This window comes from Bacillus sp. DB-2 (assembly GCF_003315125.1).
Classification (GTDB): domain Bacteria; phylum Bacillota; class Bacilli; order Bacillales; family Bacillaceae_G; genus Bacillus_A; species Bacillus_A mycoides.
Genome location: NZ_QNRN01000022.1, coordinates 1 through 56216, shown reverse-complemented (window position 1 = coordinate 56216; position 56216 = coordinate 1). Strand labels below are relative to the sequence as shown.

Annotated in this window: 72 protein-coding genes and 2 other annotated features (1 of these 74 running past the window's edge); of the genes, 70 read left to right on the top strand and 2 right to left on the bottom strand. The window is 39.1% G+C overall.

The annotated features are described in order from the left end of the window. The 68 genes from mcsB to DET63_RS27635 all read left to right on the top strand — a co-directional run. Window positions 1-338 carry the 3' end of a protein-arginine kinase McsB gene (gene mcsB, locus DET63_RS27970; protein ID WP_113938452.1) on the top strand. It extends 727 nt beyond the left edge of the window, so 338 of the gene's 1065 nt are visible here — the last part of the coding sequence; the start codon falls outside the window, past its left edge; the stop codon is at window positions 336-338. Between the two features lie 22 nt (window positions 339-360). Further along, window positions 361-2796 (top strand): ATP-dependent protease ATP-binding subunit ClpC, encoded by a 2436-nt coding sequence (gene clpC / locus DET63_RS27965; protein ID WP_002063405.1) that lies wholly within the window; start codon window positions 361-363, stop codon window positions 2794-2796. Window positions 2797-2890: 94 nt separating this feature from the next. Next, the gene (radA, locus tag DET63_RS27960; RefSeq protein WP_002009817.1) at window positions 2891-4267 is read left to right on the top strand and encodes a DNA repair protein RadA; all 1377 of its coding nucleotides are present in this window, start codon (window positions 2891-2893) and stop codon (window positions 4265-4267) included. Window positions 4268-4270: 3 nt separating this feature from the next. Next, complete coding sequence (disA, locus tag DET63_RS27955) at window positions 4271-5344, top strand: DNA integrity scanning diadenylate cyclase DisA (protein WP_000392162.1); 1074 nt, start codon at window positions 4271-4273, stop codon at window positions 5342-5344. 160 nt (window positions 5345-5504) lie between these two features. Continuing rightward, the gene (locus DET63_RS27950; protein ID WP_002063406.1) at window positions 5505-6608 is read left to right on the top strand and encodes a PIN/TRAM domain-containing protein; all 1104 of its coding nucleotides are present in this window, start codon (window positions 5505-5507) and stop codon (window positions 6606-6608) included. 16 nt (window positions 6609-6624) lie between these two features. Beyond that, window positions 6625-7305, top strand: a complete 681-nt coding sequence (gene ispD, locus DET63_RS27945) for a 2-C-methyl-D-erythritol 4-phosphate cytidylyltransferase (RefSeq protein ID WP_113938451.1) — start codon at window positions 6625-6627, stop codon at window positions 7303-7305. Window positions 7306-7418: 113 nt separating this feature from the next. Further along, window positions 7419-7895, top strand: coding sequence for a 2-C-methyl-D-erythritol 2,4-cyclodiphosphate synthase (gene ispF, locus DET63_RS27940; RefSeq protein ID WP_113938450.1), 477 nt, complete (start codon window positions 7419-7421; stop codon window positions 7893-7895). An 89-nt stretch (window positions 7896-7984) separates the two neighbouring features. Further along, window positions 7985-9442: a glutamate--tRNA ligase gene (gltX, locus tag DET63_RS27935; protein WP_002091496.1), complete on the top strand. Its 1458-nt coding sequence runs from the start codon at window positions 7985-7987 to the stop codon at window positions 9440-9442. Window positions 9443-9489: 47 nt separating this feature from the next. Then, window positions 9490-9735 (top strand) — a binding site (T-box leader). A gap of 137 nt (window positions 9736-9872) precedes the next feature. Then, window positions 9873-10538, top strand: a complete 666-nt coding sequence (cysE, locus tag DET63_RS27930; RefSeq protein WP_002091498.1) for a serine O-acetyltransferase — start codon at window positions 9873-9875, stop codon at window positions 10536-10538. Further along, window positions 10519-11916: a cysteine--tRNA ligase gene (gene cysS, locus DET63_RS27925; protein WP_002191705.1), complete on the top strand. Its 1398-nt coding sequence runs from the start codon at window positions 10519-10521 to the stop codon at window positions 11914-11916. The genes cysE and cysS overlap by 20 nt, the downstream gene beginning before the upstream one ends. 2 nt (window positions 11917-11918) lie before the next feature. Further along, window positions 11919-12326 (top strand): Mini-ribonuclease 3, encoded by a 408-nt coding sequence (locus DET63_RS27920; RefSeq protein WP_002204579.1) that lies wholly within the window; start codon window positions 11919-11921, stop codon window positions 12324-12326. Then, complete coding sequence (gene rlmB / locus DET63_RS27915) at window positions 12323-13066, top strand: 23S rRNA (guanosine(2251)-2'-O)-methyltransferase RlmB (RefSeq protein ID WP_002091503.1); 744 nt, start codon at window positions 12323-12325, stop codon at window positions 13064-13066. The genes DET63_RS27920 and rlmB overlap by 4 nt, the downstream gene beginning before the upstream one ends. 3 nt (window positions 13067-13069) lie before the next feature. After that, complete coding sequence (locus DET63_RS27910; protein WP_002009801.1) at window positions 13070-13582, top strand: NYN domain-containing protein; 513 nt, start codon at window positions 13070-13072, stop codon at window positions 13580-13582. A 67-nt stretch (window positions 13583-13649) separates the two neighbouring features. Next, the gene (locus DET63_RS27905; protein WP_002009799.1) at window positions 13650-14309 is read left to right on the top strand and encodes an RNA polymerase factor sigma-70; all 660 of its coding nucleotides are present in this window, start codon (window positions 13650-13652) and stop codon (window positions 14307-14309) included. A 128-nt stretch (window positions 14310-14437) separates the two neighbouring features. Next, complete coding sequence (gene rpmG, locus DET63_RS27900) at window positions 14438-14584, top strand: 50S ribosomal protein L33 (RefSeq protein ID WP_012260172.1); 147 nt, start codon at window positions 14438-14440, stop codon at window positions 14582-14584. A 32-nt stretch (window positions 14585-14616) separates the two neighbouring features. Continuing rightward, window positions 14617-14796: a preprotein translocase subunit SecE gene (gene secE / locus DET63_RS27895; RefSeq protein ID WP_002009797.1), complete on the top strand. Its 180-nt coding sequence runs from the start codon at window positions 14617-14619 to the stop codon at window positions 14794-14796. A 131-nt stretch (window positions 14797-14927) separates the two neighbouring features. Beyond that, complete coding sequence (gene nusG / locus DET63_RS27890; protein WP_002009795.1) at window positions 14928-15461, top strand: transcription termination/antitermination protein NusG; 534 nt, start codon at window positions 14928-14930, stop codon at window positions 15459-15461. Between the two features lie 168 nt (window positions 15462-15629). Then, a complete protein-coding gene (gene rplK / locus DET63_RS27885) occupies window positions 15630-16055 on the top strand; it encodes a 50S ribosomal protein L11 (protein WP_001085872.1) in 426 nt (141 codons plus the stop codon). A gap of 180 nt (window positions 16056-16235) precedes the next feature. Further along, window positions 16236-16928: a 50S ribosomal protein L1 gene (gene rplA / locus DET63_RS27880; RefSeq protein WP_002009792.1), complete on the top strand. Its 693-nt coding sequence runs from the start codon at window positions 16236-16238 to the stop codon at window positions 16926-16928. Between the two features lie 49 nt (window positions 16929-16977). Next, window positions 16978-17123, top strand: a sequence feature (ribosomal protein L10 leader region). A gap of 39 nt (window positions 17124-17162) precedes the next feature. Then, window positions 17163-17663, top strand: coding sequence for a 50S ribosomal protein L10 (rplJ, locus tag DET63_RS27875; protein ID WP_002009790.1), 501 nt, complete (start codon window positions 17163-17165; stop codon window positions 17661-17663). Window positions 17664-17730: 67 nt separating this feature from the next. Then, window positions 17731-18090 (top strand): 50S ribosomal protein L7/L12, encoded by a 360-nt coding sequence (rplL, locus tag DET63_RS27870; RefSeq protein ID WP_002009788.1) that lies wholly within the window; start codon window positions 17731-17733, stop codon window positions 18088-18090. 76 nt (window positions 18091-18166) lie between these two features. Then, window positions 18167-18766, top strand: a complete 600-nt coding sequence (locus tag DET63_RS27865; RefSeq protein ID WP_002124684.1) for a class I SAM-dependent methyltransferase — start codon at window positions 18167-18169, stop codon at window positions 18764-18766. 291 nt (window positions 18767-19057) lie between these two features. Then, complete coding sequence (gene rpoB, locus DET63_RS27860; RefSeq protein ID WP_002113316.1) at window positions 19058-22591, top strand: DNA-directed RNA polymerase subunit beta; 3534 nt, start codon at window positions 19058-19060, stop codon at window positions 22589-22591. A gap of 37 nt (window positions 22592-22628) precedes the next feature. Further along, window positions 22629-26240, top strand: a complete 3612-nt coding sequence (gene rpoC, locus DET63_RS27855; protein ID WP_002009783.1) for a DNA-directed RNA polymerase subunit beta' — start codon at window positions 22629-22631, stop codon at window positions 26238-26240. Between the two features lie 113 nt (window positions 26241-26353). Next, a complete protein-coding gene (locus tag DET63_RS27850; protein ID WP_000121833.1) occupies window positions 26354-26602 on the top strand; it encodes a 50S ribosomal protein L7ae-like protein in 249 nt (82 codons plus the stop codon). Window positions 26603-26716: 114 nt separating this feature from the next. After that, the gene (gene rpsL, locus DET63_RS27845; protein WP_001142341.1) at window positions 26717-27139 is read left to right on the top strand and encodes a 30S ribosomal protein S12; all 423 of its coding nucleotides are present in this window, start codon (window positions 26717-26719) and stop codon (window positions 27137-27139) included. 29 nt (window positions 27140-27168) lie between these two features. Then, window positions 27169-27639, top strand: a complete 471-nt coding sequence (gene rpsG / locus DET63_RS27840) for a 30S ribosomal protein S7 (RefSeq protein ID WP_001137492.1) — start codon at window positions 27169-27171, stop codon at window positions 27637-27639. A 207-nt stretch (window positions 27640-27846) separates the two neighbouring features. Next, complete coding sequence (gene fusA / locus DET63_RS27835) at window positions 27847-29925, top strand: elongation factor G (RefSeq protein ID WP_113938449.1); 2079 nt, start codon at window positions 27847-27849, stop codon at window positions 29923-29925. 117 nt (window positions 29926-30042) lie between these two features. After that, complete coding sequence (gene tuf / locus DET63_RS27830; RefSeq protein ID WP_002009778.1) at window positions 30043-31233, top strand: elongation factor Tu; 1191 nt, start codon at window positions 30043-30045, stop codon at window positions 31231-31233. Window positions 31234-31633: 400 nt separating this feature from the next. Next, a complete protein-coding gene (rpsJ, locus tag DET63_RS27825) occupies window positions 31634-31942 on the top strand; it encodes a 30S ribosomal protein S10 (protein WP_001040595.1) in 309 nt (102 codons plus the stop codon). Between the two features lie 34 nt (window positions 31943-31976). Beyond that, entirely contained in the window at window positions 31977-32609 is a 633-nt protein-coding gene (gene rplC / locus DET63_RS27820; protein WP_000160209.1) for a 50S ribosomal protein L3, read from the top strand. 25 nt (window positions 32610-32634) lie between these two features. Continuing rightward, window positions 32635-33258: a 50S ribosomal protein L4 gene (gene rplD / locus DET63_RS27815; RefSeq protein WP_001127261.1), complete on the top strand. Its 624-nt coding sequence runs from the start codon at window positions 32635-32637 to the stop codon at window positions 33256-33258. Beyond that, window positions 33258-33548 carry a 50S ribosomal protein L23 gene (gene rplW, locus DET63_RS27810; protein ID WP_001205557.1) on the top strand — a complete coding sequence of 97 codons (291 nt, stop codon included), beginning with the start codon at window positions 33258-33260 and terminating at the stop codon, window positions 33546-33548. Before rplD ends, rplW begins: the two co-directional genes overlap by 1 nt. Window positions 33549-33576: 28 nt before the next feature. Then, window positions 33577-34407: a 50S ribosomal protein L2 gene (gene rplB / locus DET63_RS27805; RefSeq protein WP_000511584.1), complete on the top strand. Its 831-nt coding sequence runs from the start codon at window positions 33577-33579 to the stop codon at window positions 34405-34407. 60 nt (window positions 34408-34467) lie between these two features. Beyond that, entirely contained in the window at window positions 34468-34746 is a 279-nt protein-coding gene (gene rpsS, locus DET63_RS27800) for a 30S ribosomal protein S19 (RefSeq protein WP_000124452.1), read from the top strand. A gap of 17 nt (window positions 34747-34763) precedes the next feature. Next, a complete protein-coding gene (gene rplV / locus DET63_RS27795) occupies window positions 34764-35105 on the top strand; it encodes a 50S ribosomal protein L22 (RefSeq protein ID WP_002009773.1) in 342 nt (113 codons plus the stop codon). Between the two features lie 3 nt (window positions 35106-35108). Then, entirely contained in the window at window positions 35109-35768 is a 660-nt protein-coding gene (gene rpsC / locus DET63_RS27790; RefSeq protein ID WP_002009771.1) for a 30S ribosomal protein S3, read from the top strand. Between the two features lies 1 nt (window position 35769). Next, window positions 35770-36204, top strand: a complete 435-nt coding sequence (rplP, locus tag DET63_RS27785) for a 50S ribosomal protein L16 (RefSeq protein WP_002063419.1) — start codon at window positions 35770-35772, stop codon at window positions 36202-36204. Continuing rightward, the gene (rpmC, locus tag DET63_RS27780; RefSeq protein ID WP_002091523.1) at window positions 36194-36394 is read left to right on the top strand and encodes a 50S ribosomal protein L29; all 201 of its coding nucleotides are present in this window, start codon (window positions 36194-36196) and stop codon (window positions 36392-36394) included. Before rplP ends, rpmC begins: the two co-directional genes overlap by 11 nt. A gap of 20 nt (window positions 36395-36414) precedes the next feature. Continuing rightward, window positions 36415-36678, top strand: a complete 264-nt coding sequence (gene rpsQ / locus DET63_RS27775) for a 30S ribosomal protein S17 (protein WP_002091526.1) — start codon at window positions 36415-36417, stop codon at window positions 36676-36678. 43 nt (window positions 36679-36721) lie between these two features. Then, complete coding sequence (gene rplN / locus DET63_RS27770; RefSeq protein ID WP_002063420.1) at window positions 36722-37090, top strand: 50S ribosomal protein L14; 369 nt, start codon at window positions 36722-36724, stop codon at window positions 37088-37090. 38 nt (window positions 37091-37128) lie between these two features. Beyond that, window positions 37129-37440, top strand: a complete 312-nt coding sequence (rplX, locus tag DET63_RS27765) for a 50S ribosomal protein L24 (protein ID WP_000558201.1) — start codon at window positions 37129-37131, stop codon at window positions 37438-37440. Between the two features lie 26 nt (window positions 37441-37466). Continuing rightward, entirely contained in the window at window positions 37467-38006 is a 540-nt protein-coding gene (gene rplE, locus DET63_RS27760; RefSeq protein ID WP_002091528.1) for a 50S ribosomal protein L5, read from the top strand. Between the two features lie 33 nt (window positions 38007-38039). Then, complete coding sequence (rpsN, locus tag DET63_RS27755; RefSeq protein WP_001085700.1) at window positions 38040-38225, top strand: 30S ribosomal protein S14; 186 nt, start codon at window positions 38040-38042, stop codon at window positions 38223-38225. 29 nt (window positions 38226-38254) lie between these two features. Further along, entirely contained in the window at window positions 38255-38653 is a 399-nt protein-coding gene (gene rpsH, locus DET63_RS27750; RefSeq protein WP_002091529.1) for a 30S ribosomal protein S8, read from the top strand. A gap of 32 nt (window positions 38654-38685) precedes the next feature. After that, entirely contained in the window at window positions 38686-39225 is a 540-nt protein-coding gene (gene rplF, locus DET63_RS27745; protein ID WP_002063425.1) for a 50S ribosomal protein L6, read from the top strand. Between the two features lie 31 nt (window positions 39226-39256). Continuing rightward, window positions 39257-39619 (top strand): 50S ribosomal protein L18, encoded by a 363-nt coding sequence (gene rplR, locus DET63_RS27740; protein WP_002009761.1) that lies wholly within the window; start codon window positions 39257-39259, stop codon window positions 39617-39619. A 21-nt stretch (window positions 39620-39640) separates the two neighbouring features. Continuing rightward, entirely contained in the window at window positions 39641-40141 is a 501-nt protein-coding gene (gene rpsE, locus DET63_RS27735; RefSeq protein ID WP_002063426.1) for a 30S ribosomal protein S5, read from the top strand. Between the two features lie 13 nt (window positions 40142-40154). Next, window positions 40155-40337: a 50S ribosomal protein L30 gene (gene rpmD, locus DET63_RS27730; RefSeq protein ID WP_001085231.1), complete on the top strand. Its 183-nt coding sequence runs from the start codon at window positions 40155-40157 to the stop codon at window positions 40335-40337. Window positions 40338-40370: 33 nt separating this feature from the next. Beyond that, window positions 40371-40811 carry a 50S ribosomal protein L15 gene (gene rplO, locus DET63_RS27725; protein ID WP_002009754.1) on the top strand — a complete coding sequence of 147 codons (441 nt, stop codon included), beginning with the start codon at window positions 40371-40373 and terminating at the stop codon, window positions 40809-40811. Further along, window positions 40811-42112, top strand: a complete 1302-nt coding sequence (gene secY, locus DET63_RS27720; protein ID WP_002124688.1) for a preprotein translocase subunit SecY — start codon at window positions 40811-40813, stop codon at window positions 42110-42112. The genes rplO and secY overlap by 1 nt, the downstream gene beginning before the upstream one ends. 54 nt (window positions 42113-42166) lie before the next feature. Continuing rightward, window positions 42167-42817 (top strand): adenylate kinase, encoded by a 651-nt coding sequence (locus tag DET63_RS27715; protein ID WP_113938448.1) that lies wholly within the window; start codon window positions 42167-42169, stop codon window positions 42815-42817. Continuing rightward, window positions 42817-43563, top strand: a complete 747-nt coding sequence (gene map, locus DET63_RS27710; RefSeq protein WP_113938447.1) for a type I methionyl aminopeptidase — start codon at window positions 42817-42819, stop codon at window positions 43561-43563. The genes DET63_RS27715 and map overlap by 1 nt, the downstream gene beginning before the upstream one ends. 68 nt (window positions 43564-43631) lie before the next feature. Continuing rightward, complete coding sequence (gene infA / locus DET63_RS27705) at window positions 43632-43850, top strand: translation initiation factor IF-1 (protein ID WP_001029884.1); 219 nt, start codon at window positions 43632-43634, stop codon at window positions 43848-43850. A gap of 35 nt (window positions 43851-43885) precedes the next feature. Further along, the gene (gene rpmJ / locus DET63_RS27700) at window positions 43886-43999 is read left to right on the top strand and encodes a 50S ribosomal protein L36 (RefSeq protein ID WP_000868344.1); all 114 of its coding nucleotides are present in this window, start codon (window positions 43886-43888) and stop codon (window positions 43997-43999) included. A 21-nt stretch (window positions 44000-44020) separates the two neighbouring features. Further along, complete coding sequence (gene rpsM, locus DET63_RS27695) at window positions 44021-44386, top strand: 30S ribosomal protein S13 (protein WP_002063431.1); 366 nt, start codon at window positions 44021-44023, stop codon at window positions 44384-44386. A 24-nt stretch (window positions 44387-44410) separates the two neighbouring features. Then, entirely contained in the window at window positions 44411-44800 is a 390-nt protein-coding gene (gene rpsK, locus DET63_RS27690) for a 30S ribosomal protein S11 (RefSeq protein WP_002009745.1), read from the top strand. Between the two features lie 180 nt (window positions 44801-44980). After that, complete coding sequence (locus DET63_RS27685) at window positions 44981-45925, top strand: DNA-directed RNA polymerase subunit alpha (RefSeq protein ID WP_002009743.1); 945 nt, start codon at window positions 44981-44983, stop codon at window positions 45923-45925. 35 nt (window positions 45926-45960) lie between these two features. Further along, window positions 45961-46323, top strand: coding sequence for a 50S ribosomal protein L17 (gene rplQ / locus DET63_RS27680; protein WP_000331490.1), 363 nt, complete (start codon window positions 45961-45963; stop codon window positions 46321-46323). Between the two features lie 104 nt (window positions 46324-46427). Beyond that, the gene (locus tag DET63_RS27675; RefSeq protein WP_002009740.1) at window positions 46428-47270 is read left to right on the top strand and encodes an energy-coupling factor ABC transporter ATP-binding protein; all 843 of its coding nucleotides are present in this window, start codon (window positions 46428-46430) and stop codon (window positions 47268-47270) included. Next, window positions 47246-48127, top strand: coding sequence for an energy-coupling factor ABC transporter ATP-binding protein (locus DET63_RS27670; RefSeq protein ID WP_002124690.1), 882 nt, complete (start codon window positions 47246-47248; stop codon window positions 48125-48127). Before DET63_RS27675 ends, DET63_RS27670 begins: the two co-directional genes overlap by 25 nt. Next, complete coding sequence (locus DET63_RS27665; RefSeq protein ID WP_113938446.1) at window positions 48115-48909, top strand: energy-coupling factor transporter transmembrane component T family protein; 795 nt, start codon at window positions 48115-48117, stop codon at window positions 48907-48909. The genes DET63_RS27670 and DET63_RS27665 overlap by 13 nt, the downstream gene beginning before the upstream one ends. A 14-nt stretch (window positions 48910-48923) precedes the next feature. Then, a complete protein-coding gene (truA, locus tag DET63_RS27660) occupies window positions 48924-49667 on the top strand; it encodes a tRNA pseudouridine(38-40) synthase TruA (protein WP_002124694.1) in 744 nt (247 codons plus the stop codon). Between the two features lie 152 nt (window positions 49668-49819). Next, window positions 49820-50257, top strand: a complete 438-nt coding sequence (rplM, locus tag DET63_RS27655; RefSeq protein ID WP_002029337.1) for a 50S ribosomal protein L13 — start codon at window positions 49820-49822, stop codon at window positions 50255-50257. Between the two features lie 21 nt (window positions 50258-50278). Continuing rightward, window positions 50279-50671, top strand: a complete 393-nt coding sequence (rpsI, locus tag DET63_RS27650) for a 30S ribosomal protein S9 (protein ID WP_002009728.1) — start codon at window positions 50279-50281, stop codon at window positions 50669-50671. Between the two features lie 162 nt (window positions 50672-50833). Then, complete coding sequence (locus DET63_RS27645; protein WP_002029335.1) at window positions 50834-51262, top strand: DUF2521 family protein; 429 nt, start codon at window positions 50834-50836, stop codon at window positions 51260-51262. Between the two features lie 66 nt (window positions 51263-51328). Beyond that, complete coding sequence (gene cwlD, locus DET63_RS27640; RefSeq protein ID WP_002009721.1) at window positions 51329-52042, top strand: N-acetylmuramoyl-L-alanine amidase CwlD; 714 nt, start codon at window positions 51329-51331, stop codon at window positions 52040-52042. A gap of 144 nt (window positions 52043-52186) precedes the next feature. Further along, complete coding sequence (locus DET63_RS27635) at window positions 52187-53254, top strand: Mrp/NBP35 family ATP-binding protein (RefSeq protein ID WP_113938445.1); 1068 nt, start codon at window positions 52187-52189, stop codon at window positions 53252-53254. A 53-nt stretch (window positions 53255-53307) separates the two neighbouring features. On the opposite strand, the gene gerD is transcribed toward DET63_RS27635, so the two are convergent. After that, a complete protein-coding gene (gerD, locus tag DET63_RS27630; protein WP_002009716.1) occupies window positions 53308-53922 on the bottom strand; it encodes a spore germination lipoprotein GerD in 615 nt (204 codons plus the stop codon). A gap of 139 nt (window positions 53923-54061) precedes the next feature. Between gerD and kbaA the strand changes: the two genes are divergently transcribed. Next, window positions 54062-54673: a KinB signaling pathway activation protein KbaA gene (kbaA, locus tag DET63_RS27625; protein ID WP_002167158.1), complete on the top strand. Its 612-nt coding sequence runs from the start codon at window positions 54062-54064 to the stop codon at window positions 54671-54673. Window positions 54674-54797: 124 nt separating this feature from the next. Here the strand turns inward: kbaA and pdaB are convergent, their stop codons facing one another. Continuing rightward, window positions 54798-55562 carry a polysaccharide deacetylase family sporulation protein PdaB gene (pdaB, locus tag DET63_RS27620; protein WP_113938444.1) on the bottom strand — a complete coding sequence of 255 codons (765 nt, stop codon included), beginning with the start codon at window positions 55560-55562 and terminating at the stop codon, window positions 54798-54800. A 193-nt stretch (window positions 55563-55755) separates the two neighbouring features. Here pdaB and DET63_RS27615 point away from each other — a divergent pair, with 193 nt between their 5' ends. Then, window positions 55756-55974, top strand: coding sequence for a hypothetical protein (locus tag DET63_RS27615; RefSeq protein WP_002139933.1), 219 nt, complete (start codon window positions 55756-55758; stop codon window positions 55972-55974). The last annotated feature ends 242 nt before the right edge of the window (window positions 55975-56216 follow it).

The following is a 56216-nucleotide window of genomic DNA, read 5'->3' as shown; positions in this document are numbered from 1 at the left end:
TCATTCAACAAATCATCCATCAAGAAAAAATGGCTAGAGAATTAATTGTACAAAATTCAAGTATCGAGCTTGAAGATAAAGTATATCGTTCTTACGGAATACTAGCTAACAGTCGTTTAATTCAATCTGCAGAAGCAGCCACTTGTTTATCAGATGTACGGCTTGGTATTGACTTAGGATATATACAAGGTATATCGAGAAATATTTTAACTGAGTTAATGGTTCTTACTCAGCCAGGCATTTTGCAACAATATGCAGGAGGACCTTTAGGACCAGAAGAAAGAGATTATCGAAGAGCAACCTTAATCCGTGAGCGATTACGAATTAAACAAAATTAAGCGCAAGTAGGAGGCGATTTCTATGATGTTTGGAAGATTTACAGAACGAGCACAGAAAGTATTAGCTTTATCTCAAGAGGAAGCAATTCGCATTGGGCATAATAATATTGGAACAGAACATATTTTACTTGGGCTTGTACGCGAAGGTGAAGGAATTGCAGCAAAAGCGTTAATTGCTCTTGGATTAAGTCCAGAGAAAGTTCAAAAAGAGGTAGAAGCATTAATTGGACGTGGAACGGAAGCTTCTCAAACAGTACATTACACACCTCGTGCTAAAAAAGTTATTGAGTTGTCTATGGATGAAGCTCGTAAGCTAGGCCATTCCTACGTTGGAACAGAACATATTTTACTTGGTTTAATCCGTGAAGGTGAAGGTGTAGCAGCACGCGTTTTAAATAATTTAGGTGTAAGCCTAAATAAAGCAAGACAACAAGTGTTACAACTTCTTGGAAGTAATGAAGCTAGTTCAGGTCACCAGGGTGGTTCATCAACAAATGCGAATACACCTACACTTGACAGTCTAGCACGTGATTTAACAGTTGTTGCACGTGAAAATCGTTTAGATCCTGTTATTGGACGTAGTAAAGAAATTCAACGTGTAATTGAAGTGTTAAGCCGTAGAACAAAAAACAATCCAGTATTAATTGGAGAACCTGGTGTAGGTAAGACAGCAATTGCGGAAGGATTAGCACAGCAAATTGTAAATAATGAAGTTCCTGAAACTTTAAGAGATAAGCGTGTTATGACATTAGATATGGGTACAGTTGTTGCTGGAACAAAATATCGTGGTGAGTTTGAGGATCGTTTAAAGAAAGTGATGGATGAGATTCGCCAAGCTGGTAACATCATCCTATTTATTGATGAGCTTCATACGTTAATTGGTGCAGGAGGGGCGGAAGGTGCAATTGATGCATCGAATATTTTAAAACCATCTTTAGCACGTGGTGAATTACAATGTATTGGTGCAACAACTTTAGACGAATATCGTAAATATATTGAAAAGGATGCGGCATTAGAAAGACGTTTCCAACCAATTCATGTTGATGAACCAAACTTAGAAGAATCAGTTCAAATTTTAAAAGGTTTACGTGACCGTTATGAGGCGCATCACCGCGTATCTATTACAGATGATGCAATCGATGCGGCTGTAAAACTTTCAGATCGTTACATTACAGACCGTTTTTTACCTGATAAAGCAATCGATTTAATTGACGAGGCTGCATCAAAAGTGCGCTTACGTTCGTATACAACACCGCCAAACTTAAAAGAGCTTGAAGTGAAGCTTGAGGAAATTAGAAAAGAAAAAGATGCAGCTGTACAAAGCCAAGAATTTGAAAAGGCTGCTTCCTTACGTGATATGGAACAACGTTTACGTGAAAAGTTAGAAGATACAAAGCGTCAGTGGAAAGAGAAACAAGGACAAGAAAACTCAGAAGTAACAGTAGAAGATATTGCAAATGTCGTTTCCACATGGACACGTATTCCAGTTTCTAAACTTGCACAAACAGAGACAGATAAATTATTAAACTTGGAATCAATTTTACATGATCGTTTAATTGGGCAGGATGAAGCAGTTGTAGCTGTGGCAAAAGCTGTTCGTCGTGCGAGAGCGGGATTAAAAGATCCGAAACGTCCAATTGGCTCATTTATTTTCCTAGGACCTACTGGTGTAGGTAAAACAGAACTAGCAAGGGCATTAGCGGAATCTATGTTCGGTGATGAGGATGCAATGATCCGCATCGATATGTCTGAGTACATGGAAAAGCATTCTACTTCTCGTTTAGTTGGATCTCCTCCAGGATATGTTGGATATGAAGAAGGTGGACAATTAACAGAGAAAGTTCGTCGTAAGCCATATTCAGTTGTCTTATTAGATGAAGTAGAGAAAGCTCATCCTGATGTGTTTAATATTTTACTACAAGTATTAGAAGATGGCCGTTTAACAGATTCTAAAGGACGTACAGTTGATTTCCGTAATACAATTGTTATTATGACATCTAATGTTGGTGCAGACGCATTAAAACGTAATAAACATCTTGGATTTAACGTACAAGATGAGAGCCGCGATTATTCAGATATGAAAGGTAAAGTAATGGATGAATTGAAAAAAGCATTTCGTCCAGAATTCTTAAACCGTATTGATGAAATTATCGTGTTCCATATGCTTGAGAAAAAACATATTCAAGAAATTGTAACTCTTATGGTGAATCAGTTAGTGAATCGCTTAAAAGAACAAGAGATTGAATTGCATTTAACAGAAGGAGCAATTTCAGCAATTGCTGATAAAGGATTTGATCGAGAGTACGGTGCTCGTCCGCTTCGTAGAGCAATTCAAAAACATGTAGAAGATAGACTATCAGAAGAACTGTTAAAAGGTGCTATTGAGAAAGGACAAAAAGTTATCTTTGATATAGAAGGAGAATCATTTGTCATTCATAGTGCGGAAAAGGTAAAATAAGTATAGACAAACAAAGAGGGCTACGCGATAGCCCTCTTTCTTGTACGAGAAGGATAAACGTTTGTAGATGAAAGTGAAGTGAACTATAAAAGATATGGCTAAAAAGAAAACAAAATTTACATGTCAAGAATGTGGTTATCAGTCGCCAAAATATATGGGGAAATGTCCTGGATGTGGTCAATGGAATACGCTTGTTGAAGAGATGGAACCAGTTGTATCATCAAGACGCCTTAATTATGCCAATGCAATTCAATCAGAAGTAACAAAACCAAGACGCTTAACAGAGGTAGAAACAAAGTCTGAGGCGCGTATTGAAACAAAATTTCAAGAGTTTAACCGTGTACTTGGTGGCGGGATTGTAGATGGATCTTTAGTACTTATTGGTGGAGACCCTGGGATTGGGAAATCAACATTGTTATTACAAATTTCATCGCAATTAGCAGATTCTTCATATGATGTACTATACATATCAGGTGAGGAGTCAGCAAAGCAGATCAAACTTCGTGCAGATCGTTTGCATGTAAAGGGTAGTAATCTATTTGTTGTAGCAGAGACTGATTTACAGAGAATTGCAGCGCACATTGAAGAGATGAATCCAGCTTTTGTTGTTATTGACTCCATTCAGACGATACATTTACCTGAAGTGACGTCAGCCCCAGGGAGTGTAACGCAAGTACGTGAATGTACAGCGGAATTAATGAAACTTGCAAAGACGAAAGGGATTCCTATTTTTATCGTCGGACATGTGACAAAAGAAGGGGCAATTGCAGGACCACGTATGCTAGAACATATGGTTGATGCAGTTCTTTACTTTGAAGGAGATCGTCACCATACATATCGTATTTTGCGAGCTGTGAAGAACCGTTTTGGTTCCACAAATGAAATGGGTATCTTTGAAATGAAGGAACTAGGTCTTGCAGAAGTACTAAATCCTTCTGAAATTTTCCTTGAGGAACGTCCAGTTGGAGTTGCAGGATCCACAGTGGTTGCTTCAATGGAAGGAACAAGACCGGTTTTAGTAGAAATACAAGCATTAATCTCCCCTACTAGTTTTGGAAATCCTCGAAGAATGGCGACGGGAATTGATCATAACCGCGTTTCACTTATTATGGCAGTGCTAGAAAAAAGAACAGGTTTATTGTTGCAAAATCAAGACGCATATTTAAAAGTTGCGGGTGGCTTGAAATTAGATGAACCAGCAATCGATTTAGCTGTCGCCTTAAGTATTGCTTCAAGTTTCAGAGATAAAGCTACTGCACCAGCCGATGCGGTAATAGGAGAAGTAGGCCTAACTGGAGAAATAAGAAGAGTATCAAGAATTGAACAACGTGTACAAGAAGCAGCGAAATTAGGATTTCAACGTGCTATTATTCCTAGAAAAAATTTGGGAGGATGGACAATTCCAGATGGGATTGAGGTAGTAGGTGTTTCTAATTTAGGAGAAGCGCTTCGTTTGACATTAGGAGGCTAGGCTATGGAGGAAAACAAGCAACGTGTCAAAAGTATGATTAATATTCTACAGCTTGTTGCCCCAGGAACACCACTACGCGAGGGGATAGATAACGTACTTCGTGCGCAAACTGGAGGGCTAATTGTTCTTGGGTATAATGAGCAGATTAAAAGTATTGTTGATGGAGGATTTCACATTAATTGTGCATTCTCACCGGCTAGTTTATATGAATTAGCAAAAATGGATGGGGCACTTATTTTAAATGAAACTGGGAGCAAAATTTTAATTGCAAATGCACAATTAGTTCCAGATCCATCCATTGATTCTATTGAAACAGGTATGCGTCACCGAACGGCAGAGCGTGTAGCAAAGCAGACGGCTAGCCTTGTTGTGGCTATTTCACAAAGACGTAACGTAATTACACTATATCAAGGGAACTTACGTTATACACTAAAAGATATAGGTGTAATTTTAACAAAGGCAAACCAAGCTATTCAAACGTTAGAAAAATATAAAGCTGTATGGAATGATGGGATTACGAATTTGGGCATTCTAGAATTTGAAGAGGTCGTTACAATGTCCGAGGTAGTTCACGTTTTACATAGTGTTGAAATGGTACTGCGTATTAAAAATGAAATAGTGAGCTACATTCATGAGTTAGGAACGGAAGGAAGGTTAATTCGTTTACAACTTACAGAATTACTAGCCGACTTAGAAGCAGAGGCAGCGTTATTAATTAAGGATTATTATCAAGAAAAAACGCAGGATCACCATCAAATTTTGAAAAAGTTACAAGATCTTGCAAATACACAGCTTTTAGAGGATAGCGATTTAGTTAAATTGCTCGGCTATCCAGGGCAAATGAGCTTAGAAGAAAGCGTGACACCGAGGGGATACCGAATCGCAAGCAAAATTTCTCGTGTTCCACCACTTATCATTGAAAATTTAATTAATCGATTTAAAACATTGCAAGGTGTTTGTCGTGCAACTATTAATGAATTGGATGATGTGGAAGGAATTGGGGAAGTTAGGGCGAAGAAAATACGAGAGGGCCTAAAAAGAATTCAAGAGCATCTCTATATGAGTAGACACAATTAAGAATATTACATTGATTCCATAATATAACGACACTAGAACATTTTTGTTATATGATATGGTATATTGGTAAATAAAACTATTTACAAAAAAACACGTCCGCTTTTGCATTCGGCGTTTTGATTAGCAAAACAATGGTTAATAATGAGTAGGAGGTGGTTGGATGTTAAAAAGAATCGTACAGCTCTTCTTTTTAGTAATCGGGGGAGCGTTAGGGATTTTTCTAATCCCAAAAGTTATTAATGTATTGGACGTCGGTGCTGTTCCTTTGCTTGAGGGATCGTACGTTCGTGCAATTATTGGTGCAATTATTTTATTTTTAACAACATTTTGGCTTGTGGATTATATTGTTCAACTTATTAAACATATCGAAGAAGCCCTTGTAAAGGCACCGGTAGCGGATGTTTTATTTGGTACATTAGGGTTGATCTCTGGTCTTATTGTTGCATATTTAATTTTGATACCAATTCGTGAATTCACGATTCCAGTCATTAGTACAGTATTACAAGTGTTCTTTACTCTTTTACTTGGTTATTTAGGATTCCAAGTAGGATTTAAAAAGAGAAATGAATTGCTAGGATTATTTACATTACCCCAGCGTGGAGGTAAGAAGAAAAACAATAGCGAGAACGAAGAGGTAGAGGTAGAAAAATCTACAACTCATTGGAAAATTCTCGATACAAGTGTAATTATTGATGGACGTATTGCGGATATTTGCCAAACGAAGTTTTTAGAAGGAACAATTGTGATTCCACAATTCGTATTAGAAGAGCTTCAGCATATTGCCGATTCTTCTGATGCTTTAAAGCGTAATCGTGGTCGCAGAGGATTAGACATTTTAAATCGTATTCAAAAAGAGCTACCAATTCCGGTGGAAATTTATGAAGGCGATTTTGAGGATATCCAAGAGGTGGATAGCAAGCTTGTAAAGTTAGCTAAAATCACTGGTGGAACTGTTGTAACAAATGATTTCAACTTAAACAAAGTTTCTGAACTACAAGGAGTAACAGTGTTAAACATTAACGATTTAGCAAATGCAATTAAACCAGTCGTACTCCCTGGTGAAGAATTAAGTGTTTATGTTGTGAAAGATGGTAAAGAACAAAATCAAGGTGTTGCATACTTAGATGATGGCACGATGATTGTAGTAGAAGATGGTAGAGAATATGTCGGTTCGCAACTTAATGTACTAGTTACAAGTGTGTTGCAAACATCGGCTGGTCGTATGATTTTCGCAAAACGTAAATTATTAGAAAAAGCATTATAAGTAGAGGATTATTAATATGTATACGTTAATTATTCCGGCAGCTGGTCAAGGGAAACGGATGGGTGCTGGCAAAAATAAGTTGTTCTTACTTATAAATGGAGTACCTATCATTGTGCATACATTACGTGCTTTTGAAAAAGATAAAGCATGTAAACGTATTATCATGGCGATTAACGAAGAGGAACGCCCTTATTTTGAGGAGTTAATGCAGAAGTACCCGGTTGAAAAGCAGGTGCAATTTATTCAAGGCGGGGCCGAAAGACAAGATAGTGTGTATAATGCGCTTCAGTATGTGAGTGGTGTTGAATATGTTCTCGTACACGATGGTGCGCGCCCGTTCGTAACGAATAAGATGATGCAAGATGTATTAACTGCAGCAGAGAAATATGGTGCTTCCATTTGTGCGGTGCCAGTGAAGGATACCATTAAGAAAGTAGAACAGGGTGTTGTTGTTGAAACGGTAGAACGTTCTCAGCTTAAAGCGGTTCAAACACCACAAGGATTTTCTGTTCCTCTTTTATTAGAAGCTCATAGAAGTGCAAAGCAAAATTGTTTTCTTGGTACAGATGATGCAAGTCTCGTAGAACGTGTAGGGAAGAAAGTAGGCGTAGTAGAGGGGAGTTACTATAATATTAAAGTGACGACTCCAGAGGATTTACTAATTGCTGAAAGTTTCCTTCATGTTCAGAAGAAATAGAAGTGATGGTATTATAGTAAAGAAAAGCTCGGCAGTTGCCGGGCTTTTCTTTATAGAGATAGCAATATAATATAGAATTCATAAAGTAGTTTAGATTGAGGAGGATGTAAAGAATGTTTCGAATTGGACAAGGTTTTGATGTACATGAATTTGCGGAAGGTAGACCGTTAATTATCGGTGGAATTACAATTCCTCATGAAAAAGGATTAATCGGTCACTCGGATGCGGATGTATTGTTACATACGATTGCTGACGCATGTCTAGGAGCAATTGCAGCAGGAGATATTGGAAAACATTTTCCTGATACAGATCCTGCCTTTAAAGATGCGGATTCAGCCGTATTGTTACAAAAGGTTTGGAAATTTGTGCGTGAACAAGGTTATGAGCTAGGGAACCTAGATTGTACAATTATTGCCCAAAAGCCAAAAATGGCACCGCATATTGAAAGTATGCGTAAACGCATTAGTGAACTATTAGAAACGTCTATTGATAATATTAATGTAAAGGCAACAACAACAGAAAAATTAGGATTTACAGGTAGAGAAGAAGGGATTGCTTCTCAAGCGGTTGTTTTATTACAGAAAAAATAGTGGTTTTTAATTCGTAAGATGGATAATCACGTTTTTTTGGTGTACAATTATAGAATGTGTTGACATTAAGATTGGAAGGTGTACCAACTATGGAAAAGCAAGTGAGAGTGCGCTATGCGCCAAGTCCAACAGGACACTTACATATCGGAAATGCGCGTACGGCATTATTTAATTATTTATTTGCTCGTCATCAAGATGGTAAGTTTATTATTCGTATTGAAGATACTGATGTGAAACGTAATGTTGCTGGTGGAGAAGAAAGCCAATTAAAATACTTGAAATGGCTCGGTATGGACTGGGATGAAGGTGTTGATGTTGGTGGTGAATTTGGACCATATCGTCAAACAGAGCGTTTAGATATTTATAAAAAATTATATAAAGATTTATTAGAGCGTGATTTAGCTTACAAATGTTATATGACAGAGGAAGAGCTAGAAGCAGAGCGTGAAGGTCAAATCGCTCGTGGTGAAACACCGCGTTATGCAGGAAACCACCGTGACTTAACTGAGGAGCAAATTAAAGGATTTGAGGCTGAAGGCCGTATTCCAAGTATTCGCTTCCGTGTGCCGGCTGATAGCGACTACACGTTTAAAGATCTCGTAAAAGATGAAGTTGCATTCCATTCAAATGATTTTGGTGATTTCGTTATCGTGAAAAAAGATGGAATTCCAACTTATAACTTTGCGGTAGCGGTAGATGATCACTTAATGGAGATTACACACGTACTTCGTGGTGATGATCATATTTCAAACACGCCAAAACAAATGATGATTTATGAAGCTTTCGGTTGGGATATCCCGAAGTTCGGTCATATGACTTTAATTGTAAACGAAAGCCGTAAAAAGCTAAGTAAGCGTGACGAATCTATTATTCAATTTATTGAGCAATATAAAGAGCTTGGATATCTTCCAGAAGCAATCTTTAACTTTATTGCATTACTAGGTTGGTCACCAGTAGGTGAAGAAGAAGTCTTCTCTCAAGATGAGTTTATCAAAATGTTTGATGCAGCTCGTTTATCAAAATCACCTGCATTATTTGATTCCCAAAAACTAAAATGGATGAACAACCAATATATGAAAAAACAAGATTTAGATACGGTTGTTGAACTAAGCTTACCGCATTTAGTGAAAGCGGGTCGCGTAGGTGAAAACTTAAGCGAACAAGAACAAGCGTGGGTTCGTGATGTAATTGCTTTATATCATGACCAAATGAGCTTTGGAGCTGAAATTGTAGAGCTTTCTGAAATGTTCTTTAAAGATCATGTTGATCATGAAGAAGAGGGACAAGAAGTATTGAAAGGTGAACAAGTACCTGAAGTACTTCGTGCATTTGCCGATCAATTAGAAGCTTTAGAAGCAATGGAGCCAGCGGCAGTTAAGGCGGCTATTAAAGCAGTTCAAAAAGAAACAGGACATAAAGGTAAAAACCTATTTATGCCAATCCGTGTTGCTACTACTGGACAAACACATGGTCCAGAGCTTCCTAACGCTATTGCTCTTCTTGGAAAAGAAAAAGTTTTAAATCGTATTCAAAAAGTAATTGGTTAACATTTTCTAGGTTTAGCAATATAATAAGTATATCTAAAATCTAATAAGGAAAAGCGACGAGAAGGAGAAGTAGAAAATCAGGCTTTTTACAGAGAGAACCACCCTTAGGCTGGAAGTGGTTTATAAGCGGATTTTTGAAATGCCCCTTCGAGTCTTCTGTTGAACAGCGAAGTATTTCGCGGAACGTCTTAGGGCGCAAAGTAAACAGAAGCGGTGTAAACCGTTATCATGGATGAGTTTGAGGCTTCTTTAGCCTAAACAGAGTGGAACCGCGCTTAAAAGGCGTCTCTGTCTATATGACAGAGGCGTCTTTTTTTTATACCATGTAAATGGTGTGAGTATAAGTTTTATCCCCTTGTATAAAGATTTAGGGGGAAGTGGGGAGTTAGTTCACTCGAAAAAAGCAGCCCATAAAGGGGAGGGAACATCGATGTTTAAGAGGCTTCGGGAAGATATTGAAGTCGTTTTTGAACAGGATCCAGCGGCAAGAAGTTATTTCGAAGTCATTTTAACTTACTCTGGATTACATGCAGTTTGGGCCCATCGAATTGCACATGCTTTTTATAAAAGGAATTTTTTCTTTATGGCACGTTGGATTTCGCAAGTTAGTCGTTTTTTTACTGGCATTGAGATTCATCCAGGAGCAACTATTGGTCGTCGTTTTTTCATTGATCATGGAATGGGGGTTGTAATTGGAGAAACGTGTGAAATTGGCGAAAACGTAACAATTTATCAAGGTGTCACATTAGGTGGTACAGGTAAAGAAAAAGGAAAGAGGCACCCTACAATTCAGGATAATGTATTAATTGCAACAGGTGCTAAAGTACTAGGTTCTATTACTATTGGAGAGAATTCTAAAATTGGAGCAGGATCTGTCGTGTTAAAGGAAGTTCCTGCGCATTCTACAGTTGTAGGTATACCTGGCCGAGTCGTTATTCAAAATGGAGTAAAGATTGGTCAAGAATTAAATCATTCTGATCTTCCGGATCCGATTTTTGATAAATTAAAGGTTATGGAAGTAGAACTTGATAAATTGAGAAAGCAACTCGAAGTAAAGGTAGGAAGGAAGGATAAAAATGACTATTCACATTTATAATACGTTAACGCGTCAAAAAGAAGAGTTTATGCCATTAGAAGAAAATAAGGTAAAGATGTATGTGTGCGGACCTACAGTGTATAACTACATTCACATTGGGAATGCAAGACCACCTATGGTGTTTGATACAGTACGCCGTTACTTAGAATATAAAGGATATGATGTGCAGTATGTATCTAACTTTACTGACGTGGATGATAAATTAATTAAGGCGGCAAATGAATTAGGTGAAGATGTGCCAACAATTGCAGATCGTTTTGTTGAAGCTTACTTTGAAGATGTAACGGCACTAGGTTGCAAACATGCAACGGTTCATCCACGTGTAACGGAAAATATGGATATCATTATTGAATTTATTCAAGAACTTGTGAATAAAGGGTATGCATATGAATCAGAAGGTGATGTGTACTTTAAAACGAAAGAATTCGAAGGTTACGGTAAATTATCACATCAACCGATTGCAGACTTACGTCACGGTGCACGTATTGAAGTAGGAGAAAAGAAACAAGACCCTCTTGACTTTGCTTTATGGAAAGCTGCGAAAGAAGGAGAAATCTTCTGGGAAAGCCCTTGGGGGAAAGGACGCCCAGGGTGGCATATTGAATGCTCAGCAATGGCGCGTAAATATTTAGGGGATACAATTGATATTCATGCTGGTGGTCAAGATTTGGCATTTCCTCATCATGAAAATGAAATTGCGCAGTCTGAGGCGTTGACAGGAAAAACATTTGCACGTTATTGGATGCATAACGGATATATTAATATTAATAACGAGAAGATGTCTAAGTCGCTTGGAAACTTCATTTTAGTTCACGATATCATTAAACAATATGATCCACAGTTAATCAGGTTCTTTATGCTATCGGTACATTACCGTCACCCAATTAACTTTAGCGAGGATTTATTGCAAAGTACTAATAATGGACTAGAAAGAATTAAAACAGCTTACGGTAACTTAAAGCATCGTATGGAAAGTAGTACGGATTTAACGGACCATAATGAAAAATGGTTAGCTGAAATGGAAAAGTTCCAGGTTGCATTCGAAGAAGCGATGGATGATGATTTCAATACGGCTAATGCGATTACTGAATTATATAACGTAGCAAATTACGCAAATCAATATTTGTTAGAAGAACATACTTCTAAAGTTGTAATTGAAGCGTATGTAAAACAACTTGAAACATTATTTAGTATTTTAGGATTAGAATTAGCGCAAGAAGAGTTGCTTGATGAAGAAATTGAAGCACTAATCCAAAAGCGTATTGAAGCTCGTCAAAATCGTGACTTCGCACTATCTGATCAAATTCGCGATGATTTAAAGGGACGTAATATTATTTTAGAAGATACCGCTCAAGGTACAAGATGGAAAAGAGGATAAGAATGATTGATGCAAAGCAATTGAACAGCTTAGCTTTAGCATATATGGGTGATGCGGTATATGAGCAATATATCCGCTATCACCTCCTTCAAAAGGGGAAAGTTCGCCCTAATCAATTACATCGCTTAGGGACGGGCTTTGTTTCGGCAAAAGCACAGGCGAAAGTTGTTTATCATTTATTAGAAACGGCATTTTTGACAGAAGAGGAAGAGGCGGTATTAAGAAGAGGGCGTAATGCGAATTCGGGTACTGTTCCAAAAAATACAGATGTACAAACATATCGACACAGTACAGCCTTTGAAGCGCTAATCGGTTATCATCACTTGTTGAATAATCGTGAAAGATTGGACGAGATTGTATATAAGGCGATTGACGTTTTGGAAGAAAAGGAAGGGAGCACATCATCATGAGTAGTGAATATATTATCGGACGTAACCCTGTAATTGAAGCTTTAAGAGCGGGGCGAGATATTAATAAAATTTTGGTAGCGGAAGGTGCTGCCAAAGGACAAGTGCAAATTGTACTAGCATTAGCAAAAGAGAATAAGGTTATTTTGCAACACGCACCAAAGAAGAAATTAGATCAATTGGTTGAGGGTAATCATCAAGGTGTAATTGCTCAAGTAGCTGCATATCAATATGCTGAGTTAGAGGATTTGTTTAAATTAGCAGAAAAACGCAATGAAGATCCGTTCTTCTTAATTTTAGATGAAATTGAAGACCCGCATAACTTAGGCTCTATTATGCGTACTGCGGATGCAACAGGGGCTCATGGGGTTATTATTCCAAAAAGAAGAGCGGTGGGGCTTACAGCGTCAGTTGCGAAAGCGTCGACTGGGGCAATTGAATATATTCCTGTTGCACGTGTAACAAATTTATCGCGTACAATTGATGAATTAAAAGAACGTGGACTTTGGATTGCTGGTACAGATGCCAAAGGGAAAACAGATTACCGTAATTTAGATGGTAATATGCCAATCGGACTAGTAATTGGTAGTGAAGGAAAAGGTATGAGTCGTATTATCGGTGAAAAGTGTGATTTCCTAATTACTTTACCGATGGTCGGTAAAGTTACATCCTTAAATGCTTCAGTAGCCGCAAGTTTGTTAATGTATGAGGTATATCGTAAACGTCACGAAATTGGTAAATAAAAAATGAACGATATTTTAATCGTTGACGGTTACAACATTATCGGGGCTTGGGGAGACTTGAAGAAACTGCGGGATGTAGATTTACAGTCATCAAGAGACGCACTTATTGATAAGATGGCGGATTATCAAGGCTATACAGGCACAAAGGTAATGATTGTCTTTGATGCCTATACAGTCTATGGTATTGAAAAAAAGATGAAACAATCACGGGTGGAAGTAATATTCACGAGAAAAAATCAAACTGCAGATGAAAAGATAGAACAACTTGCAATTGAGCTTAGAAATATAAATACACAAATATACGTTGCAACTTCGGATTATACGGAGCAATGGATTATATTTGCGCAAGGTGCACTTCGAAAATCTGCGCGTGAATTAGAGTTAGAAGTGCAAGCGATGGAACAACAAGTAAGAAGGTGTACAAAAGACACGAAAGAAAAGCAACCCGCCATGCGAAAGATATTTAGTGAGGATATTACAGAAAAATTAGAAAAATTAAGAAGAGGAGAGCGTTGAAGCATTGACGCTCTTTATCTTTTTACTGTATAATATTGCTAAATATATAGCGGTCGGAGGGATCAAGGTGGAAGCAGGCTTCGTAAGTGTAGGCGACGTTACATTTCGTGATTTAGAGGATGAGGCAATCGTTGAGTTAGTTCGAAAAGGTAATACTGACGCTCTAGAATATTTAATTCACAAATATAAGAACTTTGTTCGCGCGAAATCAAGATCTTATTTCTTGGTGGGTGCCGATCGAGAAGATATTGTTCAAGAAGGCATGATTGGATTGTTTAAAGCCATTCGTGATTATAAAGGGGACAAGCTGTCTTCGTTCAAAGCATTTGCTGAACTGTGTATCACTCGACAAATTATTACCGCTATTAAAACAGCAACAAGGCAAAAACATATTCCGTTAAATTCGTATGTGTCTTTAGACAAGCCAATTTACGATGAGGAATCTGATCGAACATTATTAGATGTTATTTCGGAATCGAAAGTAACTGATCCAGAAGAGATGATTATAAGTCAGGAAGAATATACAGACATAGAATCAAAAATATCTGAATTATTAAGCGATTTAGAAAGAAAAGTGCTCTCTTTATACTTAGATGGTCGTTCCTATCAAGAAATTTCAGAACAGTTAAACAGGCACGTGAAATCTATTGATAACGCATTGCAGCGTGTAAAAAGGAAATTAGAAAGATATATGGAGATGAGAGAGAGTACAACTTTAAATTCATAGCAAGTGCCGCAGGTGTAAAATAATTCACCTGTTTTCTTTTTGTTAAGAGAGTGAAAGTCATGACATTGACATTATCTTTTGTTGTATGATACATTTTTAGGGACAATGTTACAAGGTTGGTGTAACTAATGAGGAAAAAAGTTGTACTCTCATGTGAAGAGTGTAAAAATCGAAACTACTCTACGATGAAAGATACGAGCTCAGTAGAGCGACTTGAGATAAAGAAGTTTTGTAAAACATGCAATAAGCATACAGTTCACAAAGAAACAAAATAAATAATTGAAATAATACACTGGAGGTCCCGTAGATGCGTTTAACGAACTTTTTCGGCGATGTAGGTCGCGAAATGAAAAAAGTAAGTTGGCCTAAAAAAGATGAATTACTCCGCTCAACAACGACTGTTATTGCGACAGTTGTGTTCTTTGCGATTTTCTTCGCAGTGGTTGATATGGGCATTTCTTCTTTAATTCGGTTAATTCTTGGTTAATTCTTGAATAAGAAGCACTTATCCATGATATAATGTTATTTATAAGAACTGTGTAAAAGCCCGGTGAACGGGTTTTTTCATTTGCGCAAAAAAATGTACGTCAGGGAGGGAAGGACGCTCGTCCTAAATGAATGGAAAAAAGTTGGTATGTTGTCCATACTTATTCTGGATATGAAAATAAAGTAAAAGCAAACCTAGAGAAACGTGTAGAATCAATGGGTATGCAAGATAAAATTTTCCGTGTTGTTGTCCCGGAAGAAGTAGAAGTAGAAATGAAAAATGGTAAAGAAAAAATAACGAAAAGAAAAGTGTTCCCAGGTTACGTATTAGTAGAACTAATCATGACTGACGATTCTTGGTATGTTGTTCGTAACACGCCAGGTGTAACAGGTTTTGTCGGTTCTTCTGGTTCAGGATCTAAACCATCGCCTCTATTAGAAGAGGAAGTTGTTACCATCATGAAGCATATGGGAATGGACAATGAAGTGGTTGATTTCGAATTTGAACTTCATGAAACAGTGCGTGTAAATGAGGGACCATTCGCGGATTATACAGGTGCGATTGAAGAAATTGATGTGGAAAAGAAAAAAGTTAGCGTGCTTGTAGACATGTTCGGTCGCGAGACTCCGGTTGAACTTGATTTCCATCAAATCGAAAAATTATAAAATGAAACTTGAAATGAATTGTAAAAAGTGATAATATCTTTTAAGTCAGTACGTCTTCGGTAACGGAGACGTTTTTTGAAAAAGATTTTATCATTATGATAAAATATGAAGTGGGAGGGCAAATCACTGCCCAATTGACCACATCACGGACTTAAGGAGGTGTGTCTCGTGGCTAAAAAGGTAATTAAAATGGTAAAACTTCAGATTCCTGCAGGTAAAGCTAATCCAGCTCCGCCGGTTGGTCCAGCATTAGGACAAGCAGGTGTTAACATCATGGGCTTCTGTAAAGAGTTTAACGCTCGTACAGCTGATCAAGCTGGTCTTATCATCCCTGTTGAAATTACGGTATTTGAGGACCGTTCATTCACTTTCATTACTAAAACTCCTCCTGCTGCTGTTCTTCTTAAGAAAGTAGCTGGTATTGAGTCTGGTTCTGGTGAACCAAACCGTAATAAAGTGGCAACTGTTAAGCGTGATAAAGTACGCGAAATCGCTGAAACTAAAATGCCTGACCTAAACGCTGCTAGCGTAGAAGCTGCAATGCGTATGGTTGAAGGTACTGCGCGCAGTATGGGCATCGTTATCGAAGACTAATTCGATTTGTTTTTTGTAAAAAAGGTTGCGGGTCTGGAATTCCAATTCGCAACCTTTATTATCGTAAATGATCATCATTTTTAAATAAATGGATGGGCGCACATCCTCGGGGGTTCCCGGAATGAAGGCGTAAACGTGGGAGGTTATTCCGCTAAAACCACATTCAAGGAGGAAACAAACATGGCTAAAAGAGGTAAAAAGTACGTTGAAGCTGCGAAGCTTGTTGATCGTGCATCTGCTTACTCTGCAACAGAAGCAGTAGAATTAGTAAAGAAAACAAACACAGCTAAATTTGATGCAACTGTAGAAGCTGCATTCCGTTTAGGTGTTGACCCTAAGAAAGCTGACCAACAAATTCGTGGTGCAGTTGTTCTTCCACACGGTACTGGTAAAGTACAACGTGTATTAGTATTCGCTAAAGGCGAAAAAGCAAAAGAAGCTGAAGCTGCTGGCGCTGAATTCGTAGGCGATGCTGATTACATCGGTAAAATCCAAAAAGGTTGGTTCGATTTCGATGTAGTAGTAGCAACTCCTGACATGATGGGTGAAGTTGGTAAACTTGGTCGCGTATTAGGACCTAAAGGTTTAATGCCAAACCCTAAAACTGGAACAGTTACTTTCGATGTAACTAAAGCTGTTAACGAAATCAAAGCTGGTAAAGTTGAATACCGCGTTGATAAAGCTGGTAACATCCACGTTCCAATCGGTAAAGTATCTTTCGAAGATGCTAAATTAGTAGAAAACTTCAAAACAATTGCTGACACGCTACAAAAAGCTAAGCCAGCTGCTGCAAAAGGTACTTACATGAAGAACGCAACTGTTGCTTCTACAATGGGACCTGGCGTACGCGTAGATGTTTCTACACTTGCGTAAAAATTGGAAGTTGACTTCATAAAGAAGTTTTAATATAATCATTTATGTTGTGAATTTTAATAGTGTACCGTAGACAGTAGGAGTCGATTCGACTTAATTTCCTACCTAGGTGTTAATATACGAAGCGGAATCTTTTTTCTGTGACTATATGCCTCCATGTCTACAAGTTGGGCATGGAGGTTTTTAGTGCACTTTCGGTACATCTTCTATATAATCTACAGGAGGTGTAATAACATGAGCAAAGTAATCGAAACTAAACAACAAGTTGTAACTGAAATCGCTGAAAAACTTCGCGCGAGTAAATCTACAATTGTTGTTGACTACCGTGGTTTAACAGTTTCTGAAGCAACAGAATTACGTAAAAACTTACGTGAAGCTGGCGTTGAGTTCAAAGTTTACAAAAACTCTTTAACTCGTCGTGCTGCAGAGTCTGCTGAAATGGCTGAGTTAAACGAATTCTTAACAGGACCAAACGCAATCGCGTTCAGTAACGAGGATGTAGTTGCTCCTGCGAAAGTATTAAACGACTTCGCTAAAAATCATGAAGCTTTAGAAATTAAAGCGGGCGTAATCGAAGGTAAACTTGTAACACTTGATGAGGTTAAAGCTATCGCTACTCTTCCATCACGTGAAGGCTTACTTTCTATGCTTCTTAGCGTTCTTCAAGCTCCAATCCGTAACCTTGCACTTGCTACTAAAGCAGTTGCAGATCAAAAGGAAGAGCAAGGCGCTTAATTTTTTAAAAGATAATTACTTGTTATCTATAAAACAATACAAACCTATTTAAGGGAGGATATTTACAATGACTAAAGAACAAATCATTGAAGCAGTTAAATCTATGACTGTATTAGAACTTAACGACTTAGTAAAAGCTATCGAGGAAGAATTCGGCGTAACTGCTGCTGCTCCTGTAGCTGTAGCTGGTGGCGCTGGTGAAGCTGCTGCTGAGCAAACTGAATTTGACGTAGTACTTGCAAGTGCTGGCGCTCAAAAAATCAAAGTTATCAAAGCTGTACGTGAAATCACTGGTCTTGGCTTAAAAGAAGCTAAAGAATTAGTTGACAACACTCCAAAAGCAATCAAAGAAGGCGTTACTAAAGAGGAAGCTGAAGAAATGAAAGCTAAACTTGAAGAAGTTGGCGCTGCTGTAGAAGTTAAGTAATTAACTTTTGGTGCTTTAAAAAAAGCTCGCTCTTATGCGAGCTTTTTTTTTAACTGTAAAGAAAAGAGGTGGCCATATGGCAGACCATTATTTTTCTAACGACCCTTCTAGTAAAAGTGATCGTAAACGATGGGAAGTTACACTTCGTGAATCTCGATTTACTTTTTTATCTGACCATGGGGTGTTCTCGAAAAACGAAGTGGACTTTGGTTCTCGTCTTTTAATTGAAGCGTTTCAAATGCCAGATGTTAAAGGTAATGTGTTAGACGTAGGATGTGGGTACGGTCCAATCGGTTTGTCGTTAGCGAAAGAGTTTCAAAATCGTGAAATTCACATGGTGGATGTGAATGAAAGGGCCTTGGGACTTGCAAAAGAAAATGCCGCTAATAACAGAATTGAAAATATACGTATTTTGCAAAGTAGTGTCTATGAAAATGTAGATGGCAAGTATGCTGTTATTCTATCTAATCCTCCAATTCGTGCTGGTAAAGATATCGTGCATGAGATTTTAGAAAAGGCTGTGGAGTATTTAGTTTCAGGTGGAGAATTGTGGATTGTTATTCAAAAGAAACAAGGTGCGCCATCTGCGATGAAAAAACTAGAAGAAGTATTTTCTGAAGTTGAAGTTGTAGAAAAGAAAAAAGGATATTATATCATAAAATCAAAAAAGCGTTGACGGTTATTTTTGGCTATGTTAACATTATACAATGCCAATATATGATTTTCTGCGTTGAGAAAGATGTATATTTTTGCTTCTCTTGGAAAAGATAGTAAAATCAGCAGATTATGAAACAGAATGATGGTTTTCTTATAGAAGCCATTTTTCTTTTTTGAGCAGGTAGAAAGACTCAACGTATCTATCTTTAAGAGAAAAAAACTACGCTAATAGCAGTAGTTGTATTTATTTGTGATTTTGCACAAATTTTTTTGTGCATTTATAATACTCATGATTTGAGGGGTGAAGCAGTTGACAGGTCAACTAGTTCAATACGGACGCCACCGCCAACGAAGAAGTTATGCCCGTATTAGTGAAGTATTAGAGTTACCAAATCTTATCGAAATTCAAACCTCTTCTTATCAGTGGTTTCTTGATGAGGGTTTGCGAGAAATGTTCCAAGACATTTCTCCGATCGAAGACTTTACGGGAAATCTATCGCTTGAATTTATCGACTACAGCTTGGGTGAACCTAAATACTCTGTAGAAGAATGCAAAGAGCGTGATGTGACGTATGCAGCACCACTTCGTGTAAAAGTGCGTCTAATCAACAAGGAAACTGGTGAAGTAAAAGAACAAGATGTGTTCATGGGAGATTTCCCACTCATGACAGAGACTGGAACATTCGTAATTAACGGTGCAGAACGTGTTATCGTTTCCCAGTTAGTTCGCTCTCCAAGCGTATACTATAGTGGCAAAGTGGATAAAAACGGAAAACGTGGTTTTACTGCTACTGTAATTCCAAACCGCGGAGCTTGGTTAGAGTATGAAACAGATGCTAAGGATGTTGTATATGTGCGTATTGACCGTACGCGTAAACTTCCTGTAACTGTTTTGTTACGCGCATTAGGGTTTGGCTCTGATCAAGAAATCACCGAGCTTTTAGGTGATAACGAATACTTAAGCAATACGTTAGAAAAAGACAACACAGATAGCACAGAGAAAGCATTGCTTGAAATTTATGAGCGTCTACGCCCTGGTGAACCACCAACAGTAGAAAATGCAAAGAGCTTACTTGTGTCTCGTTTCTTTGATCCGAAGCGCTACGATTTAGCAAATGTAGGTCGCTATAAGATCAACAAAAAGCTACACATTAAAAACAGATTGTTTAACCAACGTTTAGCTGAAACACTGGTGGATCCAGAAACTGGTGAAATTTTAGCGGCAGAAGGAACAGTCTTAGATCGTCGTACACTGGATCGCATTCTACCTTACTTAGAGAAAAACATTGGATTCAAAACAGCGAAACCAATGGGTGGAGTGGTAGCAGGCGATGTTGAGCTGCAATCTATTAAGATTTATGCTCCAGAATCAGAAGGCGAACGATCTATAAACGTAATTGGGAATGCAAATATTACTCGTGATATAAAACACATCACACCAGGTGATATTCTTGCTTCTATTAGCTACTTCTTTAACTTGCTATATAAAGTAGGGGATACAGATGATATTGACCACTTAGGAAATCGTCGTCTGCGTTCTGTAGGAGAGTTACTACAAAACCAATTCCGTATCGGTCTTTCTCGTATGGAACGTGTTGTTCGTGAGAGAATGTCGATTCAAGATACAAATGCAATTACACCACAAGCGTTAATTAACATTCGCCCGGTTATTGCATCTATTAAAGAGTTCTTCGGAAGTTCTCAGTTATCTCAGTTCATGGATCAAACAAACCCATTAGCAGAGTTAACTCACAAACGAAGACTATCTGCATTAGGACCCGGTGGTTTAACGCGTGAGCGCGCAGGCTTTGAAGTACGTGACGTTCACTACTCTCACTATGGTCGTATGTGTCCAATTGAAACGCCAGAGGGACCAAACATCGGTTTGATTAACTCATTATCTTCGTTTGCGAAAGTAAATGAGTTTGGTTTCATTGAAACGCCATACCGTCGTGTTGACCCAGAAACTGGTCTTGTAACAGGGCAGGTTGATTATTTAACGGCAGATGAAGAAGATAACTATGTTGTAGCCCAAGCGAATATGAAATTATCTGAAGTAGGGGAATTCCTTGATGAAGATATCGTAGCTCGTTTCCGTGGTGAAAACATTGTCACAAATAAAGAACGCATCGACTACATGGATGTATCTCCAAAACAAGTAGTGTCGGCAGCGACAGCTTGTATTCCGTTCTTAGAAAACGATGACTCTAACCGCGCACTTATGGGAGCGAACATGCAACGTCAGGCGGTTCCGTTAATAAATCCGGAATCTCCGATTGTAGGTACAGGTATGGAGTACGTATCAGCAAAAGACTCAGGTGCTGCAGTAATCTGTAAACAGCCTGGTGTTGTTGAGCGCGTAGAAGCACGTGAAGTTTGGGTACGTCGCTATGTAGACGTTGACGGTCAAACAGTAAAAGGCGACTTAGATCGCTACAAAATGCAAAAATTCATTCGTTCTAACCAAGGAACTTGCTACAACCAACGTCCAATCGTAAGTGTTGGAGACCAAGTTGTAAAAGGTGAAATCCTTGCGGATGGTCCTTCTATGGAACTAGGTGAACTGGCGCTTGGACGTAACGTGCTTGTTGGCTTTATGACATGGGACGGTTATAACTATGAGGATGCGATCATCATGAGTGAGCGCCTTGTAAAAGATGATGTGTACACTTCTATCCATATTGAAGAATATGAATCAGAAGCTCGTGATACGAAGCTTGGACCAGAAGAAATTACACGTGATATCCCGAATGTTGGAGAAGATGCACTTCGTAATCTTGACGAGCGCGGTATTATTCGCGTCGGTGCTGAAGTAAAAGATGGAGATCTACTTGTTGGTAAAGTAACGCCAAAAGGTGTAACAGAATTAACGGCAGAAGAACGTCTATTACATGCAATCTTCGGTGAAAAAGCACGTGAAGTACGTGATACATCACTACGTGTACCACACGGTGGTGGCGGTATTATATTAGACGTAAAAGTGTTTAACCGTGAAGATGGCGATGAATTGCCACCAGGCGTGAATCAACTTGTACGTGCATATATCGTTCAAAAGCGTAAAATTTCTGAAGGTGACAAAATGGCCGGTCGTCATGGTAACAAAGGTGTTATTTCCCGTATTTTACCGGAAGAAGATATGCCTTACTTACCAGATGGTACGCCAATCGATATCATGTTAAACCCATTAGGGGTACCATCTCGTATGAATATCGGTCAGGTATTAGAGCTTCATCTTGGTATGGCAGCAAGATACCTTGGCATTCACATTGCAACACCAGTATTCGATGGTGCTCGTGAGGAAGATGTATGGGGCACAATTGAAGAAGCTGGTATGGCAAATGACGCGAAAACAATCCTGTATGACGGACGTACTGGTGAGCCATTCGATAACCGTGTATCTGTTGGTGTCATGTATATGATCAAACTTGCGCACATGGTTGACGATAAACTTCATGCTCGTTCTACTGGACCATACTCACTTGTAACGCAGCAACCTCTTGGAGGTAAAGCTCAGTTCGGTGGACAGCGTTTCGGTGAGATGGAGGTTTGGGCACTTGAAGCTTATGGTGCTGCTTATACTCTTCAAGAAATCTTAACAGTGAAGTCTGATGATGTTATTGGACGTGTTAAGACGTATGAAGCAATTGTTAAAGGTGAAAATGTTCCAGAACCAGGTGTTCCTGAATCATTCAAAGTATTGATTAAAGAACTGCAAAGTTTAGGTATGGACGTTAAAATGATGTCTATCAACGATACAGAAATTGAAATGCGTGATACGGAAGATGACGATGATCATCAATCAGCAGATAAATTGAATGTTGAAGTTGAGACAACTAAGGAATAATTGGGATAACCTGTAGACTAAAAGGGAGGTAGGCCCCTTGATAGATGTAAATAACTTTGAATATATGAAGATTGGACTTGCTTCACCTGACAAGATTCGTTCTTGGTCATACGGTGAAGTTAAGAAACCAGAAACAATTAACTATCGTACGTTAAAGCCTGAAAAAGATGGCTTGTTCTGTGAGCGTATTTTCGGACCACAAAAGGACTGGGAATGTCATTGCGGAAAATATAAACGTGTACGTTATAAAGGTGTAGTTTGTGATCGATGTGGCGTTGAAGTAACGCGTGCAAAAGTTCGTCGTGAACGTATGGGTCATATCGAATTAGCTGCTCCTGTATCTCATATTTGGTATTTCAAAGGTATCCCGAGCCGCATGGGACTTGTCTTAGACATGTCCCCTCGCGCGCTTGAAGAAGTAATTTATTTCGCTTCTTATGTTGTAACAGAAAGTGGAGATACACCACTTGATAAGAAGCAATTACTTTCTGAAAAAGAATACCGTGCATATCGTGATCGATATGGCAGTACATTCCATGCTGCTATGGGTGCAGAAGCGATTAAAAAATTACTGCAAGACATCGATTTAGATAAAGAAGTAGACTTCTTAAAAGAAGAATTAAAAACAGCACAAGGACAACGCCGTACTCGTGCTATTAAACGTCTAGAAGTATTAGAAGCATTCCGTAACTCTGGAAATCACCCATCTTGGATGATCTTAGAGGTTCTTCCAGTTATCCCACCAGAACTACGCCCAATGGTACAGTTAGATGGTGGACGTTTTGCTACTTCTGACTTAAACGACTTATATCGTCGTGTAATTAACCGTAACAACCGTTTAAAACGTCTATTGGACTTAGGTGCACCAAGCATCATCGTTCAAAACGAAAAACGTATGTTACAAGAAGCTGTAGACGCATTAATCGATAATGGTCGCCGTGGCCGTCCAGTTACTGGACCAGGTAACCGTCCATTAAAATCACTATCTCACATGCTTAAAGGTAAACAAGGACGTTTCCGTCAAAACTTATTAGGTAAACGTGTTGACTACTCTGGCCGTTCTGTAATCGTTGTAGGACCGAACTTAAAGATGTACCAATGTGGATTACCGAAAGAAATGGCACTGGAATTGTTTAAACCTTTCGTTATGAAAGAGTTAGTTGGAAAAGGATTAGCACACAACATTAAGAGTGCTAAACGTAAAATCGAGCGTGTACACCCTGAAGTTTGGGACGTTTTAGAATCTGTGATCAAAGAGCATCCAGTACTTCTAAACCGCGCACCAACACTTCACCGTCTTGGTATCCAGGCGTTTGAACCTACACTAGTAGAAGGTCGTGCAATCCGTCTTCACCCACTTGTATGTACTGCATACAACGCGGACTTTGACGGTGACCAAATGGCGGTTCACGTTCCGTTATCATCAGAGGCACAAGCAGAAGCTCGTATTCTTATGTTAGCGGCACAAAACATCTTGAATCCAAAAGACGGAAAACCAGTTGTTACTCCATCTCAGGATATGGTATTAGGTAACTATTACTTAACACTTGAGCGCGAGGGTGCAATCGGTGAAGGTATGGTCTTCAAAGATGCAAACGAAGCAATACTTGCATACCAAAATGGATATGTACATCTGCACACACGTGTTGCAGTTGCTGCGAGTTCGGTAAATAATGTAACGTTTACTGAAGAGCAAAAGAGTAAGCTTCTATTAACAACAGTTGGTAAATTAATATTTAACGAAATCTTACCAGAGTCGTTCCCTTATATTAATGAACCAACAAACTCAAACCTTGAAAAAGAAACACCAGCGGAATATTTCGTTGAAAAAGGTGCGAACATTAAAGAAATTATTGCTAGTCGCGAAGAAGTGGCACCATTTAGCAAGAAAATCCTTGGTAACATTATTGCGGAAGTATTCAAACGTTTCCAAATTACAGAAACGTCTCGCATGCTTGACCGTATGAAAAACTTAGGATTTAAATACTCTACAAAAGCTGGTATTACAGTTGGGGTATCAGATATTCTTGTATTAGGTGAAAAAGATGAAATTCTCCATGAAGCACAAGCAAAAGTAGATAATGTAATTAAACAATTCCGTCGCGGTTTAATTACGGAAGAAGAACGTTACGATCGCGTTATCTCTATTTGGAGTAATGCAAAAGATGTTATCCAAGGAAAGCTGATGAAATCCTTGAATAAACGCAACCCAATCTTCATGATGAGTGATTCCGGTGCCCGTGGTAACGCATCGAACTTTACTCAGCTTGCTGGTATGCGTGGTCTGATGGCCAATCCATCTGGTCGTATCATTGAGCTTCCGATCAAATCGAGTTTCCGTGAAGGTTTAACAGTACTTGAGTACTTCATCTCTACGCATGGTGCGCGTAAAGGTCTTGCCGATACAGCACTTAAAACTGCCGATTCTGGTTACTTAACACGTCGTCTTGTAGACGTTGCACAAGATGTAATTGTTCGTCAAGATGATTGTGGAACAGATCGCGGTTTACTAATTGGTGCGATTAAAGAGGGTAATGAAGTTATTGAGTCACTATATGATCGTCTTGTTGGACGTTTTGCAAGAAAAACTGTAAAACATCCTGAAACAGGTGAAGTATTAGTTGTTGAAAATCAATTAATTACTGAAGATATTGCTCATATCGTTGAAAAGTCGGGTGTTGAAACTGTAAACATTCGTTCAGCGTTTACGTGTAATACTCGCCATGGTGTATGTAAGAAGTGTTACGGTCGTAACTTAGCAACTGGTACAGACGTAGAAGTAGGAGAAGCGGTAGGTATTATCGCAGCTCAATCTATCGGTGAGCCAGGTACACAGTTAACGATGCGTACGTTCCATACAGGTGGGGTTGCCGGAGATGATATCACACAAGGTTTACCTCGTATCCAAGAGATCTTCGAAGCTCGTAATCCGAAAGGTCAGGCAGTTATCAGTGAAATTGACGGTGTTATCGCAGCGATCAACGATGTTAAAGATCGCCAAGAAGTAGTTGTACAGGGTGAAGTTGAAGCTCGTACGTATGCTATTCCTTACGGTGCTCGTCTGAAAGTAACTCTAGGACAGCCAATTAGCCACGGTAAAGAGTTAACAGAAGGTTCTATTGATCCGAAGGAATTACTAAAAGTAACGGACATTACAGCAGTTCAAGAATACTTATTACGTGAAGTTCAAAAAGTATACCGTATGCAAGGGGTAGAAATTGGTGACAAACACGTAGAAGTAATGGTACGTCAAATGCTACGTAAAGTCCGTGTGAGTGATGCGGGTGAAACAGATGTATTACCAGGAACATTACTAGATATCCATCAGTTTACTGATGCGAATGCGAAGGTGTTACTGAAAGGTAAACAACCAGCAACGGCTAGACCGGTTCTACTTGGTATTACAAAAGCTTCACTTGAGACAGATTCGTTCTTATCTGCGGCGTCATTCCAAGAAACAACTCGTGTTCTAACAGATGCAGCAATTAAAGGTAAACGCGATGAGCTTCTAGGATTGAAAGAGAATGTTATTATCGGTAAGCTTGTTCCTGCTGGAACAGGTATGAATCGTTATCGCAAAGTGGATCTTGTAAAAACAACACAAGATAACATGAATGTAGAAAACGATGAAGTTTATGTGGAACAGTAAAATTTTCCGTCGTAAATTTTGTATAAAAACAGCTAATCCTAGTTGACATTGTATGAGACAAAATGTTACTATAATCAAGGTTGCTCCTGAACGATGCTTTGGAGGATATTTATATGTCTTATCAAAAAGTGTCAAATGCTGAAAATGTAGTCGTTGGTCATAAACGAACATTGGAAGCAATCAAAAATGGTATAGTTAAAGAAGTTGTTATTGCGGAAGATGCTGATGTGCGGTTAACCCATGTTATCATTCGTACTGCCTTGCAACATAACATACCCATAACCAAAGTTGAATCAGTTCGTAAGCTTGGAAAAGTTTCGGGGATTCAAGTGGGAGCTTCAGCAATAGGAATAATAAGTTAAAACTGTTTTTGTGAGGAGAGAGCATTTGCTCTTCCTTGCAAAAACTTTGTTTTCAACTAATAATGAACCACCTGGATATGTGGTCATACAAACATGCGAAGGGAGGATAATCAAATGCCTACTATTAACCAATTAGTGAGAAATGGTCGTACTGATAAAGTATGGAAGTCTAAATCACCTGCGTTAAACAAAGGTTTTAATTCTTTAAAGAAAAAATCAACTGATATCTCTGCACCTCAAAAACGTGGTGTGTGTACTCGTGTTGGTACAATGACTCCGAAGAAACCTAACTCAGCGTTACGTAAATACGCTCGTGTACGTTTAACAAATGGTATTGAAGTTACAGCTTACATCCCAGGTATCGGTCATAACCTACAAGAGCATAGCGTAGTATTAATTCGCGGTGGTCGAGTAAAGGATTTACCAGGGGTACGTTACCACATCGTTCGTGGTGCGCTTGATACAGCTGGTGTTGACAAACGTATGCAAGGACGTTCTAAATATGGTACTAAGCGACCAAAACCTGCTAAAAAATAATAAACTTATAATGAAAGGAGGAACTCAATATGCCTCGTAAAGGACCTGTTGCGAAACGTGACGTGTTACCAGATCCAATGTACAATTCTAAACTTGTAACACGCCTAATCAACAAAATGATGGTTGACGGTAAAAAAGGTAAATCTCAAACAATTCTTTATAACGCTTTCGATATCGTTCGTGAACGTTCAGATAAAGAACCAATGGAAGTATTCGAGCAAGCTCTTAAGAACATCATGCCTGTTCTTGAAGTACGCGCTCGTCGTGTTGGTGGTGCTAACTACCAAGTTCCAGTTGAGGTTCGTCCAGAACGCCGTACAACTTTAGGTCTTCGCTGGTTAGTAAACTATGCTCGTCTTCGTGGTGAAAAAACTATGGAAGAGCGTCTAGCTTACGAAATCTTAGATGCAGCTAACAACGCTGGTGCATCTGTTAAGAAACGTGAAGACACTCATAAAATGGCAGAAGCTAACAAAGCATTTGCTCATTACCGTTGGTAGGATTCAACGTAAAATAGATTATAAGCATAAACCGCTTTATTTGTCGCTTATGGAAGTGTGGAGAGGGAGAATGCCTCTCCCTTTCGTTGGGCGCTCGTTTTACATAATGAGGGTACTGGACACTGGCATATGTAACAATATAAAGTGGCTTTTTTGCTACTTAAAATAAAATAATCCAATCCATATATGGAAGGAGCAAGACACCAAATGACTAGAGAGTTCTCTTTAGAAAACACTCGTAATATTGGTATCATGGCTCACATCGATGCTGGTAAAACAACAGCAACTGAGCGTATTCTGTATTACACAGGACGTATTCATAAAATCGGTGAAACTCATGAAGGTGCATCTCAGATGGACTGGATGGAGCAAGAGCAAGAACGTGGTATCACAATTACTTCTGCTGCAACTACAGCACAATGGAAAGGTCACCGTGTAAATATCATTGACACTCCAGGACACGTAGATTTCACAGTAGAAGTAGAACGTTCTTTACGCGTACTTGATGGCGCAGTAGCAGTACTTGATGCACAATCTGGTGTAGAACCACAAACAGAAACTGTTTGGCGTCAGGCTACTACTTATGGTGTACCTCGTATCGTATTCGTTAACAAAATGGATAAGATTGGTGCAGATTTCTTATACTCTGTAGGAACAATCCACGATCGTTTACAAGCAAACGCACATCCAATTCAGTTACCAATCGGTGCTGAAGATGAGTTCAATGGTATCATTGACCTTGTTGAAGAGTGTGCTTACATGTACTCTAACGATTTAGGAACAGACATCGAGCGTGTCGAAATTCCTGAAGAGCATAAAGAATTAGCTGAAGAATACCGTGGAAAACTTATTGAAGCGGTAGCTGAGCTTGATGAAGAAATGATGATGAAGTACCTAGAAGGTGAAGAAATCACTGTAGAAGAGCTTAAAGCTGGTATCCGTAAGGCTACAACTTCTGTAGAATTCTTCCCAGTAATCTGTGGTTCTGCATTCAAAAATAAAGGTGTTCAAATTCTGTTAGACGCAGTTATCGACTACCTACCATCTCCATTAGATGTACCTGCTATTAAAGGTACTCTTCCGGATACAGATGAAGCTATCGAGCGTAAGTCTAGCGATGAAGAACCATTCGCAGCTTTAGCATTCAAAATCATGACTGATCCTTATGTTGGTAAGTTAACGTTCTTCCGTGTGTACTCTGGTGTGTTAAACTCTGGATCATACGTGAAAAACTCAACTAAAGGTAAGCGTGAGCGTGTAGGTCGTATCCTACAAATGCACGCTAACAGCCGTGAAGAGATTTCAACAGTTTACGCTGGTGATATCGCTGCTGCTGTAGGTTTAAAAGATACTACTACTGGTGATACTCTTTGTGACGAGAAGAGCCTTGTTATCCTTGAGTCTATGGAATTCCCAGAGCCAGTTATCTCTGTAGCTATCGAACCAAAATCTAAAGCTGACCAAGATAAAATGGGTACAGCATTATCTAAGCTTTCTGAAGAAGATCCAACATTCCGTGCTCACACTGACCAAGAAACTGGCCAAACAATCATCGCTGGTATGGGTGAACTTCACCTTGATATCATTGTTGACCGTATGCGCCGTGAATTCAAAGTGGAAGCAAACGTTGGTGCTCCTCAGGTAGCATACCGTGAGACTTTCCGCGCTGCTGCGAAAGTTGAAGGTAAGTTCGCTCGTCAATCTGGTGGTCGTGGACAATTCGGTCACGTTTGGATTGAGTTTGAACCTAATGAAGAAGGTAAAGGATTCGAATTCCAAAACAAGGTAGTCGGTGGTGTAGTTCCACGTGAATACATCCCAGCTGTTGGAGCGGGTCTTGAAGACGCACTTAAAAATGGTGTACTAGCTGGTTATCCACTAGTTGATATTAAAGCTGCGTTAGTTGACGGATCTTACCATGATGTCGATTCATCTGAGATGGCGTTCAAAATCGCTGCATCTATGGCGCTTAAAGCTGCGGTTTCTAAATGTAGCCCAGTAATTCTTGAGCCAATGATGAAAGTTGAAGTTGTAATTCCTGAAGAGTACATGGGTGACATTATGGGCGACGTAACATCTCGTCGTGGACGTGTAGAAGGTATGGAAGCTCGCGGTAACGCTCAAGTTGTTCGCGCTATGGTTCCACTTTCTGAAATGTTCGGTTATGCAACGGCATTACGTTCTAACACTCAAGGACGCGGAACATTCTCGATGACATTTGATCATTATGAAGAAGTACCGAAGTCTGTTTCTGAAGAAATTATTAAAAAAAATAAAGGTGAATAATTGATTTTTATCGATTGTTCAAGTATAACTACTTATGTAAGCTTAGAAAGTGAGACGCAAGTTTCACTTTCTAGTCTAAATATAAAATAACTCATATAAACTAAGGAGGAATTTAGAATGGCTAAAGCTAAATTCGAACGTTCTAAACCCCATGTTAACATCGGTACAATCGGCCACGTTGACCATGGTAAAACTACATTAACTGCTGCGATCACTACAGTTCTTGCAAAAGCTGGTGGTGCTGAAGCACGCGGATACGATCAAATCGACGCTGCTCCAGAAGAAAGAGAGCGCGGAATCACAATCTCAACTGCACACGTTGAGTACGAAACTGAAACTCGTCACTATGCACACGTTGACTGCCCAGGTCATGCTGACTATGTTAAAAACATGATCACTGGTGCTGCTCAAATGGACGGCGGTATCTTAGTAGTATCTGCTGCTGATGGTCCAATGCCTCAAACACGTGAGCACATCCTTCTTTCTCGTCAAGTAGGTGTTCCTTACATTGTTGTATTCTTAAACAAATGCGACATGGTAGATGACGAAGAATTATTAGAATTAGTAGAAATGGAAGTTCGCGACCTATTATCTGAATACGGATTCCCAGGCGACGATATTCCTGTAATTAAAGGTTCTGCTCTTAAAGCTCTTCAAGGAGAAGCTGAGTGGGAAGAAAAAATCATCGAATTAATGACTGAAGTTGATGCTTACATCCCAACTCCAGAACGTGAAACTGACAAACCATTCTTAATGCCTATCGAGGATGTATTCTCTATCACAGGTCGTGGTACAGTTGCAACTGGTCGTGTTGAGCGTGGAATCGTTAAAGTTGGTGACGTAGTAGAAATCATCGGTCTTGCTGAAGAGAATGCTACTACAACTGTAACTGGTGTAGAAATGTTCCGTAAGCTTCTTGACCAAGCTCAAGCTGGAGACAACATCGGTGCTCTACTTCGTGGGGTTGCTCGTGAAGACATCCAACGTGGACAAGTTCTTGCTAAAACTGGCTCTGTAAAAGCACACGCTAAATTCAAAGCTGAGGTTTTCGTATTATCTAAAGAAGAAGGTGGACGTCATACTCCATTCTTCGCTAACTACCGTCCACAGTTCTACTTCCGTACAACTGACGTAACTGGTATCATCCAATTACCAGAAGGTACTGAAATGGTAATGCCTGGTGACAACATCGAAATGACTATCGAACTTATCGCTCCAATCGCTATCGAAGAGGGAACTAAATTCTCTATTCGTGAAGGTGGACGTACAGTAGGTTACGGTGTAGTTGCTACAATCGTTGCTGAGTAGTCTTTAATTAGATTATTAAAAACTCAAGGGATTCTCCCTTGAGTTTTTTTATTGCTTATTACTATAGAAGAAAGAGATGTATTTTCTATTTTTGGATGAGTTTCTTCTATAGTATATAAAACGAAAACAACACCCAAAAACTGTAAGGTGAATAAGAATAGATGAAAACTTGATATTCTTTAAAGTGCCATGTATAATAGCAAAAGTAGAGAAAAGCAGATGCGAACAAAAAGATGCTTGCATCTAGACGAATAACATTGTATAATAGACAATGTTGGTCTTTGACTGCGATGAAGTGGAAGGTTGCTGACACACCCGGCCGCTTTGCCATGGCATGGTGTGGGGAAATTTCCATGGAGAAGGTCTATTTTAGAAATAGGCGAACGAAGGAGGGAAAATAATGGCAAAAGAAAAAATTCGTATCCGTTTAAAAGCTTATGATCACCGTATTCTTGATCAATCAGCTGAGAAAATTGTAGAAACAGCTAAGCGTTCTGGGGCAACAGTTTCTGGTCCGATCCCATTACCAACTGAGAAGACTATTTACACAATTCTTCGTGCTGTTCATAAGTACAAAGATTCTCGTGAACAATTCGAAATGCGCACACACAAACGTCTAATCGACATCGTGAGTCCTACTCCGCAAACAGTAGATTCATTAATGCGTTTAGATTTACCATCTGGTGTAGATATCGAAATCAAACTATAATTCATATAACTTAAAAATGTAGGAGGTGTAACTCATGACCAAAGGAATCTTAGGAAGAAAGATCGGTATGACTCAAGTATTTGCTGAGAACGGTGAGTTAATCCCAGTAACGGTAATCGCTGCTAATCCAAACGTTGTTCTTCAAAAGAAAACAACTGAAACTGATGGCTACAACGCAATTCAGTTAGGATTTGAAGATAAACGTGAAAAGTTAACTAACAAACCTGAACAAGGCCACACTGCTAAAGCATCTACAACTCCTAAGCGCTTCATTCGCGAAATCCGCGATGCAGACGTGGACGGATTAGAGGTTGGTCAAGAGGTAAAAGTTGAAGTTTTCGCTGCAGGTGAAATCGTTGACGTAACAGGAATTTCTAAAGGTAAAGGTTTCCAAGGTGTTATTAAACGCCACGGACAATCTCGCGGACCTATGTCTCATGGTTCTCGCTATCACCGTCGTCCAGGTTCAATGGGGCCAGTTGCTCCGAACCGTGTATTCAAAGGCAAAAAACTTGCTGGACGTATGGGTGGAGACCAAGTTACTATCCAAAACTTAGAAATCGTTCAAGTTGACACTGAGCGCAACTTATTACTAGTAAAAGGTAACGTTCCAGGTGCTAAGAAATCTCTTGTAGTTGTTCAAGGCGCTGTGAAGGTTAGCAAATAATTCACAATAGGAAGGAGGAATTCCAATGCCAAAAGTTACTGTATATAACCAAACTGGTTCACAGGTTGGTGAAATCGAATTAGCTGAAGCTATTTTCGGTATCGAACCAAATGAAGCTGTACTATTTGAAGCTGTAATGATGCAACGTGCATCTTTACGTCAAGGTACACACAAAGTAAAAACTCGCTCTGAAGTTCGCGGTGGTGGTCGTAAACCATGGCGTCAAAAAGGAACTGGACGTGCTCGTCAAGGTTCTATCCGCTCTCCTCAATGGCGTGGTGGTGGTACGGTATTCGGACCTACACCAAGAAGCTATGCGTACAAACTTCCTAAGAAAGTTCGTCGTTTAGCAATCAAATCTGCATTAGCTACTAAAGTAGTTGAGAACAACATTGTAGTTCTTGAGGACCTAGTGTTAAATGCACCAAAAACAAAAGACATGGTAGCAGTACTTAAAGGATTAACTGTTGAGAAGAAAGCTCTTATCGTAACTGCTGATGCAAACGAATCTGTAGAGTTATCTGCTCGCAATATCCCTGGAGTAACAGTAATCACTGCTGATGGCGTAAACGTGCTAGATGTGCTTCATCATGATAAGCTAATCATGACAAAAGCGGCAGTGGAAAAAGTAGAGGAGGTGCTTGCATAATGAGAGATCCTCGTGATATCATTAAGCGCCCAGTTATCACTGAACGTTCTATGGAAATGATGGCTGAAAAAAAATACACGTTCGACGTGGACGTTAAATCTAATAAAACAGAGGTTAAAGACGCTATAGAAGCGATCTTTGGTGTTAATGTAGACAAAGTAAATATCATGAACTACAAGCCGAAAGCAAAACGTGTTGGTCGTCACGCTGGTTTTACTAGCCGTCGTCGTAAAGCAATCGTTAAGCTAACTGCTGACAGCAAAGAAATCGAAATCTTCCAAGGCGTTTAATTCTTACTAAAGAAGGAGGGAAATTGAGATGGGAATTAAAAAGTATAATCCAACTACTAACGGTCGTCGTAACATGACTACGAATGATTTCGCTGAAATCACGACTGACAGACCGGAAAAGTCTTTACTTGCTCCTTTAAGCAAAAAGGCTGGTCGTAATAACCAAGGTAAAATTACTGTACGTCATCAAGGTGGCGGACATAAGCGTCAATACCGTATCATCGACTTTAAGCGTAACAAAGATGGAATTCCAGGACGCGTTGCTACGATCGAATACGATCCAAACCGCTCTGCGAATATCGCATTAATTAACTACGTTGACGGTGAAAAACGTTACATTCTTGCTCCTAAAACTTTAGAAGTAGGTATGGAAGTTATGTCTGGCCCTGAAGCTGACATTAAAATCGGTAACGCATTACCATTAATCAACATTCCAGTAGGTACTGTTGTTCATAATATCGAGCTTAAGCCTGGTCGTGGAGGACAATTAGTCCGTTCTGCTGGTACGTCTGCTCAAGTACTTGGTAAAGAAGGAAAATACGTACTTGTACGTTTAACTTCTGGTGAAGTACGTTTAGTATTATCTGCTTGTCGCGCTTCAATCGGTCAAGTTGGTAACGAACAACACGAACTTATCAAAATCGGTAAAGCAGGTCGCTCTCGCTGGTTAGGTAAGCGCCCAACAGTTCGTGGTTCTGTAATGAACCCGGTTGATCACCCACACGGTGGTGGTGAAGGACGCTCTCCAATCGGACGTAAGTCTCCAATGTCTCCATGGGGTAAACCAACTCTTGGATTCAAGACTCGTAAGAAAAACAAAGCGTCTGATAAATTTATCGTTCGTCGTCGTAAAAAATAATGGGATTGTAGTACGGTTCATTTCAAGAACCGTACGCCAATCACGAAGGGAGGCACCAAAATGGCTCGTAGCTTAAAAAAAGGACCATTTGTCGATGATCACTTAATGAACAAAATGGAAAAATTAGTTGCATCTGAGCAAAAACAAGTTGTTAAAACTTGGTCTCGCCGTTCAACAATCTTCCCTCAGTTCATCGGACATACAATTGCTGTATATGATGGTCGTAAACACGTACCTGTGTACATCACTGAGGATATGGTTGGCCATAAGTTAGGTGAATTCGCACCAACTCGTACGTATAAAGGTCACCTTGCTGACGATAAGAAAACTAGAAGATAATGAGAGGAGGCACTTCAATGCAAGCTAAAGCAGTAGTGAGAACAGTTCGTATTGCTCCTCGTAAGGTTCGTTTAGTAGTAGACTTAATCCGAGGTAAGCAAGTGGGTGAAGCGATTGCTATCCTTAACCACACACCAAAAACTGCTTCTCCAGTTGTAGAAAAAGTTTTAAAATCTGCAATCGCAAATGCAGAGCACAATTATGAGATGGATATTAACAACCTAGTTGTTGAAAAAGTCTTCGTTGACGAAGGTCCAACGTTGAAACGTTTCCGTCCACGTGCAATGGGTCGTGCAAGCCAAATTAACAAACGCACAAGCCACATCACAGTTGTGGTATCAGAAAAGAAGGAGGGATAATCGATGGGTCAGAAGGTTAATCCAATTGGTCTTCGTGTCGGTATTATCCGCGACTGGGAATCTCGTTGGTTCGCTGAGAAAGATTATGCTACGTTATTACATGAAGACATCAAAATCCGTGAGTACATTACTGTACGCTTAAAAGATTCTGCTGTTGCTAAAGTAGAAATCGAACGTGCAGCAAATCGTGTAAATGTTACAATTCACACTGCAAAACCTGGTATGGTAATTGGTAAAGGTGGTACTGAAGTTGAAGCACTTCGTAAAGCTCTTAACCAATTAACAGGCAAGCGTGTACACATTAACATTTTAGAAGTTAAGAGAGCTGATCTTAACGCTAAATTAGTAGGCGAAAACATCGCTCGTCAATTAGAAAACCGTGTATCATTCCGTCGTGCACAAAAGCAAGTTATTCAACGTGCTATGCGTGCAGGAGCAAAAGGTATTAAAACACAGGTTTCTGGTCGTCTTGGCGGAGCTGATATCGCTCGTGCAGAATCTTACAGTGAAGGAACTGTTCCACTTCATACACTTCGCGCTGATATTGACTATGCAGCAGTTGAAGCTGATACAACATACGGTAAATTAGGCGTAAAAGTATGGATCTACCGTGGAGAAGTCCTTCCTACAAAAAAGAAAGCTTCTGAGGAAGGAGGAAAATAATATGTTAATGCCTAAACGCGTAAAATATCGTAGAGAGCATCGTGGTAAAATGCGTGGTCGTGCAAAAGGTGGAACTGAAATCGCTTTTGGTGAATTTGGTTTACAAGCACTAGCTGCTTCATGGATTACAAACCGTCAAATCGAAGCTGCTCGTCGTGCAATGACTCGTCACATGAAACGTGGCGGTAAAGTATGGATTAAAATTTTCCCTTCTAAACCTTACACTGCAAAACCTCTAGAAGTACGTATGGGTTCCGGTAAAGGGGCACCAGAAGGCTGGGTAGCAGTAGTAAAACCTGGGAAAATTATGTTTGAAATTGCGGGTGTATCTGAAGAGGTAGCACGCGAAGCATTACGTCTTGCAGCTCACAAGTTACCTGTGAAATGTAAATTCGTAAAACGTGAAGAAAATGGTGGTGAATCTAATGAAAACTAATGATATTCGTGAATTAACCACTGCCGAAATCGAAACAAAAGTTAAAGCTTTAAAGGAAGAGTTGTTTAATCTTCGCTTCCAACTTGCTACAGGACAATTAGAGAACCCAACTCGCATCCGTGAAGTACGTAAAGCGATTGCTCGTATGAAAACTGTAGTTTGTGAAAGAGAGATCGGAATTAATCGATAAATTGAGGGGAGGTTTGCATAGTGAGCGAACGTAACCAACGCAAAGTTTATACTGGTCGTGTTGTTTCTGACAAAATGGACAAAACGATTACAGTTTTAGTTGAAACTTACAAAACTCATTCCTTATACGGAAAACGTGTTAAGTATTCTAAAAAGTATAAAGCCCATGATGAGCAAAACCAAGCGAAACTTGGCGATATCGTTAAAATCATGGAAACTCGCCCGCTTTCTGCTACTAAGCGTTTCCGTTTAGTTGAAATCGTTGAAGAAGCGGTTGTTATCTAAATAGACGAATCGGAATTTTTAGTCCGAAGGGAGGTTTCATAACATGATCCAACAAGAATCTCGTTTGAAAGTTGCTGACAACTCTGGTGCCCGCGAACTTTTAACAATTAAAGTATTAGGCGGCTCTGGTCGTAAATATGCTTATATTGGTGATATTATCGTTGCTACGGTAAAACAAGCAACACCAGGTGGCGTTGTTAAAAAAGGTGACGTTGTTAAGGCAGTAGTGGTACGTACGAAGAGCGGAGCTCGTCGTCCGGACGGTTCTTACATTAAATTTGATGAAAACGCAGCGGTTATCATCAAAGACGATAAGAGCCCACGTGGTACTCGTATCTTCGGACCAGTAGCTCGTGAATTACGTGATAGCAACTTCATGAAGATCGTTTCTTTAGCTCCAGAAGTTCTATAATTTAAGGTATTGCCTTGCTAAGGAGGTGCAGAATTAAGATGCATGTAAAAAAAGGTGATAAAGTTCAGGTAATCACTGGTAAAGACAAAGGAAAACAAGGTGTTATCCTTGTGGCTTTCCCAAAGCAAAACCGTGTTATCGTTGAGGGTGTTAACATCGTTAAAAAACACTCTAAGCCATCTCAATTAAATCCACAAGGTGGAATTATTACGAAAGAAGCACCTATTCACGTTTCTAATGTTATGGTATTAGATCCGAAAACAGGCGAACCTACTCGCGTAGGCTTCAAAGTAGAAGATGGTAAAAAAGTGCGTATTGCAAAAAAATCTGGTGAATTATTAGATAAATAATTTTCTTAAGAAAGGAGGTCACTTCATTGAATCGCCTTAAAGAGAAGTTCCAAAAGGAAATTACTCCTGCTCTAATGAGCAAGTTTAACTATAAATCTGTGATGGAAGTACCGAAAATCGAAAAGATCGTAATCAACACTGGTGTTGGTGACGCGGTATCTAACTCAAAAGCTTTAGACAATGCAGTAGAAGAATTAACTCAAATCGCAGGTCAAAAACCTGTTGTAACTCGCGCTAAAAAATCAATCGCTGGTTTCCGTCTTCGTGAAGGTATGCCAATCGGTGCGAAAGTAACTTTACGCGGTCAGCAAATGTATGAGTTCTTCGACAAATTAGTATCAGTTTCTTTACCACGTGTACGTGATTTCCGTGGTGTTTCTAAGAAATCATTTGATGGTCGTGGGAACTACACATTAGGTGTTAAAGAGCAACTAATTTTCCCTGAGATTGATTATGATAAAGTAAGTAAAGTCCGAGGTATGGACATCGTAATCGTTACTACAGCGAAAACTGATGAAGAAGCTCGTGAACTTTTAACACAATTCGGTATGCCATTCCAAAAATAATGGAAGCCAACGCTAAGTAGAGGAGGCGAAAACGTGGCTAAAAAATCTATGATCGCGAAACAAAAGCGTACTCCTAAGTTTAAAGTACAAGAGTATACACGTTGCGAACGCTGCGGTCGTCCGCATTCTGTATACCGCAAATTTAAGCTTTGCCGTATTTGTTTCCGTGAACTTGCATATAAAGGTCAAATTCCTGGTGTTAAAAAAGCTAGTTGGTAAAACCCACAAATGGGAAGGAGGTAAAACACATGGTGATGACAGATCCAATTGCAGACATGCTTACTCGCATCCGTAATGCGAATATGGTACGTCATGAGAAATTAGAGGTTCCTGCTTCTAAAATCAAAAAAGAGATCGCTGATCTTTTAAAACGTGAAGGTTTCATTCGTGATGTAGAATACATCGGGGATAACAAACAAGGTATCCTTCGTATTTTCCTGAAATATGGTGCAAACAATGAACGTGTAATCACTGGATTAAAGCGTATCAGTAAGCCTGGCTTACGCGTTTACGCAAAAGCTGATGAAGTACCTCGTGTACTTAACGGATTAGGTATCGCTCTTGTTTCTACATCTAAGGGAGTAATGACAGACAAAGATGCTCGTCAATTACAAACTGGTGGAGAAGTAGTAGCATACGTTTGGTAATATATATTTAAAACGAACGGAGGTGTGACCACATGTCTCGTATTGGTAAAAAGATTCTTGAAATCCCTGCAGGTGTTACTATTACAGTTGCAGAAGACAATACTGTAACAGTAAAAGGCCCTAAAGGTGAATTAACTCGTACTTTCAAAACTGATATGTCTATCAAAATTGAAGAAAATACACTAACAGTTGAGCGTCCATCTGAACAGAAGGAACACCGTGCATTACACGGTACAACTCGTGCTTTAATCGGAAACATGGTTGAAGGTGTTACTACAGGTTTTGCACGCGGACTTGAATTAGTCGGTGTTGGTTACCGTGCTCAAAAACAAGGTGATAAACTTGTTTTAAGCGTAGGTTATTCTCATCCAGTAGAAATGACTCCAGAAGCAGGACTTGAAGTTGAAGTACCTGTACCAACTAAAATCGTAATTAAAGGTATCGACAAGCAACGTGTTGGCGAATTTGCTGCTAACATCCGTGCTGTACGTGCTCCTGAGCCATATAAAGGTAAAGGTATTCGTTACGAAGGCGAAGTTGTTCGTCGTAAAGAAGGTAAAACTGCTAAGTAAACCCGTTAGGTGAAAGAAAGGAGTGACAAGAATGATCACTAAAGCTGCTAAAAATGCGACTCGTAAGAAAAGACATGCACGTGTACGTGCTAAACTTACTGGTACTGCAGAACGTCCACGTTTAAACGTGTACCGTTCTAACCAACATATTTACGCTCAAGTTATTGATGATGTAAATGGTGTAACATTAGTAAGTGCATCTACTCTTGATAAAGACCTTGCTCTTAACGGTACTAGCAATACTGAAGCTGCTACGAAAGTTGGAGAATCAGTTGCTAAGCGTGCTGTAGAGAAAGGCGTTAAAGAAGTAGTATTTGATCGCGGTGGTTACTTATACCATGGCCGTGTTAAAGCTCTAGCTGAAGCTGCTCGTGAGGCTGGATTACAATTTTAATGGTCAAAGGAGGGAAAATTGATGCAACGCATTGACCCAAGTAAATTAGAACTTGAAGAACGTGTAGTTACGATAAATCGTGTCGCGAAAGTTGTTAAGGGTGGTCGTCGTTTCCGCTTTGCTGCACTAGTTGTAGTTGGCGATAAAAACGGTCATGTTGGATTCGGTACTGGTAAAGCACAAGAGGTACCAGACGCAATCCGTAAAGCTATCGAAGACGCTAAGAAAAACCTAATCGCAGTACCATTAGTTGGTACAACAATTCCACATACAATCAACGGTCATTTTGGAGCTGGTGAAGTATTCTTAAAACCTGCTGCTGAGGGTACTGGTGTTATTGCTGGTGGACCTGTTCGTGCGGTACTAGAATTAGCTGGTGTACAAGATATTCTTTCGAAATCTCTTGGTACTAACACACCAATCAACATGATTCGCGCTACTGTGAACGGATTAAGCGAACTTAAGCGCGCTGAAGATGTTGCAAAATTACGCGGTAAATCTGTAGAAGAGCTACTAGGTTAAGGAGGGAAAACAAATGGCGAAAAAGTTAGAAATTACCCTCACTCGTAGTGTAATTGGTCGTCCACAAGATCAACGTGCGACGGTAGAAGCTTTAGGTCTTAAAAAGTTGAATTCAACTGTAGTTAAGGAAGAAACTCCTGCTATTCTTGGTATGATCAACAAAGTTTCTCACCTTATAACTGTAAAAGAAGCTTAAGGATAACTCATTAATATAAGGAGGTGCCTGGGAATGAAACTTCATGAATTAAAACCTGCAGAAGGTTCTCGTAAAGTACGTAACCGTGTCGGTCGTGGTATCGGTTCTGGTAACGGTAAAACTGCTGGTAGAGGTCATAAAGGACAAAACGCACGTTCTGGCGGCGGTGTTCGTCTTGGCTTCGAAGGTGGTCAAACTCCACTATTCCGTCGTTTACCAAAACGCGGCTTCACAAACATTAACCGTAAAGAGTTTACTATTGTAAACTTATCAACGTTAAATCGTTTTGAAGATGGTACAGAAGTAACACCTGAATTATTGCTGGAAACTGGCGTTATCAGCAAGTTAAACGACGGTGTTAAAATTCTTGCAAGCGGAGCAGTAGAGAAAAAATTAACTGTTAAAGCGCACAAGTTCTCTTCAAGTGCTAAAGAAGCAATTGAAGCAGCTGGCGGATCAGTTGAGGTGATCTAATGTTTCGTACAATCTCCAACTTTATGCGCGTTGCTGAGATAAGACGTAAAATATTATTCACTTTAGCCATGTTAGTCGTATTCAGGATTGGCACGTTTATCCCAGTGCCATTTACAAATGGAGACGTACTGAAAGCACAAGATCAATTAAATGCCTTAGGTATCCTAAATACATTTGGCGGTGGCGCCTTGAAGAACTTCTCCATCTTCGCGATGGGAATCATGCCGTATATTACAGCATCCATCATCGTGCAATTATTGCAGATGGATGTTGTTCCTAAATTTTCGGAATGGTCGAAGCAAGGCGAAATGGGCCGTCGTAAACTAACGCAATTCACGCGTTACTTTACAATTGTTCTTGCGTTTATTCAGGGGTTTGGTATGTCAATCGGTTTTAACGGTATGGTAGGTGGGCAATTAATTTTGAATCCAGGTTGGAGCACTTATTTATACATTGCTACGGTACTGACTGCTGGTACTGCATTTTTAATGTGGTTAGGTGAACAGATTACAGCTAAAGGTGTAGGTAATGGTATTTCCATTCTTATCTTTGGTGGTATTGCCGCAGCGATCCCAAGTGTTATATCTCAAGTGTATCAACAACAGTTTCAAAATATCGGAGATCAATTGTTCATGAGTATCGTTAAAGTTGCATTGATTTTACTAGCTGTGCTAGCAGTTATTGTTGGTGTTATTTTCATTCAACAGGCTGTTAGAAAGATCCCAATTCAATACGCGAAGCGTGTAACAGGAGGGAATGGGAATCATGCTGGAGCACAAAACACTCATTTACCACTTAAGGTAAATAGTGCGGGTGTTATTCCAGTCATTTTTGCTGTTTCATTCTTAATTACGCCTCCAACTATTGCACAGTTCTTCCCGAAACATGATGTGTCGCAGTGGATTATTGCAAACTTTAACTATTCTCACCCAGTGGGAATGATCATATATGTTGCGCTCATTGTAGCCTTCACATATTTCTATGCATTTGTTCAGGTTAATCCAGAGCAAATGTCAGAGAATCTAAACAAGCAAGGTGGATATGTTCCAGGTATTCGTCCGGGTAAGAATACAGAACAATATCTAACAAAAATCTTGTATCGTTTGACCTTTGTGGGATCAATTTTCCTAGCAGCGATTGCAATCTTACCAGTTATCTTTACGAAATTGGGAAATCTTCCTCCATCTGCACAGATTGGTGGAACGAGTATGTTAATCGTTGTCGGCGTTGCTTTAGAAACAATGAAGCAGCTAGAAAGCCAATTGGTAAAACGCCATTACAAAGGGTTTATCAAGCAGTGAGTAAGTGGGAAGAACTGTCTTCCCTACATGCTCATGTACTGAGGGGGAACAAGGATGAACTTGATTTTAATGGGGCTTCCTGGTGCTGGTAAAGGTACACAAGCCGAACAGATTGTTGCCAAGTATAACATCCCTCACATCTCAACAGGAGATATGTTCCGTGCAGCTATGAAGGCTGAAACTGAACTTGGTTTACAAGCAAAATCTTTTATTGATAAAGGTGCGCTTGTTCCAGATGAAGTTACAATTGGAATTGTTCGTGAACGTTTAAGCCAAGAAGACTGTATTAAAGGCTTCTTATTAGATGGTTTCCCACGAACTGTTGCACAAGCATCAGCTCTTGAAGAGATTATGAAAGATCTTGGCAAAAAAATCGACTATGTTTTAAACATTAATGTGGATTCAGGGTTGTTATTAACACGCCTTACAGGCCGTCGCATTTGTAAAGAATGCGGTGCGACTTACCACTTAGAATTCAATCCGCCAGCAAAAGCTGATGTGTGCGATAAATGTGGTGGCGAATTATATCAACGCTCTGATGACAATGAAGAAACTGTAGCAAATCGTTTAGATGTAAATATTAAGCAAACAAAACCTTTGCTTGATTTCTACGAGGAGCTTGGCTACTTACAAAGCATTAATGGTGAGCAAGGTATCAATAAAGTATTTGCTGATATCGATGTTCTCATCGGAGACTTAGCGTAATGATCATCTGCAAAACTCCTCGCGAGATAGAAATCATGCGAGAAGCTGGCAGGATCGTTGCTTTAACTCATCAAGAGTTGAAACAACATATTACTCCAGGAATTACAACGAAAGAGCTCGATCAAATAGCGGAAAAGACGATTCGAAAATATGGTGCTACGCCATCTTTTAAAGGATACAACGGATTTCCGGGGAGCATTTGTGCTTCTGTAAATGAAGAGCTTGTACACGGGATTCCAGGGAAGCGTAAGCTCGAAGAGGGCGATATCATCAGTATCGATATTGGTGCGAAATACAATGGGTACCATGGAGATTCTGCATGGACGTATCCAGTTGGAAACATTTCTGAATCTGTTCAAAAGCTACTTGATGTCACAGAAAAATCGTTGTATCTTGGTCTAGAACAAGTAAAACCAGGCGAAAGATTATCAAATATCTCGCATGTGGTTCAAACACATGCTGAAGAGAATGGGTTCTCGATCGTTAGGGAGTATGTTGGTCACGGAATCGGGCAAGACTTACATGAGGACCCTCAAATCCCGCACTATGGTCCACCAAATAGAGGCCCTAGATTAAAGCCGGGAATGGTCATCTGTGTTGAGCCGATGGTGAATCAAGGAAGACGATATGTAAAAACACTATCTGATGACTGGACAGTGGTAACGGTAGATGGTAAATGGTGTGCCCATTTTGAGCACACGATTGCTCTTACAGAAGCAGGATACGAAATCCTTACCACTTTATAAGTAGCTGGCTCTCCGGGATTTCAGAGCAGTGTAAAATGTTACTGATTTGAAGAAGGGAGAACTATTGAATGGCTAAAGATGATGTAATTGAAGTCGAAGGTACCGTTCTTGAAACGTTGCCAAATGCTATGTTCAAAGTAGAATTAGAGAATGGGCATGTCGTATTGGCTCACGTTTCTGGTAAAATCCGTATGAACTTCATTCGTATTTTACCAGGAGACAAAGTTACGGTAGAATTATCTCCGTACGATTTAAATCGTGGTCGTATTACGTACCGTTTTAAATAATATAGCACTCCGTAATCTTTAAGGAGGTTCGAGACATGAAAGTAAGACCGTCAGTTAAACCAATCTGCGAAAAATGTAAAGTTATTCGTAGACGTGGAAAAGTAATGGTTATTTGTGAAAACCCTAAACATAAACAAAAACAAGGTTAATCAGAAGGAGGTGCATTCAGAATGGCACGTATCGCAGGTGTAGATATTCCTCGTGACAAGCGCGTTGTTATTTCTTTAACTTACGTATTCGGCATTGGTCGCACAACTGCTGAAAAAATTATTACAGAAGCTGGTATTTCTTCGGAAACACGAGTTCGTGATTTATCGGAAGATGAATTAGGACGTATCCGTGATATCATCGATCGTATTAAAGTTGAGGGAGACCTTCGTCGTGAAGTATCTCTTAATATTAAACGTCTAATGGAGATCGGTTCTTACCGTGGTCTTCGTCACCGTCGTGGTTTACCAGTTCGTGGTCAAAACTCTAAAAACAATGCTCGTACACGTAAAGGTCCACGTCGTACAGTAGCAAATAAAAAGAAATAATAAGTAAAGGAGGTTGAACTAACAATGGCACGTAAAACAAACACTCGTAAAAAACGTGTGAAAAAGAATATTGAAGCTGGTATAGCTCATATTCGTTCTACTTTCAACAACACAATCGTAACACTTACAGATACTCATGGTAACGCACTTTCTTGGTCTAGTGCTGGTGCACTTGGTTTCCGTGGATCTCGTAAATCTACTCCATTCGCTGCGCAAATGGCTGCTGAAGCTGCTTCTAAAGTTGCAATGGAGCATGGTTTAAAAACTTTAGAGGTTACTGTTAAAGGTCCTGGTGCTGGTCGTGAAGCTGCAATTCGTGCTCTTCAAGCGGCAGGTCTAGAAGTAACAGCAATTAGAGATGTTACTCCAGTTCCTCATAATGGATGTCGTCCACCAAAACGTCGTCGTGTGTAATTTTTCTGTATAGAATTTTCCCTTTTGTCTATAATGGATATGATGCATTATCGAGAAATTTCGTACAGAAACATCGCTTGTTGTGCACAATCGGGAACTGCCTAAGGGGGACTTTCGGTTAAACAGAGGTTCTTCCTTTGTTTAACCGGGGTTTCGACGTTTTGAAGGAGGGTTTAGTTAATGATTGAAATCGAAAAACCGAAAATCGAAACGGTTGAACTTAACGAAGATGCTAAGTATGGCAAATTCGTGATTGAACCGCTTGAGCGTGGATATGGTACTACTTTGGGTAACTCCTTACGTCGTATTCTTTTATCCTCACTCCCTGGTGCCGCTGTAACTGCTATCCAAATCGATGGCGTTTTACACGAATTTTCAACAGTTGAGGGCGTAGTAGAAGACGTTACGACGATGATCTTAAACTTGAAAAAGTTAGCTCTTAAAATCTACTCTGAAGAAGAGAAGACGTTGGAAATCGATGTACAGGGCGAAGGTATTGTCACAGCTGCTGATATTACTCACGATAGTGATGTTGAAATCTTAAATCCAGATTTACACATTGCGACGTTAGCAAAAAATGCGCATTTCCGCATGCGTTTAACTGCAAAGCGTGGCCGTGGGTATACGCCAGCTGATGCAAATAAAAGCGAAGATCAACCAATAGGAGTAATTCCTATTGATTCTATTTATACTCCAGTATCACGTGTGACTTACCAAGTGGAAAAGACACGTGTCGGACAAGTGGCTAATTATGATAAGCTTACGCTTGATGTATGGACGGATGGAAGCATCGGGCCAAAAGAAGCTATCTCTTTAGGTGCCAAAATCTTAACTGAGCATTTAAATATCTTTGTTGGTTTAACTGACGAAGCACAAAATGCTGAGATTATGGTCGAGAAGGAAGAAGATCAAAAAGAAAAAGTTCTTGAGATGACTATCGAGGAACTAGATCTTTCTGTTCGTTCTTATAATTGCCTAAAACGTGCAGGAATTAATACTGTACAAGAGCTTGCGAACAAAACAGAAGAAGATATGATGAAAGTTCGTAACTTAGGACGTAAATCCTTAGAAGAAGTTAAACATAAACTTGAGGAATTAGGTTTGGGTTTACGTAAAGACGACTGAGGATTTAAACCCATCAACAAAGGAGGGAACTACGAATGGCATACAGAAAATTAGGCCGTACAAGTGCGCAACGTAAAGCTATGTTACGTGATTTAGCTACTGATTTAATTATCAACGAGCGCATCCAAACGACAGAAACTCGTGCAAAAGAACTTCGTTCTGTAGTGGAAAAAATGATCACTTTAGGTAAACGCGGAGATCTTCATGCTCGTCGTCAAGCAGCAGCTTTCATCCGTAATGAGGTTGCTAACGCTGAGACTGGTCAAGATGCACTTCAAAAATTATTCGCTGATGTAGCTCCACGCTATGCTGAGCGCCAAGGCGGATACACTCGTATTGCAAAAATTGGTCCACGTCGCGGAGACGCAGCACCAATGGTAATTATCGAGTTAGTATAATGATGATTAAAAGGGCAGGACAGTTCTTTTCAAGTAACTGGTCATGGCCCTTTTTTTTTAAGTATAAAAATAGGCTAACTTGACGAAAGAAAGGGTGCCTTGTATTGAAAAAAGAGAAACTTCGGACAGAAAATATATCATTTCAATATCCTGGGGCAGCCTCTTATGCATTAAAAGATGTTTCGTTTTCCTTATATGAAGGAGAATGGGTATCTGTTATTGGACAAAATGGTTCAGGGAAGTCTACACTTGCAAAATTATTGAATGGCTTATTTTTACCGGAATCAGGGAAAATTACTTTAAATGATACAATGATTTTATCAGAGGAAACAGTATGGGATGTTCGAAAGCAAATTGGCATGGTATTTCAAAATCCAGATAATCAATTTGTTGGAACGACAGTACAAGATGACGTTGTATTCGGCCTAGAGAACATCGGAATGCCAAGGGAGCAGATGATAGAAAGACTAGAACAAGCTCTGCAACTTGTCCGTATGGAAGATTTTTTAAATGAAGAACCCCATTCGTTATCTGGTGGACAAAAGCAGCGAGTCGCAATAGCAGGTGTTCTAGCACTTCAGCCATCTATTTTAATACTAGATGAAGCAACTTCAATGTTAGACCCTCAGGGGAGACGTGAAGTAGTAGAAACGGTCAGACAACTTGTTGATCAAAAAGGTATTACGGTGTTATCGATTACGCACGATTTAGAAGAGGCGGCACAGTCAGACCGTATTATTATTTTGAACAAGGGAGAAATATTAGAGGAAGGTACTCCAGAGCAAATTTTCAAATCCTCTCATATGCTCCAAGAGATTGGATTAGATGTACCTTTTTCGGTGAAAATAGCAGAATTATTAAAAAGAAATGAAATTCACTTGCAAAACACGCATCTTACAATGGAAAGCTTGGTGAACGAACTTTGGAGATTACATTCCAAAAAGTAGAACATCGTTATCAATATAAAACTCCATTTGAAAGACGCGCACTTTATGATGTAGACGTGTCGTTTCCAAGTGGGGGCTATTATGCCATTATCGGTCATACTGGTTCAGGTAAGTCGACGATGATTCAACATTTAAATGGTTTATTGCAGCCGACAAATGGTACGGTTCAAATTGGTGAACATTTAATTTCAGCAGGGAAGAAAGAGAAAAAGCTTAAGCCGCTACGAAAAAAAGTAGGGGTTGTCTTTCAGTTTCCAGAACATCAACTATTTGAAGAAACAGTTGAAAAGGACATTTGTTTTGGACCGACTAATTTTGGTGTATCTGAAGAAGAGGCAAAACAAAAGGCGAAAGATGCAATCCAGCTTGTTGGATTGGACATAGAGTTATTAGCACGTTCTCCGTTTGAATTAAGCGGTGGGCAAATGAGGCGTGTTGCAATAGCAGGCGTACTTGCGATGGAACCCGAAGTGCTTGTATTAGATGAACCTACAGCAGGGCTTGATCCAAAAGGACAGCACGAGCTCATGGAGATGTTTTACAATTTGCATAAGGAACAGGGGCTTACAGTCATTCTTGTTACCCATAATATGGAGGATGCCGCTAAGTATGCAGATCAAATAGTGGTCATGCATAAAGGAACGGTCTTTTTGCAAGGAAGAGCAGAGGAAGTATTTTCATATGCTGATGAATTAGAACAAATCGGTGTGGATCTTCCAATGTCTTTAAAGTATAAACGTGCAATTGAAGAGAAGTTTGGTATTTCAATTTCGAAGGCTACCTTATCTTTAGAGGATCTTACTCATGAAGTTGTACAGGTGTTACGAAAAGGTGGTCATGAATCATGCAGCAGTTGATTATTGGGAGATATATTCCAGGTCAGTCACTCATTCATCAACTTGATCCTCGTACGAAGCTGTTGATTGTCTTTTTATATGTATTTGTTGTTTTCTTAGCAAATAATGCGATTTCATATGGATTTTTATTTTTATATGCACTCATTGCTTTATTTTTTGCAAAAGTGCCGATTCGTTATGTACTTTCGGGCTTAAAACCAATTCTGTGGATTTTTCTTTTTACATTTTTCCTGCATATTTTTACAAATAAAGAAGGGGAAGTACTAGTCCAGCTTGGTTGGTTTTCGATACATGAAAAAGGATTAGAGCAAGGGATATACATTTCTATACGATTCTTCGTTATTATTTTAATGACGACATTATTAACGTTAACGACGACACCTATTGAAATTACAGATGGGTTGGAGACGTTATTAAAGCCGTTCAAGCGTATAAAAGTTCCTGTTCATGAAATCGCATTAATGATGTCAATTTCACTACGTTTTATCCCGACATTAATGGATGAAACGAGTAAAATTATGAAAGCACAAGCGTCACGTGGCATTGATTTCGCCGGGGGACCGATAAAAGATAGGATGAAAGCTATTATCTCACTACTCGTTCCATTATTTATCAGTGCTTTTAAGCGTGCAGAGGACTTAGCGATTGCGATGGAATCTCGTGGATATAAAAGTGGCGAAGGACGTACTAAATTTAGGCAACTACGCTGGAAAATAAGTGATACAGTAACAATTGTAAGCTTACTTTGTTTAGCTTGTATTTTGGCATGGGTGCGGTCGTAATGGAGAATAGAGAAATGGAAAGAATAAAATGTACAGTTGCATATGATGGCATTCATTTTTGTGGTTACCAAATTCAACCACAGCATCGGACTGTTCAACAAGAAATAGAGAAAGCATTGCAGAAGTTGCATAAAGGAGAACTTGTTCGTGTGCAGGCATCAGGCAGAACGGATTCTACCGTTCACGCCAAAGGACAAGTGATACACTTTGATACACCTTTGTCTCTTGAAGAGTGGCAATGGAGTAATGCTTTAAATACAATGTTGCCGGATGATATTATTATCAGGCAGGTAGAGAAGAAAACAGAAGAATTTCATGCACGTTACGGTGTCGAGAAAAAAGAATATCGCTATCGTGTATTATTATCAAAGACTGCGGATGTATTCCGTAGAAATTACGTATATCAATATCCATATCCACTCGAAATAAACTCTATAAGAAAAGCGATTCCTTATTTTATTGGAACGCATGACTTTACTTCTTTTTGTTCGGCAAAAACTGACAAAAAAGATAAAGTACGAACAATTTATGAAATCGAATTAATTGAGCAAGACGATGAATTAATTTTTCGCTTTGTAGGTAATGGATTTTTATATAATATGGTCAGAATTATTGTTGGTACGTTACTTAGCGTAGGTCAAGGAAAGCTTGATCCGGATAGTATTCCAGAGATTTTAGCGAAACAAAATCGCCAGTTTGCTGGAAAGATGGCTCCAGGTCATGGACTTTACTTATGGCAGGTAAACTATAACAACTAATCCTGGTGTAACATTTGCTTGACATTAGAAACTCAAAAGTATATCATAACATATGGTATTGTTTCTAAAACCACGATTAGCCCCGGAAGGAAATCGTGTTTAAGATAAACAATAGATTTTTTCTATGGAAAAGATAACGAGGAGGGAAACACATGCGTACGACTTTTATGGCAAAAGCTAACGAAGTTGAGCGTAAATGGTATGTGGTTGATGCTGAAGGTCAAACTTTAGGTCGCCTATCTACTGAAGTAGCATCCATTTTACGTGGTAAACACAAACCAACATTTACACCACACGTTGACACGGGTGATCATGTAATTATTATTAACGCTGAGAAAATTCATTTAACAGGTAATAAATTAAACGATAAAATTTACTACCGTCACACTAACCACCCAGGTGGACTTAAGCAAAGAACAGCTCTAGAAATGCGTACAAACTACCCTGTACAAATGTTAGAGCTTGCAATTAAAGGCATGCTTCCAAAAGGACGTTTAGGACGTCAAGTGTCTAAGAAATTAAACGTGTATGCTGGAGCAGAGCATCCACACCAAGCACAACAACCAGAAGTTTACGAACTTCGCGGATAATTAATTAAAGGAGGGCTTACTTTGGCACAGGTTCAATACTATGGCACTGGACGTCGTAAGAGTTCAGTAGCGCGCGTACGCCTAGTTCCAGGCGAAGGACGCGTTATTATTAACGGTCGTGATTTTGAAAACTATATCCCATTTGCTGCATTACGTGAAGTAGTGAAACAACCTCTAGTTGCAACAGAAACTTTAGGTAACTACAATGTACTTGTAAACGTAAATGGTGGTGGATACACTGGTCAAGCTGGTGCTATTCGTCACGGTATTTCTCGCGCTTTATTAAAAGCTGATCCAGAATACCGTCTAACATTAAAACGTGCGGGTCTATTAACTCGTGACGCACGTATGAAAGAGCGTAAAAAATACGGTCTTAAAGGCGCACGTCGTGCACCTCAGTTCTCAAAACGTTAATTTTTGCGAACTACAAACCCCAACCATTTTGGTTGGGGTTTTTTTATGTTTAATTCTTCTTTTGTAATTTTTTTAGCTTGGAATATTTTAGTGCTACCGCCTCGCGTATGCTTCTTCTTTAGAAGTTTAGACTAATACGTATTAGGGAGGTTTATAAGTACTATGAATGTCATTGTCAGCTTACAAGAAAAACAAAAAGAAAAGCAGTTAAAATACGAGCGGAAGATGCTGCGAGAATTATCATTAAAAACATTGCGTTTAAATATTCGTGATGCCTTTCAGATGCAAGAACTTCATCGTCAGTATGAAGATTATTGTATTGAACTAGGGATAGAATCTTATTTATTAGGAGCGAGATACAGTAAATTTGGTTATCATGGTGAATCATTCTTTGATGTGAAATATAGGGCTTTAGAAGAAGAACAACAATTAACTGAAACGTTATTTCAATTTTTAACGAGTATGACTATACGTGAAATTAAGTTGCAAGACGAGGAATTGCTTTTTGAATCTTGCCAGCAGTTTATCGGCTTGTGGTGGCAGGAAGGGTATGAAAAAGGCGAAAGAAGATATCGATTAAAGCTACACTAAGACAAGCATAAACTTTCCTCTTGTCCCATATAAGTAATTAGAGGGACTAGCTGGAGGAGGAAAGGTATGAAGAGAATTCGAATTATCTCTTTTGCGCTCGCTGCGGTTGTTTTGTTTTTTTTAGTTAAACAAGAATTTCAAATTACAAAATCGTGGCGAGCTTGGAATTTACCCTTATCAGGGAAAGTGATTGTACTAGATGCTGGGCATGGTGGGCCAGACGGAGGGGCTGTTGGTGGAAAGGATATTGTAGAAAAAGATATTACACTTGAGATTACAAAAAAGGTACAAGATTATTTACAAGAACAAGGTGCTTTAGTTATTTTAACGCGTGAAGGAGATTATGATCTAGCTAATAAAGATACAAAGTCATATAGTAGACGTAAAGCAGAGGATTTAAAAAAGCGTGTTGAGATCATTAATAAGCCTGATGTAGACTTTTTTGCGAGCATTCATTTAAATGCCCTAACTAGTAGTGGATCTAAGGGCGCACAAACGTTCTACTATCGTTCTTCGATTGAAAATGAACGGGCTGCGAAATTTATACAAGCTGAATTGAGAACAAGCTTAGAAAATACGAATCGTTCTGCTAAAACAATTCCTCACGTGTATTTATTGAAGTATGCCAAAACACCAGGTGCTTTAATTGAGGCTGGCTTTTTATCGAATGTGAATGAAAGATATATGTTAAATTCGGAGAAATACCAACAAAAAGTAGCTGCTGCAATATATCGTGGTATATTACGTTATTTTACGGAAAAAGGAAATCCTCCAGAATAAGGAGGATTTTTTCGAGTTTCTCTCGTTAACGAAGTTTTCCGAAAATATGTTATACTGGAAATGTAAACGCATTTATTTCAAAAATAAAGAGAGATAAATTTAATTAACATTACGTTATTTTTTATACAGGGGGCTGGGCTAATTATGGTAACAAAAGAGCAGGTAGTGGAAGCATTGGAAGGGATTGTAGATCCGTTTATACATAAAACGTTAAAAGAAACAAATGCAATTAAAGAGGTGACAGTCAAGCCTGAGAAGGAACATGTAAGTGTTAAAATTGCAATTGTAAAGACGGGTACAGCGGAACAAATGCAGTTGCAGTCTGGAATTGTAAAGTTAGTAAAAGAACTTGGAGCAACAACAGTTGGACTTCGTTTTGCAGAATTTACAGAAGAGGAATTAGCTCAGTTTGCACCACCGCAAGAGGAAGAGAAAAGTGAATCCTTATTATCACCGAACTCAAATACAACATTTTTAGCAGTGGCAAGTGGAAAAGGTGGAGTAGGGAAATCAACTGTTTCTGTTAACCTTGCAATTGCTTTAGCTCGTTTAGGCAAAAAGGTTGGTATCATTGACGCGGATATTTACGGTTTTAGTGTACCGGATATGATGGGTATAGAAAAACGTCCAATCGTAAGAGGTGATAAGATAATACCAGTGGAGCGTCTAGGCGTGAAAGTAATCTCAATGGGATTCTTTGTAGAAGATAACGCACCTGTTATTTGGAGAGGACCGATGCTTGGGAAAATGTTAAATCACTTTTTCACAGAAGTAGAGTGGGGTGATTTAGATTACTTAGTATTGGACCTACCACCAGGTACGGGTGATGTTGCTTTAGATGTACATTCGATGTTGCCGGCTTGTAAAGAGATTATTGTAACAACGCCGCATCCAACAGCGGCATTTGTAGCAGCGCGCGCTGGAGCCATGGCTTTACGTACAGAACATAGTATTCTTGGTGTTGTTGAAAATATGGCGTATTTTGAAAGTAAAGCAACTGGTGAAAAAGAGTATGTGTTTGGAAGAGGTGGAGGAGATAAATTGGCTACGGAACTCCAAACGGATGTACTTGGCCGAATTCCACTTCAACAACCTGATTGGAATAAAGAGGACTTTGCGCCGTCAGTATATGAAGATACACATACAACGGGTCTCATTTATCGTACGATAGCTGAGACAGTTATTGATAAAACAGCTGTCGCGCAAAAATAAAGTAGTAATGAGTGGACAATATATACATTGTCCACTCATTACTATAATTTTTATTATTGTTCTTTGTTCCCATCTTGGGAACCGCCTTCACCACCTGCGCCTTTCTTATCAGATCCACCTTTTTCGGCTTTTTGTACACCTTTACTAATGATGTCAATCATCTTAGCTTGGAAGAGTGGACTTTCGGCAGTTTCGGTTAGTACTTGCTGTAAATATTGACGATATTCTTTACTCTTCATTGTTTGTAACATAATTTTCTCTACTTCAGGATTTTTCATAATTTCTATAACACCTGATTGGTATTCAGGATCTTTTAGTAAAGTTTTCATTAAGTTTGTTTGTTCTTTTCCCATACTTTTAGCAAATTTCGATGAGAACTCAGGGTCTTTAAAGAGCTTTTCCCAGAATTGTTGCCCTTTTTCAGATACCAGTGCATCTTCAATCGTTTTCTTTACTACTGTTTCATCTAGTATGAGTGCTTGTTTCATTTTTTCATCAGTTAATACATCTTGGATCGCTTTTTTTCCTTGATCGGTTTTTAAAATATCAACAATCATTTTTTTTGTTTGATCATAATCAAGTTCGGATTTTGCTTCTTTTTCTTGTGCACATGCCGCTAGTGCTATAAATAGAAAAGAAGAAATCAAAACGAGCAGCATCCGTTTCATAAGTTGGAGCTCCTTTCAGCAAAGTTCTCTTTTTTTAATATAAATCTCTTTAAGGAATTTATACATTAACATGACTAGCTTTTTGAAATTGTCATTGTTACAATTTAATTAGAAATATAAGAATAATGGGGGATGTGTTGTGAATAGCCGCAAGTGGGTACGACTATTTTTTACGACGTTGTTTCTTGGTGGGATTAGCACAGTCTTTATTGGTTTTGTTTTAGAGTGGGACAAGTACGCTAAATTTTTTCAAAATTTCGACGGAAAAGAGATTTTAGCAATTTCCTTTTGGTTGATGGGCGTAGGATTTATTTTTAGTGTTATAAGTCAAATGGGGTTCTTTGCGTATTTAACGATCCATCGTTTTGGATTAGGGATGTTTCGGTCATCTTCTTTATGGAATACAGTGCAACTGTTCTTTATTGCGTTCGTATTGTTTGATTTCGTTTATTTAAGGTCAGTACTTATTGCAAATGGGGAAGTTTCATTAGGGAATAACATACTTGTTGCTGGGATGTTATTTGTGTTTGGGGCAATTGTCGCTTATATAAAGAGTAAAGAAACGAATAAAAAAGCATTTGTTCCCGCTCTGTTCTTTATGGTCGTTGTAACAATTCTTGAATGGGTACCAGCGCTCCGGATTAATGATACAGATTGGTTATATTTAATGGTGATACCACTTCTATTATGTAATTCATATCAGTTACTTGTATTGCATCGTTTAATTGGACAAAAGAGTAAGTCAGCTTAATGAGGAGAGTGGATTTTTAATTATCCAGATTCTTATCGTCTGTAAATGCTAGCATAAAAAAGCTCTGCTATTTTAATAAAAGATAGCAGAGCTTTTTATGTGTGAAGAACCGTGTAGAAAGGAACTACTTAATATCTTCACTTTTTGTACTTGTGTTGGAAATAAGTTGTGATACAGATGTTTGTTCATATCCGTCGCTCTTTAATTTTTGTAAGAGTAATGGTAAAGCCTTATTTGTTTGAAGGGCAGAATCAGAAGCATGTAATAAGACGATATCTCCACCCTTTAAATTGCTAGAGACTGTGGAAATGATTTTATTTACGCCGGGATTTTTCCAGTCATTTGAATTGTTACTCCAATGAACGATGGTGTATCCGAGTGATTCCGCTATTTTAAGAGTTGTTTTGTTAAAATCGCCACTAGGTGGACGTAATAGCTTGACTTGTTTTACGCCAAGTTTCGTAAAAACATCTTGTGCCCGCAAAAGATCTCGTCGTATTTCATTTGCTTCTAGTGAATTGTAGGATGTGTAATTATAGCCCATACTACCAATCTCATGTCCATCTTTCATGATGCGTTCGACAATATCAGGGTGTCTTTCAGCCCATGCAGCAGAGAGAAAGAAGGTTGCATTCTTAATTTCTCTTTCTTTGAGTGTATTAAGGATTGGAATAGCTTTTTTGTCCCCCCAACTAATGTCAAACGTGAATGCAACTTGTTTTTTTGCAGTGTCCCCTTTGTAAATCACTTTAGGGCCAGTAGCAGTTGAAAAAGCAGATTCATGTGAATATGTTTTTAAAAAGAGTAGCCATGCTGTAAATAAGGAAAGTACGATTATTAAGCTAATGTGTTTAAATGTTCTTTTACTCGTAATAAAAAAGAAAAACATAATATTACGCCCCTTTGTCCAATCCTTTTCAGTTACATATATGCTTTAAATTAAAAAAAGAGAACAAGGGATTAATATCGTAAGTGGTGGATATAATGAGTGATAGAATTTTGTTTTTTGATGATACATTATTGATAATTGAAAATGAGTGGGGCGTTTATAGGTACACGTAAGGAGTTATTGGGGTGATAATTTGCTTGGGATTATGTTGACGAAGGAAGAGAAAAAAGAAATGGAATACATACTGAAGAGAGAGTTAGAGGAACTTTTATTTGATTTTGAAGACGAGCGTATACATAGCGTTGTAAAAAAGGCGATGGAAGAAAGGTATAAAATCATTTTTTGTTTATTTCGGAGAGTTGCTAATAGGGAAGAATGTATTCGTTATGTAAGAAAAAGAATTTTTTATTAAAAAGTATTGACGTTAAGAATAAGTATATGATAAATTAATAAACGTCGCTGATGCAGAAACGCAGAAAACGGCAAAAAAGAAATTGAAAAACTTAGTTGACATCGAAAAATGAAGATGTTAACATAAGGAAGTCGCAAATGAGCGACCAAGTAGTTCTTTGAAAACTGAACGAAACAAACAACGTGAACGTCAATTTTTATTTTTAGATGCTAGACAAACTAACTTTATTGGAGAGTTTGATC

Coding starts and splice junctions, on each gene's coding strand:
- rpsS (WP_000124452.1), top strand. CDS start 34,468: ATGGCTCGTAGCTTAAAAAAAGGACCATTTGTCGATGATCACTTAATG.
- rplN (WP_002063420.1), top strand. CDS start 36,722: ATGATCCAACAAGAATCTCGTTTGAAAGTTGCTGACAACTCTGGTGCC.
- rpmJ (WP_000868344.1), top strand. CDS start 43,886: ATGAAAGTAAGACCGTCAGTTAAACCAATCTGCGAAAAATGTAAAGTT.
- rplD (WP_001127261.1), top strand. CDS start 32,635: ATGCCAAAAGTTACTGTATATAACCAAACTGGTTCACAGGTTGGTGAA.
- gerD (WP_002009716.1), bottom strand. CDS start 53,922: ATGAAACGGATGCTGCTCGTTTTGATTTCTTCTTTTCTATTTATAGCA.
- rplA (WP_002009792.1), top strand. CDS start 16,236: ATGGCTAAAAGAGGTAAAAAGTACGTTGAAGCTGCGAAGCTTGTTGAT.
- clpC (WP_002063405.1), top strand. CDS start 361: ATGATGTTTGGAAGATTTACAGAACGAGCACAGAAAGTATTAGCTTTA.
- rplM (WP_002029337.1), top strand. CDS start 49,820: ATGCGTACGACTTTTATGGCAAAAGCTAACGAAGTTGAGCGTAAATGG.
- tuf (WP_002009778.1), top strand. CDS start 30,043: ATGGCTAAAGCTAAATTCGAACGTTCTAAACCCCATGTTAACATCGGT.
- DET63_RS27865 (WP_002124684.1), top strand. CDS start 18,167: ATGGCAGACCATTATTTTTCTAACGACCCTTCTAGTAAAAGTGATCGT.
- rplC (WP_000160209.1), top strand. CDS start 31,977: ATGACCAAAGGAATCTTAGGAAGAAAGATCGGTATGACTCAAGTATTT.
- rplV (WP_002009773.1), top strand. CDS start 34,764: ATGCAAGCTAAAGCAGTAGTGAGAACAGTTCGTATTGCTCCTCGTAAG.
- rpsC (WP_002009771.1), top strand. CDS start 35,109: ATGGGTCAGAAGGTTAATCCAATTGGTCTTCGTGTCGGTATTATCCGC.
- ispD (WP_113938451.1), top strand. CDS start 6,625: ATGTATACGTTAATTATTCCGGCAGCTGGTCAAGGGAAACGGATGGGT.
- cysE (WP_002091498.1), top strand. CDS start 9,873: ATGTTTAAGAGGCTTCGGGAAGATATTGAAGTCGTTTTTGAACAGGAT.
- map (WP_113938447.1), top strand. CDS start 42,817: ATGATCATCTGCAAAACTCCTCGCGAGATAGAAATCATGCGAGAAGCT.
- DET63_RS27715 (WP_113938448.1), top strand. CDS start 42,167: ATGAACTTGATTTTAATGGGGCTTCCTGGTGCTGGTAAAGGTACACAA.
- infA (WP_001029884.1), top strand. CDS start 43,632: ATGGCTAAAGATGATGTAATTGAAGTCGAAGGTACCGTTCTTGAAACG.
- DET63_RS27910 (WP_002009801.1), top strand. CDS start 13,070: ATGAACGATATTTTAATCGTTGACGGTTACAACATTATCGGGGCTTGG.
- gltX (WP_002091496.1), top strand. CDS start 7,985: ATGGAAAAGCAAGTGAGAGTGCGCTATGCGCCAAGTCCAACAGGACAC.
- rplJ (WP_002009790.1), top strand. CDS start 17,163: ATGAGCAAAGTAATCGAAACTAAACAACAAGTTGTAACTGAAATCGCT.
- rplO (WP_002009754.1), top strand. CDS start 40,371: ATGAAACTTCATGAATTAAAACCTGCAGAAGGTTCTCGTAAAGTACGT.
- DET63_RS27665 (WP_113938446.1), top strand. CDS start 48,115: ATGCAGCAGTTGATTATTGGGAGATATATTCCAGGTCAGTCACTCATT.
- rpsG (WP_001137492.1), top strand. CDS start 27,169: ATGCCTCGTAAAGGACCTGTTGCGAAACGTGACGTGTTACCAGATCCA.
- rpsK (WP_002009745.1), top strand. CDS start 44,411: ATGGCACGTAAAACAAACACTCGTAAAAAACGTGTGAAAAAGAATATT.
- DET63_RS27950 (WP_002063406.1), top strand. CDS start 5,505: ATGTTAAAAAGAATCGTACAGCTCTTCTTTTTAGTAATCGGGGGAGCG.
- rplR (WP_002009761.1), top strand. CDS start 39,257: ATGATCACTAAAGCTGCTAAAAATGCGACTCGTAAGAAAAGACATGCA.
- DET63_RS27850 (WP_000121833.1), top strand. CDS start 26,354: ATGTCTTATCAAAAAGTGTCAAATGCTGAAAATGTAGTCGTTGGTCAT.
- DET63_RS27920 (WP_002204579.1), top strand. CDS start 11,919: ATGATTGATGCAAAGCAATTGAACAGCTTAGCTTTAGCATATATGGGT.
- DET63_RS27635 (WP_113938445.1), top strand. CDS start 52,187: ATGGTAACAAAAGAGCAGGTAGTGGAAGCATTGGAAGGGATTGTAGAT.
- cwlD (WP_002009721.1), top strand. CDS start 51,329: ATGAAGAGAATTCGAATTATCTCTTTTGCGCTCGCTGCGGTTGTTTTG.
- pdaB (WP_113938444.1), bottom strand. CDS start 55,562: ATGTTTTTCTTTTTTATTACGAGTAAAAGAACATTTAAACACATTAGC.
- DET63_RS27645 (WP_002029335.1), top strand. CDS start 50,834: ATGAATGTCATTGTCAGCTTACAAGAAAAACAAAAAGAAAAGCAGTTA.
- disA (WP_000392162.1), top strand. CDS start 4,271: ATGGAGGAAAACAAGCAACGTGTCAAAAGTATGATTAATATTCTACAG.
- truA (WP_002124694.1), top strand. CDS start 48,924: ATGGAAAGAATAAAATGTACAGTTGCATATGATGGCATTCATTTTTGT.
- fusA (WP_113938449.1), top strand. CDS start 27,847: ATGACTAGAGAGTTCTCTTTAGAAAACACTCGTAATATTGGTATCATG.
- rplW (WP_001205557.1), top strand. CDS start 33,258: ATGAGAGATCCTCGTGATATCATTAAGCGCCCAGTTATCACTGAACGT.
- ispF (WP_113938450.1), top strand. CDS start 7,419: ATGTTTCGAATTGGACAAGGTTTTGATGTACATGAATTTGCGGAAGGT.
- cysS (WP_002191705.1), top strand. CDS start 10,519: ATGACTATTCACATTTATAATACGTTAACGCGTCAAAAAGAAGAGTTT.
- rplP (WP_002063419.1), top strand. CDS start 35,770: ATGTTAATGCCTAAACGCGTAAAATATCGTAGAGAGCATCGTGGTAAA.
- rplB (WP_000511584.1), top strand. CDS start 33,577: ATGGGAATTAAAAAGTATAATCCAACTACTAACGGTCGTCGTAACATG.
- DET63_RS27685 (WP_002009743.1), top strand. CDS start 44,981: ATGATTGAAATCGAAAAACCGAAAATCGAAACGGTTGAACTTAACGAA.
- rpmD (WP_001085231.1), top strand. CDS start 40,155: ATGGCGAAAAAGTTAGAAATTACCCTCACTCGTAGTGTAATTGGTCGT.
- secE (WP_002009797.1), top strand. CDS start 14,617: ATGCGTTTAACGAACTTTTTCGGCGATGTAGGTCGCGAAATGAAAAAA.
- nusG (WP_002009795.1), top strand. CDS start 14,928: ATGGAAAAAAGTTGGTATGTTGTCCATACTTATTCTGGATATGAAAAT.
- rpsL (WP_001142341.1), top strand. CDS start 26,717: ATGCCTACTATTAACCAATTAGTGAGAAATGGTCGTACTGATAAAGTA.
- secY (WP_002124688.1), top strand. CDS start 40,811: ATGTTTCGTACAATCTCCAACTTTATGCGCGTTGCTGAGATAAGACGT.
- rpmC (WP_002091523.1), top strand. CDS start 36,194: ATGAAAACTAATGATATTCGTGAATTAACCACTGCCGAAATCGAAACA.
- rplQ (WP_000331490.1), top strand. CDS start 45,961: ATGGCATACAGAAAATTAGGCCGTACAAGTGCGCAACGTAAAGCTATG.
- rpsH (WP_002091529.1), top strand. CDS start 38,255: ATGGTGATGACAGATCCAATTGCAGACATGCTTACTCGCATCCGTAAT.
- rpmG (WP_012260172.1), top strand. CDS start 14,438: ATGAGGAAAAAAGTTGTACTCTCATGTGAAGAGTGTAAAAATCGAAAC.
- rpsM (WP_002063431.1), top strand. CDS start 44,021: ATGGCACGTATCGCAGGTGTAGATATTCCTCGTGACAAGCGCGTTGTT.
- rplL (WP_002009788.1), top strand. CDS start 17,731: ATGACTAAAGAACAAATCATTGAAGCAGTTAAATCTATGACTGTATTA.
- rplX (WP_000558201.1), top strand. CDS start 37,129: ATGCATGTAAAAAAAGGTGATAAAGTTCAGGTAATCACTGGTAAAGAC.
- rpsJ (WP_001040595.1), top strand. CDS start 31,634: ATGGCAAAAGAAAAAATTCGTATCCGTTTAAAAGCTTATGATCACCGT.
- rlmB (WP_002091503.1), top strand. CDS start 12,323: ATGAGTAGTGAATATATTATCGGACGTAACCCTGTAATTGAAGCTTTA.
- radA (WP_002009817.1), top strand. CDS start 2,891: ATGGCTAAAAAGAAAACAAAATTTACATGTCAAGAATGTGGTTATCAG.
- rpsE (WP_002063426.1), top strand. CDS start 39,641: ATGCAACGCATTGACCCAAGTAAATTAGAACTTGAAGAACGTGTAGTT.
- rplF (WP_002063425.1), top strand. CDS start 38,686: ATGTCTCGTATTGGTAAAAAGATTCTTGAAATCCCTGCAGGTGTTACT.